At 73.3% G+C, this 51,100-nt stretch carries 45 protein-coding genes and 1 pseudogene; 26 read left to right on the top strand and 20 right to left on the bottom strand.

Features of this window, described 5'->3' with window-relative positions:
• Positions 1-68 precede the first annotated feature (68 nt).
• A complete protein-coding gene (locus ACRWNP_RS30420) occupies positions 69-275 on the bottom strand; it encodes a hypothetical protein (protein WP_431967016.1) in 207 nt (68 codons plus the stop codon).
• 69 nt (positions 276-344) lie between these two features.
• Between ACRWNP_RS30420 and ACRWNP_RS30425 the strand changes: the two genes are divergently transcribed.
• The 8 genes from ACRWNP_RS30425 (at position 345) to ACRWNP_RS30460 (ending at position 11,424) form a co-directional block, all read left to right on the top strand.
• Positions 345-1,547: a bifunctional adenosylcobinamide kinase/adenosylcobinamide-phosphate guanylyltransferase gene (locus ACRWNP_RS30425; protein WP_431967018.1), complete on the top strand. Its 1,203-nt coding sequence runs from the start codon at positions 345-347 to the stop codon at positions 1,545-1,547.
• A 40-nt stretch (positions 1,548-1,587) separates the two neighbouring features.
• Entirely contained in the window at positions 1,588-2,631 is a 1,044-nt protein-coding gene (gene cobT, locus ACRWNP_RS30430) for a nicotinate-nucleotide--dimethylbenzimidazole phosphoribosyltransferase (protein ID WP_431967020.1), read from the top strand.
• Between the two features lie 700 nt (positions 2,632-3,331).
• Complete coding sequence (locus ACRWNP_RS30435) at positions 3,332-4,144, top strand: adenosylcobinamide-GDP ribazoletransferase (RefSeq protein WP_431967022.1); 813 nt, start codon at positions 3,332-3,334, stop codon at positions 4,142-4,144.
• Positions 4,145-4,436: 292 nt separating this feature from the next.
• Positions 4,437-5,948, top strand: a complete 1,512-nt coding sequence (locus tag ACRWNP_RS30440; protein ID WP_431967024.1) for a leucyl aminopeptidase — start codon at positions 4,437-4,439, stop codon at positions 5,946-5,948.
• Positions 5,949-6,252: 304 nt separating this feature from the next.
• A complete protein-coding gene (lpdA, locus tag ACRWNP_RS30445) occupies positions 6,253-7,641 on the top strand; it encodes a dihydrolipoyl dehydrogenase (RefSeq protein ID WP_431967026.1) in 1,389 nt (462 codons plus the stop codon).
• A 51-nt stretch (positions 7,642-7,692) separates the two neighbouring features.
• Positions 7,693-9,450, top strand: a complete 1,758-nt coding sequence (sucB, locus tag ACRWNP_RS30450) for a 2-oxoglutarate dehydrogenase, E2 component, dihydrolipoamide succinyltransferase (RefSeq protein WP_431967028.1) — start codon at positions 7,693-7,695, stop codon at positions 9,448-9,450.
• Between the two features lie 402 nt (positions 9,451-9,852).
• Positions 9,853-10,818 (top strand): helix-turn-helix transcriptional regulator, encoded by a 966-nt coding sequence (locus tag ACRWNP_RS30455; protein ID WP_431967030.1) that lies wholly within the window; start codon positions 9,853-9,855, stop codon positions 10,816-10,818.
• A 90-nt stretch (positions 10,819-10,908) separates the two neighbouring features.
• Positions 10,909-11,424, top strand: coding sequence for a DUF4240 domain-containing protein (locus tag ACRWNP_RS30460; protein WP_431967032.1), 516 nt, complete (start codon positions 10,909-10,911; stop codon positions 11,422-11,424).
• Positions 11,425-11,470: 46 nt separating this feature from the next.
• Here the strand turns inward: ACRWNP_RS30460 and ACRWNP_RS30465 are convergent, their stop codons facing one another.
• On the bottom strand, positions 11,471-11,956 hold the full coding sequence (locus ACRWNP_RS30465) for an N-acetyltransferase family protein (protein ID WP_431967034.1): 486 nt from the start codon (positions 11,954-11,956) through the stop codon (positions 11,471-11,473).
• A gap of 50 nt (positions 11,957-12,006) precedes the next feature.
• Here ACRWNP_RS30465 and ACRWNP_RS30470 point away from each other — a divergent pair, with 50 nt between their 5' ends.
• Both ACRWNP_RS30470 and ACRWNP_RS30475 read left to right on the top strand, forming a co-directional pair.
• Entirely contained in the window at positions 12,007-12,909 is a 903-nt protein-coding gene (locus ACRWNP_RS30470; RefSeq protein ID WP_431967036.1) for a TIGR01777 family oxidoreductase, read from the top strand.
• A 109-nt stretch (positions 12,910-13,018) separates the two neighbouring features.
• A complete protein-coding gene (locus ACRWNP_RS30475) occupies positions 13,019-14,305 on the top strand; it encodes an NAD(P)/FAD-dependent oxidoreductase (RefSeq protein ID WP_431967038.1) in 1,287 nt (428 codons plus the stop codon).
• 458 nt (positions 14,306-14,763) lie between these two features.
• On the opposite strand, the gene ACRWNP_RS30480 is transcribed toward ACRWNP_RS30475, so the two are convergent.
• Positions 14,764-16,281 (bottom strand): regulator, encoded by a 1,518-nt coding sequence (locus tag ACRWNP_RS30480; protein WP_431967040.1) that lies wholly within the window; start codon positions 16,279-16,281, stop codon positions 14,764-14,766.
• A 347-nt stretch (positions 16,282-16,628) separates the two neighbouring features.
• On the opposite strand from ACRWNP_RS30480, the gene lipB reads away from it, so the two are divergent.
• The 4 genes from lipB to ACRWNP_RS30500 all read left to right on the top strand — a co-directional run bounded on the left by lipB (position 16,629) and on the right by ACRWNP_RS30500 (position 19,681).
• Positions 16,629-17,435 carry a lipoyl(octanoyl) transferase LipB gene (lipB, locus tag ACRWNP_RS30485; RefSeq protein WP_431967042.1) on the top strand — a complete coding sequence of 269 codons (807 nt, stop codon included), beginning with the start codon at positions 16,629-16,631 and terminating at the stop codon, positions 17,433-17,435.
• 39 nt (positions 17,436-17,474) lie between these two features.
• Positions 17,475-18,449, top strand: a complete 975-nt coding sequence (lipA, locus tag ACRWNP_RS30490; RefSeq protein ID WP_431967044.1) for a lipoyl synthase — start codon at positions 17,475-17,477, stop codon at positions 18,447-18,449.
• Between the two features lie 238 nt (positions 18,450-18,687).
• Positions 18,688-18,921: a hypothetical protein gene (locus ACRWNP_RS30495; protein ID WP_431967095.1), complete on the top strand. Its 234-nt coding sequence runs from the start codon at positions 18,688-18,690 to the stop codon at positions 18,919-18,921.
• A 79-nt stretch (positions 18,922-19,000) separates the two neighbouring features.
• A complete protein-coding gene (locus ACRWNP_RS30500) occupies positions 19,001-19,681 on the top strand; it encodes a DUF4191 domain-containing protein (protein WP_431967046.1) in 681 nt (226 codons plus the stop codon).
• Positions 19,682-19,766: 85 nt separating this feature from the next.
• Here the strand turns inward: ACRWNP_RS30500 and ACRWNP_RS30505 are convergent, their stop codons facing one another.
• On the bottom strand, positions 19,767-20,234 hold the full coding sequence (locus ACRWNP_RS30505; RefSeq protein WP_431967048.1) for an RDD family protein: 468 nt from the start codon (positions 20,232-20,234) through the stop codon (positions 19,767-19,769).
• Positions 20,235-20,433: 199 nt separating this feature from the next.
• On the opposite strand from ACRWNP_RS30505, the gene glnA reads away from it, so the two are divergent.
• Positions 20,434-21,846: a type I glutamate--ammonia ligase gene (glnA, locus tag ACRWNP_RS30510; protein ID WP_431967050.1), complete on the top strand. Its 1,413-nt coding sequence runs from the start codon at positions 20,434-20,436 to the stop codon at positions 21,844-21,846.
• A 253-nt stretch (positions 21,847-22,099) separates the two neighbouring features.
• Positions 22,100-22,558 carry an SRPBCC family protein gene (locus ACRWNP_RS30515; RefSeq protein WP_431967052.1) on the top strand — a complete coding sequence of 153 codons (459 nt, stop codon included), beginning with the start codon at positions 22,100-22,102 and terminating at the stop codon, positions 22,556-22,558.
• Between the two features lie 19 nt (positions 22,559-22,577).
• On the opposite strand, the gene ACRWNP_RS30520 is transcribed toward ACRWNP_RS30515, so the two are convergent.
• The 5 genes and pseudogenes from ACRWNP_RS30520 to ACRWNP_RS30540 all read right to left on the bottom strand — a co-directional run bounded on the left by ACRWNP_RS30520 (position 22,578) and on the right by ACRWNP_RS30540 (position 26,715).
• On the bottom strand, positions 22,578-23,369 hold the full coding sequence (locus tag ACRWNP_RS30520) for an SAM-dependent methyltransferase (protein ID WP_431967097.1): 792 nt from the start codon (positions 23,367-23,369) through the stop codon (positions 22,578-22,580).
• A gap of 302 nt (positions 23,370-23,671) precedes the next feature.
• The gene (locus tag ACRWNP_RS30525) at positions 23,672-24,346 is read right to left on the bottom strand and encodes a (2Fe-2S)-binding protein (protein ID WP_431967099.1); all 675 of its coding nucleotides are present in this window, start codon (positions 24,344-24,346) and stop codon (positions 23,672-23,674) included.
• Positions 24,347-24,369: 23 nt separating this feature from the next.
• Complete coding sequence (locus ACRWNP_RS30530) at positions 24,370-25,032, bottom strand: GntR family transcriptional regulator (RefSeq protein WP_431967054.1); 663 nt, start codon at positions 25,030-25,032, stop codon at positions 24,370-24,372.
• An 85-nt stretch (positions 25,033-25,117) separates the two neighbouring features.
• A pseudogene (locus tag ACRWNP_RS30535) lies at positions 25,118-25,594 on the bottom strand (FAD-dependent oxidoreductase); the annotation flags it as partial.
• A 26-nt stretch (positions 25,595-25,620) separates the two neighbouring features.
• Positions 25,621-26,715, bottom strand: coding sequence for a magnesium and cobalt transport protein CorA (locus tag ACRWNP_RS30540; protein WP_431967056.1), 1,095 nt, complete (start codon positions 26,713-26,715; stop codon positions 25,621-25,623).
• A gap of 360 nt (positions 26,716-27,075) precedes the next feature.
• Here ACRWNP_RS30540 and ACRWNP_RS30545 point away from each other — a divergent pair, with 360 nt between their 5' ends.
• The 4 genes from ACRWNP_RS30545 (at position 27,076) to ACRWNP_RS30560 (ending at position 31,545) form a co-directional block, all read left to right on the top strand.
• On the top strand, positions 27,076-27,618 hold the full coding sequence (locus tag ACRWNP_RS30545; protein ID WP_431967058.1) for a PadR family transcriptional regulator: 543 nt from the start codon (positions 27,076-27,078) through the stop codon (positions 27,616-27,618).
• Complete coding sequence (locus ACRWNP_RS30550) at positions 27,615-28,427, top strand: ABC transporter ATP-binding protein (protein WP_431967060.1); 813 nt, start codon at positions 27,615-27,617, stop codon at positions 28,425-28,427. Before ACRWNP_RS30545 ends, ACRWNP_RS30550 begins: the two co-directional genes overlap by 4 nt.
• A gap of 2 nt (positions 28,428-28,429) precedes the next feature.
• Positions 28,430-30,208, top strand: a complete 1,779-nt coding sequence (locus ACRWNP_RS30555) for an FtsX-like permease family protein (RefSeq protein ID WP_431967062.1) — start codon at positions 28,430-28,432, stop codon at positions 30,206-30,208.
• 500 nt (positions 30,209-30,708) lie between these two features.
• Positions 30,709-31,545 (top strand): undecaprenyl-diphosphate phosphatase, encoded by an 837-nt coding sequence (locus tag ACRWNP_RS30560; RefSeq protein ID WP_431967064.1) that lies wholly within the window; start codon positions 30,709-30,711, stop codon positions 31,543-31,545.
• Here the strand turns inward: ACRWNP_RS30560 and ACRWNP_RS30565 are convergent.
• Both ACRWNP_RS30565 and ACRWNP_RS30570 read right to left on the bottom strand, forming a co-directional pair.
• Positions 31,535-32,119, bottom strand: a complete 585-nt coding sequence (locus tag ACRWNP_RS30565) for a TIGR03086 family metal-binding protein (RefSeq protein ID WP_431967065.1) — start codon at positions 32,117-32,119, stop codon at positions 31,535-31,537. The genes ACRWNP_RS30560 and ACRWNP_RS30565 overlap by 11 nt on opposite strands.
• A 72-nt stretch (positions 32,120-32,191) precedes the next feature.
• Positions 32,192-33,214, bottom strand: coding sequence for an NADPH:quinone reductase (locus ACRWNP_RS30570; RefSeq protein WP_431967067.1), 1,023 nt, complete (start codon positions 33,212-33,214; stop codon positions 32,192-32,194).
• A 71-nt stretch (positions 33,215-33,285) separates the two neighbouring features.
• Here ACRWNP_RS30570 and ACRWNP_RS30575 point away from each other — a divergent pair, with 71 nt between their 5' ends.
• Positions 33,286-33,462 (top strand): hypothetical protein, encoded by a 177-nt coding sequence (locus ACRWNP_RS30575; RefSeq protein WP_431967069.1) that lies wholly within the window; start codon positions 33,286-33,288, stop codon positions 33,460-33,462.
• On the top strand, positions 33,463-33,903 hold the full coding sequence (locus ACRWNP_RS30580; protein WP_431967071.1) for a hypothetical protein: 441 nt from the start codon (positions 33,463-33,465) through the stop codon (positions 33,901-33,903).
• A 6-nt stretch (positions 33,904-33,909) separates the two neighbouring features.
• Here the strand turns inward: ACRWNP_RS30580 and ACRWNP_RS30585 are convergent, their stop codons facing one another.
• Genes ACRWNP_RS30585 through ACRWNP_RS30595 form a run of 3 tightly spaced genes read right to left on the bottom strand, consistent with a single transcriptional unit; the run spans position 33,910 to position 35,616 of the window.
• Positions 33,910-34,311: a hypothetical protein gene (locus tag ACRWNP_RS30585; RefSeq protein WP_431967073.1), complete on the bottom strand. Its 402-nt coding sequence runs from the start codon at positions 34,309-34,311 to the stop codon at positions 33,910-33,912.
• A gap of 58 nt (positions 34,312-34,369) precedes the next feature.
• Positions 34,370-35,239 carry a Gfo/Idh/MocA family protein gene (locus tag ACRWNP_RS30590; protein WP_431967075.1) on the bottom strand — a complete coding sequence of 290 codons (870 nt, stop codon included), beginning with the start codon at positions 35,237-35,239 and terminating at the stop codon, positions 34,370-34,372.
• A 2-nt stretch (positions 35,240-35,241) separates the two neighbouring features.
• A complete protein-coding gene (locus ACRWNP_RS30595; RefSeq protein WP_431967077.1) occupies positions 35,242-35,616 on the bottom strand; it encodes a 5-carboxymethyl-2-hydroxymuconate Delta-isomerase in 375 nt (124 codons plus the stop codon).
• Positions 35,617-35,915: 299 nt separating this feature from the next.
• On the opposite strand from ACRWNP_RS30595, the gene glnII reads away from it, so the two are divergent.
• Positions 35,916-36,935: a glutamine synthetase gene (gene glnII, locus ACRWNP_RS30600; RefSeq protein ID WP_431967079.1), complete on the top strand. Its 1,020-nt coding sequence runs from the start codon at positions 35,916-35,918 to the stop codon at positions 36,933-36,935.
• A 59-nt stretch (positions 36,936-36,994) separates the two neighbouring features.
• Here glnII and ACRWNP_RS30605 read toward each other — a convergent pair whose 3' ends face one another.
• Positions 36,995-37,519, bottom strand: a complete 525-nt coding sequence (locus ACRWNP_RS30605; protein WP_431967081.1) for a DUF1203 domain-containing protein — start codon at positions 37,517-37,519, stop codon at positions 36,995-36,997.
• Between the two features lie 497 nt (positions 37,520-38,016).
• Between ACRWNP_RS30605 and ACRWNP_RS30610 the strand changes: the two genes are divergently transcribed.
• Positions 38,017-39,984 (top strand): hypothetical protein, encoded by a 1,968-nt coding sequence (locus tag ACRWNP_RS30610; protein WP_431967083.1) that lies wholly within the window; start codon positions 38,017-38,019, stop codon positions 39,982-39,984.
• 172 nt (positions 39,985-40,156) lie between these two features.
• A complete protein-coding gene (locus ACRWNP_RS30615) occupies positions 40,157-40,663 on the top strand; it encodes an N-acetyltransferase family protein (RefSeq protein ID WP_431967085.1) in 507 nt (168 codons plus the stop codon).
• 82 nt (positions 40,664-40,745) lie between these two features.
• Here ACRWNP_RS30615 and ACRWNP_RS30620 read toward each other — a convergent pair whose 3' ends face one another.
• The 3 genes from ACRWNP_RS30620 to pulA form a co-directional block, all read right to left on the bottom strand.
• Entirely contained in the window at positions 40,746-41,096 is a 351-nt protein-coding gene (locus ACRWNP_RS30620; protein ID WP_431967087.1) for a hypothetical protein, read from the bottom strand.
• Positions 41,097-41,107: 11 nt separating this feature from the next.
• A complete protein-coding gene (locus ACRWNP_RS30625) occupies positions 41,108-41,884 on the bottom strand; it encodes a TNT domain-containing protein (RefSeq protein ID WP_431967089.1) in 777 nt (258 codons plus the stop codon).
• 215 nt (positions 41,885-42,099) lie between these two features.
• The gene (gene pulA, locus ACRWNP_RS30630) at positions 42,100-47,529 is read right to left on the bottom strand and encodes a pullulanase-type alpha-1,6-glucosidase (protein WP_431967091.1); all 5,430 of its coding nucleotides are present in this window, start codon (positions 47,527-47,529) and stop codon (positions 42,100-42,102) included.
• A 447-nt stretch (positions 47,530-47,976) separates the two neighbouring features.
• Between pulA and ACRWNP_RS30635 the strand changes: the two genes are divergently transcribed.
• Positions 47,977-48,126: a hypothetical protein gene (locus ACRWNP_RS30635; protein WP_431967101.1), complete on the top strand. Its 150-nt coding sequence runs from the start codon at positions 47,977-47,979 to the stop codon at positions 48,124-48,126.
• Positions 48,127-48,351: 225 nt separating this feature from the next.
• Here ACRWNP_RS30635 and ACRWNP_RS30640 read toward each other — a convergent pair whose 3' ends face one another.
• Together ACRWNP_RS30640 and ACRWNP_RS30645 are read right to left on the bottom strand one after the other, a co-directional pair.
• Positions 48,352-49,389, bottom strand: a complete 1,038-nt coding sequence (locus ACRWNP_RS30640) for a LacI family DNA-binding transcriptional regulator (RefSeq protein WP_431967093.1) — start codon at positions 49,387-49,389, stop codon at positions 48,352-48,354.
• Between the two features lie 31 nt (positions 49,390-49,420).
• Positions 49,421-51,052, bottom strand: a complete 1,632-nt coding sequence (locus ACRWNP_RS30645; RefSeq protein WP_431967103.1) for a glycoside hydrolase family 13 protein — start codon at positions 51,050-51,052, stop codon at positions 49,421-49,423.
• Positions 51,053-51,100: the final 48 nt, after the last annotated feature.

The raw sequence follows: 51,100 nt of genomic DNA on the forward strand, positions 1-51,100 counted from the left end.
GGGCCCCCCCCCCCCCCCGCCCCCCGCGGGGGGCGGCGGCCGGATCCCCCGGCCGCCCGGGCGCGCGGTCACTCGTCGGCGTGCAGGCTCATCGGGCCGTAGATCTTCGTGCCGTCCTCGAAGAGGTGTACCTGGTCGGCGCCTCCCTGGAGGAGGTCCTTCCAGACCTCGCCGATCCAGGACTCGGCGTCGCCTTGCGTGGTGAACTCCTCGGGCTCGACCGCGGGGGTGGCCTCCGTGCCGTCGGTCTTCTCGAAACGCCACGTCCACGCCATGTCCGTCTCCTCGTCCCTGGGGGTGCCTGCCCGGCAGCGTAGCGTGCGCGGACGCGAGAGGATCTGCACGTGGAACTGACTCTCCTCGGCACCGGCGGCCCCGGCGGCGTGCCCCTGACCGACTGCCCGTGCGCGGCGTGCGCGACGGCGGTGGGCGACCAGGCGCGGGCGGCGACCGCACTGCTCGTGGACGGGGTGCTGCTGCTCGACCTGACGCCGGGTCTCGCGCTGACCGCGGCCCGCTCCGGCCGTTCGCTCGCCGGGGTCCGCCAGGTGCTGCTGTCGCACCCGCACGACGGGCCGGCCCTGGAGATCCCGGCGGGACCGCCCGCGCCGGGCCGGGTGGCGCCCGGGCAGGAGATCACGCTGCGGACCGGGCACCGGGTCCTGGCGGTGCCGGTCGACGCGCCCGGCTCCGGGTACGAGGTGACGGGACCGGAGGGCGAACGGCTGCTGTACCTGCCGCCGGAGTGCGCCCCCGCGGGGTTGCCTGAGGCCGTGGAGCCGTACCGGATGGTGCTGCTGGACGCCGTGGGCCGGCCGGACGCGCTGGCGCGGCTGCGCGCGGCCGGCGCGGTCGGGAGCACCACCGACGTCCTCGCGGTCCACCTGGACCACCGCGTCCACCCGGGGCCGGAGTTGCGGCGCCGGCTGGCCGCGCTCGGCGTACGGGCGGTGCCGGACGGCACGACGCTGACGGTCGGCGACCTCCACGACGTGCCCGACGTGCCGCGGCGCACACTCGTCCTGGGCGGGGCACGGTCGGGCAAGTCGGTGGAGGCGGAGCGACGGCTGTCGGCCTTCCCCGACGTGGTCTACGTGGCCACCGGCGGGACGCCGGGCGGCGACCCGGAGTGGGCAGAGCGGGTGGCGCTGCACCGGGAGCGGCGCCCGCAGTCGTGGCGGACGGTGGAGACCTGCGACCTGCTGCCGCTGCTGGCCGACGGGGACGGGCCCGCGCTGCTGATCGACTGCCTGTCGCTGTGGCTGACGCACACCATGGACGCGCTCGGCGCGTGGGACGACGAACAGTGGGCGGAGGGCGCCGAGCGCGAACTGCGCCGCCGCGTCGGGGAGCTGGTGGCGGCCTGGCGCGCGACCCGCCGCACGGTCGTGGCGGTCAGCAACGAGGTCGGCTCCGGGGTCGTCCCGGCCACCGCCGCCGGACGCAGATTCCGCGACGAGCTGGGGCGGCTGAACGTCGCGCTGGCCGACGAGTCCGAACACGTGCTGCTGGTGGTCGCGGGACAGGCGGTGGCGCTGCGGGGCTGACCTCGGCGCGCGGCCCCCCGGACCGGTAGTGTTCGACCCCGTGAGCGGCCTGAACATTGATGACTTCGCGACCCTGGTGGAGCGTCCGGACGCCGGTGTGCGCCGTGACGCACGCGACCGCTGGCAGCGGCTGGTGCGCCCGGCCGGCGCGCTGGGCGGACTGGCCGAGCTCGCCGACTGGCTGTCGGCGGCCCAGGGCGTGGCGACCGTACGCCCGATCGAGCGGCCCAAGGCCGTGCTCTTCGCGGCGGACCACGGGGTGGCGGCGCTGAAGGTGTCGGCCCGTTCGGCGGGCACCGCGGTGGAGCTGGTGCGGCATGTCCTGGACGGGGCCTCGCCGGTCAATGTGCTGGCCCGTCAGTACGGAGCGGCGGTGCGGGTGGTGGACGTGGGCGTGGACGCCCCGGCCGAGGACCTGCCCGCCGACGTGACGGCGCACCGGGTACGGCGCGGCTCCGGCCGGATCGACGTGGAGGACGCGCTGACGGCCGAGGAGGCCGAGGCGGCCTTCCGGGCCGGGATGGCCGTCGCCGACGAGGAGGCCGACTCCGGCACGGACCTGGTGCTCCTCGGCGACCTGAGCGTGGGCGGCACCACGGTTGCCGGGGTGCTCATCGCGGCGCTGTGCGGTACGGACGCCTCGGTGGTGACCGGCCGCGGTTCGGGCATCGACGACATCGCGTGGATGCGCAAGTGCGCGGCGATCCGCGACGCGTTGCGCCGGGCCCGGCCCGTGCTGGGCGACCAGCTGGAGCTGCTGGCGGCGGTCGGCGGCGCGGACATGGCCGCGATCACCGGTTTCCTGCTGCAGGCCTCGGTGCGGAAGCTGCCGGTGGTGCTGGACGGTGTGGTGTCCGCGGCGTGCGCGCTGGTCGCGCAGCGGATCGCCTTCCGGGCGCCGGACTGGTGGCTGGCCGGGCAGGCCAGCGGTGAGCCCGGCCAGGTCAAGGCGCTGGACCGGCTGTCCATCGAACCGCTGCTGGACCAGAAGGTGACGGCGGGTGAGGGCACTGGTGCGCTGTTGGCACTACCCCTGCTCAAGGCGGCGGCGGCCCTGTCGGCGGAGCTGCCGGAACGTTTCTGACACGTCGCGAAACAGGCCGTTCCCCTGGGTTCCGGACCTATGGGAACGGCCTGTTTCGGTCTGGCCGAACGCGGCGCGGCGTCCACCGTCGGGTATCCGCGCATGGTCGGCCTGGCCGGCCTGCTGGGTGCCGGGCACCGCGCGAGCGCCGAGTACCGGCCGGTCCGGGAGCCGCGTCTCCTGCTCTGCGAGAAGGGCGGCGAACATCCCCGGCCGGACTGGCGAGCGCGTGGGCCGCGGGCTTCCCGGCCGCACCCCGGACGCCTCGCTGTGGCGGCGGGAGGCCGCCGGGTACGGCGAGGCCGCGACGGCCGCCGCGGTACCCGGCGGGTGCCCGCCCAGGTCCACGATGCCGTGCCGCGGACCCTGGACGAGGTGCGCGCCCGCCCCTCCGTGCGGCAGCCGGCCCTGATCACCGGGTTGCTCGGCGGCACGAAGACGATCGAGGGCCCGGAGCGGCCGACCGCCACCGCGAGCGCCGCGCCTCGACGGCCGAGGCGAGGCCTCGGCCGTCGAGGCGCAGACGCTCACCATCACCGTCCGGGGGACCGGCGCCAGCCGCCGCGCGCCCTGCCCCCAGCGGACGTGCCGGGGCCTGAGCGCCCGGTGAGGCCGCCGGTCCTGTGGCCGCCGCAACGGGCCTGGCCCGACCAGCGCGCGTCGTTCATACCGTTCCGGACCGGCCGTTACCCTGCACGCCATGACCGCCGACCCCGCCCCCGCTCCCGCACCCCCCGCCGCTTCGGCCGCCGACGGACTGCGCTTCGCCTTCGGCACGCTGACGGTGCTGCGGATCCGGGTCACCCGCTGGGACCGCCCGGCGGCCCGCGCCGGGATGCTCTGGGCGCCGCCGGCCGGACTGGTCGTGGGGCTGTGCGCGGCGGCGGCCGGCGGACTGCTGCTGCTCCTCGGCTCGGGGCCGCTGCCCGCCGCGGTCGCCGGCGCCGCCGTCCCCGCCGCCCTGACGCGGGGGCTGCACCTGGACGGGCTGGCCGACACCGCCGACGGGCTCGGCAGCGGCAAGCCCGCCGAGGACGCGCTGCGCATCATGAAGCAGTCCGACATCGGCCCCTTCGGCGTGCTCACCCTGGTCCTCGTCCTGCTGGCGCAGGTCGCCGCGCTCGCCGAACTGTACGGCCAGTCCTGGACCCGGGGCGCGGTGGCCGCCGCCCTGGCCGGGCTCACCGGCCGCGCGGCGATGACGCTGGCCTGCCGCGACGGCGTTCCCGCGGCCCGTCCCGGCGGCCTCGGCGCGGCCGTGGCGGGCGCCGTCCCCGCTCGTACCGCCTGGGCGCTCGCCGGGCTGACGGTTCTGGTGTGCGCCGCCTGCGGGGCCGCCCTCGGCCTGCCGGACGCGGTGCGCTGCGCGGTGGCCGCGGCGCTGGCGTTTGCCGCCGCGGAACTGCTGCTGCTGCGGTGCCGCCGACGCCTGGGCGGCGTCACCGGTGACGTCTTCGGCGCGTTGTGCGAGACCTCCGCGACGACCGCGCTCCTGGTGCTCACCCTGGGCTGAGCGCCCGGCGACGGCCTCACCAAGGGCGGGCGGATGCCCCAACTCCCGCCGAGCGGCGGCGGATCGGGACCCTGCCCGGGGTGCCGGGCGGGCGCGCTCCGCTAGGGAAAACCCGCGCCTTCGCCGCCATGGGAGCAGGTCGCGGTCGCAAGTGACAGGAGTGAGCGTAAGGTCGGTGCTGCACCCCCCCTGCCCGTGCCGCGAAGGACGCCCGGCGTCGGGACCCGAGGGGGAGCCGGACGGAGTCCGGCGTCAAGTATTGGACCCCCGAAGGAACAGGATCCGCATCACCGTGACTGCACTGACTCTCAGCACCTCCTCCGCGGCAGCGCTGCGCGCTGACGCCGTCGTCGTCGGTGTGACCAAGGGCGCCAAGGGCCCCGAGGTCGCCGCCGGGGCGGAGGCGGTGGACCAGGCCTTCGCCGGCCGGCTCGCCGCGACGCTCGAGACACTGGGCGCCTCGGGCGCTGAGGGTGAGGTGACCAAGCTCCCCTCCCCGGACGGCCTGAAGTCCCCGGTCGTGCTGGCGGTCGGGCTCGGTGAGGCCCCGGCCGACGGCGCCTCGTACGACACCGAGGCGCTGCGCAAGGCCGCCGGTGCCGCCGCCCGCGCGCTGGCCGGCTCGAAGAAGGCCGCCTACGCCCTCCCGGTGCAGGACGCGGACGCCGCGCAGGCGGTCGCCGAGGGCGCGCTGCTCGGCGCCTACGTGTACACCACGTACCAGTCGTCGGGCGGCAAGGCGCCGCTCGCCGAGGTCGCGCTGGTCGGCGCGAAGCCGCGGGACAAGGCGTTCAAGGCCGCCGCCGAGCGGGCCGCCGTCGTCGCGGCGGAGGTCAACCGGGCGCGCGACCTGATCAACATGCCGCCGAACGACCTCCACCCGAAGTCCTTCGCCGCGCTCGCGCAGGAGGCCGCCAAGGAGCACGGCCTCAAGATCGAGGTGCTGGACGAGAAGGCACTGGTCAAGGGCGGCTACGGCGGCATCATGGGCGTCGGCCAGGGCTCGGCGAACCCGCCCCGCCTGGTGAAGATCGCCTACACCGGCGCCAAGGGCCGCGACGCCAAGCACCTGGCGCTGGTCGGCAAGGGAATCACCTACGACTCGGGCGGCATCTCCCTGAAGCCGGCCGGTCACAACGAGACCATGAAGTGCGACATGAGCGGCGCCGCCGCCGTGCTGTCCACCGTGGTCGCCGCCGCGCGCCTCGGCCTGCCCGTCAACGTCACCGGCTGGCTGGCGCTCGCCGAGAACATGCCCTCGGGCAGCGCCGCCCGCCCCGGCGACGTGCTGAGGATGTACAGCGGCAAGACCGTCGAGGTGCTCAACACCGACGCCGAGGGCCGCCTGGTCATGGCCGACGCCCTCACCCGCGCCTCGGAGGAGAAGCCCGACGCGATCATCGACGTGGCGACCCTGACCGGCGCCATGGTGCTGGCCCTGGGCCACCGCATCTTCGGCGTCATGTCCAACGACGACGCCTTCCGCACCGCGGTGCACGAGGTCGCGACCGAGGTCGGCGAGCCGTCCTGGCCGATGCCGCTCCCGGCCGACCTGCGCAAGGCCATGGACTCCCCCACCGCGGACATCGCGAACATGGGCGAGCGCATGGGCGGCGGCCTGGCGGCCGGCCTGTTCCTGAAGGAGTTCGTCGGCGAGGGCATCACCTGGGCCCACCTGGACATCGCGGGCCCCGCCTTCAACGAGTCCGGCCCCTTCGGCTACACCCCCAAGGGCGGCACCGGCTCCGCCATCCGCACCCTGGTGCGCGTGGCCGAGAAGGCCGGCGAGGGCGAGCTGCTCTGACCGCGGTGTAAGCCTCGGCACATTCCGTACGGCCCCGGGTATGGCATCCGGGGCCGTACGCGTTCGCCAAGAGCGAGCAAAGAGCGCAACCGCTCCGTATTCCGTAGGGGGATACCGGCGAGTAGCCCCGGCCGGGGACGTTCCGTACGTCTCAGACACCGGCCCGGTGCCTCGTCCGCCCCGAACAAGTGCGAAGATGTTGTCTCGGCACGACAGGGCCCCGTTTAACAGAAGCGGCCGAACAAAAGCCGCCGCCCGGTCACGACGGACCGGCTCCGGCGTATCCATGCATGGAGGACGTGACGTGGCGAACGACGCCAGCACCGTTTTCGACCTAGTGATCCTCGGTGGCGGTAGCGGCGGCTACGCCGCGGCCCTGCGCGCGGCGCAGCTCGGTCTGGACGTCGCCCTGATCGAGAAGGACAAGCTCGGCGGCACCTGCCTGCACCGCGGCTGCATCCCCACGAAGGCTCTGCTGCACGCCGGTGAGATCGCGGACCAGGCCCGCGAGGCCGATCAGTTCGGTGTCAAGGCCACTTTCGAGGGCATCGACATCGCCGGGGTCCACAAGTACAAGGACGACGTGATCTCGGGCCTCTACAAGGGCCTGCAGGGCCTGGTGGCCTCCCGCAAGGTCACTTACGTGACCGGTGAGGGCCGGCTCTCCTCCCCCACGTCCGTGGACGTGAACGGCCAGCGCTACACCGGCCGGCACGTGCTGCTGGCGACGGGCTCCGTGCCGAAGTCGCTGCCGGGCCTGGCCATCGACGGCGACCGCATCATCTCCTCCGACCACGCGCTGGTCCTGGACCGCGTGCCGAAGTCGGCGATCATCCTCGGCGGCGGCGTCATCGGCGTCGAGTTCGCCTCGGCGTGGAAGTCCTTCGGCGCCGACGTCACCATCGTCGAGGGCCTGCCGCACCTCGTGCCGGCCGAGGACGAGAACAGCTCCAAGCTGCTGGAGCGCGCGTTCCGCAAGCGGGGCATCAAGTTCAACCTCGGCACCTTCTTCTCCAAGGCCGAGTACACCGCCGACGGCGTCAAGGTCACCCTGGCCGACGGCAAGGAGTTCGAGGCCGAGGTCCTGCTCGTGGCCGTCGGCCGCGGCCCGGTCTCCCAGGGCCTGGGCTACGAGGAGGCCGGGGTCGCCATGGACCGCGGCTACGTCCTCGTCGACGAGTACATGCGCACCAACGTGCCCACCATCTCCGCGGTCGGCGACCTCGTCCCGACCCTGCAGCTGGCCCACGTCGGCTTCGCCGAGGGCATCCTCGTCGCGGAGCGGCTGGCCGGCCTGAAGACCGTGCCGATCGACTACGACGGCGTGCCGCGCGTCACGTACTGCCACCCGGAGGTCGCCTCCGTGGGTATCTCCGAGGCCAAGGCCAAGGAGCTGTACGGCGCCGACAAGGTCGTCACGCTGAAGTACAACCTGGCCGGCAACGGCAAGAGCAAGATCCTCAAGACCGCGGGCGAGATCAAGCTCGTCCAGGTCCGCGACGGTGCGGTGGTCGGCGTCCACATGGTCGGTGACCGTATGGGCGAGCAGGTCGGCGAGGCCCAGCTGGTCTACAACTGGGAGGCCCTGCCCGCGGAGGTCGCGCAGCTCATCCACGCGCACCCGACGCAGAGCGAGGCCCTCGGCGAGGCCCACCTCGCGCTGGCCGGCAAGCCGCTGCACTCGCACGACTGACTCACGGACACGCAGAACCATCCGCACAGATCGTTAGGAGCAACCGAAACCATGGCGGTTTCCGTAACCCTGCCGGCGCTCGGCGAGAGCGTGTCCGAGGGCACCGTCACCCGCTGGCTCAAGGCCGAGGGTGAGCGCGTCGAGGCCGACGAGCCGCTGCTCGAGGTGTCGACCGACAAGGTCGACACCGAGATCCCGGCGCCCGCCTCCGGCATCCTCTCCTCCATCAAGGTGGCCGAGGACGAGACGGTGGAGGTCGGCGCCGAGCTGGCCGTCATCGACGACGGCACGGGCGCCCCCGCTGCCGCTCCCGCCCCGGCCGCCGCCGCGGCCCCCGCACCGGCTCCGGTGCAGGAGGCCCCTGCCCCGGCGCCCGCCGCCGCGGCCCCCGCTCCCGCTCCGGCTCCGGCCGCGGCCCCGGCCGGTGGCGCCGAGGGCACCCCGGTGCTGCTGCCGGCGCTGGGCGAGTCGGTGACCGAGGGCACCGTCACCCGCTGGCTGAAGTCGGTCGGCGAGAGCGTCGAGGCCGACGAGCCGCTGCTCGAGGTCTCCACCGACAAGGTCGACACCGAGATCCCGTCGCCGGCCGCCGGCACCCTGCTGGAGATCCTCGTCGGTGAGGACGAGACCGCCGAGGTCGGCGCCAAGCTCGCCGTCATCGGTGCCGCCGGCGCGGCCCCCGCCGCCGCTCCGGCCCCGGCCGCCGCGGCTCCGGCGCCCGCCCCGGTCGCGCCCCCGGCCCCCGCTCCGGTCGCCCCGGCCCCGGCCGCTCCGGCCCCGGCCCCCGCTCCGGTCGCCCCGGCCCCCGCCCCGGTCGCGGCTCCGGCTCCGGTCACCCCGGCCCCGGCCGCTCCGGCCGCCCCCTCGGCGACGGCGCCGACCGACGAGGGCGCGTACGTGACCCCGCTGGTGCGCAAGCTCGCCGCCGAGAACGGCGTGGACCTGGCGACGGTCAAGGGCACCGGTGTCGGTGGCCGCATCCGCAAGCAGGACGTCCTGGCCGCCGCCGAGGCCGCCAAGGCCGCCGCTGCCGCGCCGACCGCCCCGGCCCCGTCCGCGGGCGTCACGGTGCCGGCCGCCGCCGCCGCGCTGCGCGGGCAGACCGTCAAGATGACCCGCATCCGCAAGGTCATCGCCGAGAACATGATGAAGGCGCTGCACAGCCAGGCGCAGCTGTCGACCGTGGTCGAGGTGGACGTCACCAGGATCATGAGGCTGCGGGCCCGGGCCAAGGAGTCCTTCCTGGCCCGCGAGGGCGTCAAGCTCTCGCCGATGCCGTTCTTCGTGAAGGCGGCCGCCGAGGCGCTGAAGGCCCACCCGGTCATCAACGCCAAGATCAACGAGGACGGCACCGTCACCTACCACGACGTCGAGAACGTCGGCATCGCGGTGGACTCGGAGCAGGGCCTGATGGTCCCGGTCATCAAGGGCGCCGGCGACCTGAGCCTGGCCGGCATCGCCAAGAAGACGGCGGAGCTGGCCGGCAAGGTCCGCAACAAGAAGATCAGCCCGGACGACCTGTCCGGCGGCACGTTCACGATCAGCAACACCGGCTCGCGCGGTGCGCTGTTCGACACGATCATCGTGAACTACCCGCAGGTCGCCGAGCTCGGCATCGGCGCCACCGTGCGCCGCCCGATGGTCGTCAACCACCCGGACCTGGGTGAGACCATCGCGATCCGCGACGTGGCGTACCTGACCCTGTCGTACGACCACCAGCTGGTCGACGGCGCGGACGCCGCCCGCTACCTGAACGACGTCAAGGCCCGTCTCGAGGCCGGCGAGTTCGAGGGCGACCTCGGTCTGTAACCGACCGGAGTCCTCGCGGGACCGTACGACGGCCGAGGCCCCAGCCCCTTCCCGGGCTGGGGCCTCGGCCGTTCCCCGGGCCGGCCCCCGCCGCGTTGAACGGTCCGGGCCCGGCGGACGTACTCCGGGGGGCAGGGCCGGGCAGCCGGACACCGGCGAACCCGCCCTGCGGCAACGGCGGATCGACGAGCCGACGACCGCCCGGCGGTGGCCGGCGCGTCACCGTCACCGGCTCCCGCCGGGGCGCCACCGCCCCCACCGGCCCGGCTGCCCCGGCGGGTTGCGCGCTGCGGTGTCCTTCCCCCCGCGCTGATGCGCACGCAGCGGGCTCCGGCGGGGCCGGTCCGGACCTCCCGGACCGGCCCCGTCCCGGTGCCCAGGGCGACCGCATAGCCTCGGGGTATGCGTGCGGCACGACTGATCCACCTCGTCCTCCTGCTCCAGTCCCGCGAGTCGATGACGGCGGCCGAACTCGCCGGGGCCCTGGAGGTGTCCGAGCGCACCGTCGGCCGGGACGTGCTGGCCCTGTCCGAGGCGGGGGTGCCGGTCTACGCCGAGCGGGGACGCGCCGGCGGCTACCGGCTGGTCGACGGCTACCGCACCCGGCTGACCGGGCTGGCCCGTGCGGAGGCGGAGGCGCTGTTCCTGTCCGGGGTGCCCGCCGCGCTGCGGGCCATGGGCCTGCACGACGCGGGCTCCTCGGCCCGCCTGAAGGTCTCCGCCGCCCTGCAGCCCGAACTGCGGGACGCGCCGCGCTCGGCGGCACAACGCTTCCACCTGGACGCGCCGGGCTGGTGGCAGGAGCCGCAGACGCCGCGACTGCTGCCGGCGCTCGCCGAGGCGGTGTGGGGCGACCGGCGGCTGCGGGCCCGTTACCGGCGCGGGGAGGAGGAGGTGGCGCGCGAGCTGGATCCGTACGGCCTCGTGCTCAAGGGGGGCGTCTGGTACGCGGTGGCGCGCTGCGGCGCGGACGTCCGGGTCTACCGGGTGGACCGGTTCACCGCGGCGGAACCCACGGAGGATCGTTTCGGCAGGGACCCGGACTTCGACCTGCCCGCGTTCTGGGAGGCCCGCGCCGCCGAGTTCGCCCGCTCGATGCTCCGGGACGAGGTCGTCCTGCGCCTCACGCCCGACGGCGCCCGCCGCCTGCCGTACGTCACCGACCGCGCCGCCGCCCGCGAGGCGCTCACGGCCGCCGCGCCGCCGGACGCACGGGGGCGGGTGACCGTCACGCTCCCCGTCGAGAGCCGGGACGTCGCCTACGAACAGCTGCTGTCCCTCGGCCCCGACGCCGAGGTGCTCGGCCCGGCCGCCCTGCGCGAGCGGCTGGCCGAGGCGGTCCGCGCCATGGCCGCCGTCTACGGCTGAGGGCCGCTTTCGGCGGTCCCGGCGACACGGGGCCGCGCCTGCCGTGTTCCGCGTGCGTCGGAGGGCCGCAGCCAGGATGCTGGAGCGGTGATGGACGAGACGGAGTTCTGGGAGATCGTCGACAGCACGCGCGAGGCAGCGGGGGGCGACCCGGAGGAGCAGGCCGACCTGCTGGTGGAACGGCTGACCCAGCTCGACCCGGAGTCCGTCGTCGACTTCGCGCGGCACTTCGAGAGCCGTTTCAACCGGGCCTACCGCTGGGACGTGTGGGGCGCCGCCGACCTGATGCTGGGCGGCGCCGGTGACGACGCGTTCGACTTCTTCCGGTGCTGGCTCATCGGTCAGGGACGGCACGTCTTCGAGCAGGCCGTCCACGACCCCGACAGCCTCGCGGAGATGACCGGCTCCTTCGACCCGGAGGTGGACGGCGACGCGGAGGACCTCGGATACGCGGCGGACGAGGCGTACGAGCAGCTCACTGGTGTCCGGCTGCCCGATCTGGACCTGCCGGCGCAGCCCGCCGAGCCGGAGGGCGTCTACATCGACTTCGAGAACGCGGCCGCGGTGGCGGAACGATTCCCCCGGCTCTGGGAACGCTTCGGCTGAGCCCGGCCGCGCGTCGCGGAGCGCCGGGGCCCTACCGGGTGCGCCTTCAGACCCGGCGCCCCATGCACACGTCGTCCACGTACCCGCCGTCCAGCAGGAACTCCCCCGGCAGCACGCCCTCCACGGTGAACCCGGCCGCCTCGTACAGCCGCCGGGCCGGGGTGTTGTGACCCAGCACCCGCAGCGTGACGCGCACCGCGCCCTGCCGGCGGGCCTCCTCGACGGCCGCCAGGACGAGTTCCAGCCCCACCCCGCGGCCCCGCGCCCAGGTGTCGACCGCCAGGCCCCGGATCTGGCGCACATGGGCGTTGGAGGCCAGCGGCGTCGGCGGCGCCATCCCGACGAAACCCGCGAGGCGGCCATCGGTCTCCGCCACCAGGAACGCGTCCGGCCCCGAGGTCTCGCCGAAGAAGTCCTCGTTCTCCTCCAGCGGCGGCCGCACCGCGTGCAGGGTCGACCAGGTCGCCCGCTCCAGGCGGGCGAGCGCGGGGTCGTCGGAGAGCAGGGCCGGGCGCACACGGATGTCGGACATGAGCGTCACCTTCCCATACCCCCAGGGCCGTTCTGCGCCACGATTACCCCATGCGCATCGCCATCACCGGCTCGTCCGGCCTCATCGGCTCCGCCCTGGTCCGCTCCCTGCTCACCGACCGGCACGAGGTCCTACGCCTCGTCAGGCGGGAGCCGTCCGGGCCGGACGAGGTGCGCTGGGACCCGCGGGGCGGCACCGTCGACACCGCGGGGCTCGAGGGCGTGGAGGCCGTCGTCAACCTCGCCGGCGCCGGGGTCGGCGACCACCGCTGGACGGACGCCTACAAGCGGACCATCCGCGACAGCCGCGTGCAGGGCACCGCCACCCTCGCGCGGGCCCTCGCCTCCCTGGACACCCCGCCGCGGGTGCTCGTCAGCGGCTCCGGCATCACCGCGTACGGCGACACCGGCGACCGCCGGGTCGACGAGAGCTCACCGCTGGGCACCGGCTTCCTCCCCTCCGTGTGCCGCGACTGGGAGGCCGCCGCCGGCCCGGCCCGCGACGCGGGCGTCCGCACCGCGTTCGCCCGCACCGGGCTGGTCGTCTCCGGCAGGGGCGGCGCCTGGGGCCGGCTCTTCCCGCTCTTCAAGGCGGGCCTGGGCGGGCGGCTCGGCGACGGGCGCCAGTACTGGAGCTTCATCTCGCTGCACGACCAGATCGCGGCGCTGCGCCACATCGTCGACACCGAGTCAGTCTCCGGCCCGGTCAACCTGTGCGCGCCCGAGGCGCTGACCAACACCGAGGTGACCCGGGCGATGGGACGGGTGCTGCGGCGGCCCACGGTGTTCGCGGTCCCCGGGCCCGTACTGCGCAGCGTCGTCGGGGAGTTCGCCACCGAGATCCTCGGCAGCACCCGCGCGGTGCCACGGGTGCTGCTGGACTCCGGGTTCAGCCACGCCCACCCCGGGATCGACGAGGCGATCCGGGCCGCGCTGGCCGAAGAAAGGCACTGAATGCCACCCACAGCCGTTTTCCGGCATCAGTTGGCGCGGGAGTGGGCATGACGGTTCCAGCGCCAGCTGACGCGAGCGGGGAAACGTGCCGACCTCGGGGAGGGGCAACGTGCTCTCTACAGCACGCTCTACGGGTTCACAGACGGACGTGTGCGTGATCGGGGCCGGCCTCGCCGGGCTCTGCGCGGCGCATCACCTCACCGGTGCCGGGCTCACCGTCACCGTGCTGGAGGCAGAGGACCGGGTGGGTGGCCGCATGGCCACCGAGAAGGTCGACGGCTTCCTCCTCGACCGGGGTCCACAACTGCTCAACACCTCCTACCCGGAGCTGCGCCGCACCCCGGGCCTGCGGGACCTGCAGCTGCGGCCGCTCTTCCCGGGCGTACTGGTACGGGCCGCCGGCCGCGGCTACCGCGTCGGCGACCCGCGGGCCGCGCTGGCCGCGGCCCGCGCGCCCATCGGCTCGCCGCTGGACAAGGCCCGGCTGCGGACGGCCCTCAACCGCCTCGCCGGCTCCCCCGTCGAGCGCCTCCTGGACCGCCCCGAGACCACGGCCGCCGCCGCCCTCGCCTCGCGCGGCTTCGCGCCCCGCACGGTCGACGGGTACCTGCGGCCGCTGCTGTCCGCGCTGCTCTGCGACCCGGACCTGACGACGTCCAGCCGGGTCGCCGACCTGGTCCTGCGCGGCTTCGCCCTCGGCCGTACGTGTCTGCCGGCGGGCGGCGCCGCCACGGTGCCGCAGGCGCTGGCGGCCGCGCTGCCGACCGGGACGGTCCGCACCGGGGTGCGGGCGGTCGCGGCGGCGACCAACGGCGTCCGCACCGCGGGCGGGGACGAGATCCCGTGCCGGGCCGTGGTCGTCGCCACCGGGGCCCGCGCGGCGGCCGGACTGCTGCCCGGGCTGCGCGTCCCCGGCTTCCACGGCGTCACCGTCCTGCACCACGCCGCACCGGCGGCGCCGCTGAAGCAGCCCGCGCTCGTGCTCGACGCGGACCGGCGCGGCCCGGTCTCCCACACCTTTCCGGCCAGCCTCGTCGACCCCTCCCGCGCCCCCGTGGGCCGCGCCCTTGTCACGTCCGTACTGCTCGGCCCCGCGGCAGCCCCCGCGCCGGACGACATCGCCGTCCGGGCCCACCTGGCGGAGCTCTACGGAACGTCCACGGCGGGCTGGGAACTGCTCGCCGTCCACCACGACGCGGAGGCGCTGCCGGCGATGACGGCCCCGCACGACCTGCGGCGTCCGGTGCGGATCCTGCAGGGGCTCTATGTGTGCGGGGACCACCGGGACACCAGCACGGTGCAGGGGGCGCTGCTCTCCGGGCGACGCGCGGCCCAGCACCTCCTTCGTGACGTGGGCCTCGGCCAGGGCCCTGGCACGCAGCCACTCGCCGCGTAGGGCCCCTTCGTCGGGTCCCCCGGGTACTTCGGCTCTCCCCGCGTCTCGCGCCTTCGGCGCAAAGCGGCGGGCTGCGGAGGGGAGGATGGGGGCGTCGGGCCGTCGCCGCCGTGCGGGCCGGCGGTCGGCGGGGGTTCAGGCGCCGGAGCGGTGCAGGGGGCGCTGCTCTCCGGGCGACGCGCGGCCCAGCACCTCCTTCGTGACGTGGGCCTCGGCCAGGGCCCTGGCACGCAGCCACTCGCCGCGTAGGGCCCCTTCGTCGGGTCCCCCGGGTACTTCGGCTCTCCCCGCGTCTCGCGCCTTCGGCGCAAAGCGGCGGGCTGCGGAGGGGAGGATGGGGGCGTCGGGCCGTCGCCGCCGTGCGGGCCGGCGGTCGGCGGGGGTTCAGGCGCCGGAGCGGTGCCGGTTGCTCGCACGACCACCTCGACGGCACCGCTCTGTCCGGCGCCCGCCGGGCGTCACCCCACGGGCACGCCCAGGGCCGTCGCGCGGTCGTGGAAGGCGCGGACGGGGGCGGCGTCGCGATGGGTTTCGAGGCGGCGGCCGAAGTCGCGGACGTACTCGACGGCGCGGAGCGACCGCATCTCGACGGCGGCCTGCATGGCCTCCGCGCCGAGGGCGCATGCGGCGTCGACCTCGCCGAGGCCGAGCCGCGCGGCGGCCAGCACCGTGCGGCAGAAGACGCGGCTGCGCGCGTACGCCTGGCCGCGCAGTTGCAGCGAGCGTTCGGCGTGCTGCGAGGCCGCCCGGTACTGGCCGAGGTCGCGATGGCAGTGGCCGAACTCGTCCGCCAGCTGGGCCTCGTCGAAGAAGCGCGCCCAGGACGGCACGTCGTCGCCGTTCCTGACCGCCTCCAGGGCGCGTTCGGCCCGCACCAGTGCCGCCGTGCAGGCGCGGACCTCACCGAGCAGCCCGTGGCCACGTGCCTCCGCCGCGTGGAAGAGCGCCTGCACGACCGGCGGGGCGCCGCTGCCGACGCCCTGCTGGGCGACCCGGGCCAGCTGGACGGCCTCGCGGCCGTGCCCGAGGTAGACCGCCTGGCGGCTCATCGTGACGAGGACGTACCCCCCGTAGACGCGGTCCCCGGCGGCCTGCGCGAGCCGCAGGGCCTGCACGAAGTACCGCTGGGCGAGCCCGTGCGCGCCGATGTCGTACGAGGTCCAGCCGGCGAGCCGGGTGAGGTCGGCGACCGCGGCGAACAGGCGGCGTCCCATGGCCTCCCCGTAGGTGCCGCGCAGCATGGGTTCGGCCTCGTGCTCCAGGTAACGGACGAGGGCCTGCCGCGCGTGGCCGCCGCCGTAGGCGTTGTCGAGGGTGCGGAAGAGCTCGCCGACGGAGCGCAGGGCGGCGATGTCCCCCACGCCGACCCGCTGCCCGTTGCCGCCGAACACCGCGGGCGCGGCGACCGCGACCGGTGTGAGCGCCCCCCGTGAGCCGCCACCGGCGCGCTGCGCGGGCAGCCGCGCGGTCCCCGGACCGCCGCCGTGGCCCGGACCGGCCGGGCCCGTGCCGGGCTCGGGGCCGCGCCCCACCCGGTCGTCCGCCCGGCCGATCAGCCAGTCGCGGCTGGGGACGACCAGCCCCGCGGGGGTGAACGCGATCTTGCGGAGGTCGGCCTGGTTCCCGGTGTCCTTCCGCCACAGCCCGGAGACGATCTCCACGGCCTCCTCCGGGGAGGCGGCGTACTCCAGCCCCGCGTAGACCGGGGCGACGGCGTCGAGCCCGAGGTCGTGGGCGGACAGCCGGCGCCCGAGCCGCCGGGTGAAGACCTCGGCGATGAGGGCGGGCGTCGTGCCCCGGGGCTGCTGGCCGCGCAGCCACCGGGTGACGGAGGTCTTGTCGTACCGCAGGTCCAGACCGTGCTCGATGCCGAGTTGGTCCACCCGGCGGGCGAGCCCGGCGTTGGAGAACCCGGCTTCGGCGATCAGGGCGGCCAGTTGACGGTTCGGGGGGCGCTGCGAGGAACGGTCGGACATCAGTGGTGCGGTCCCCTGCCTTCCGGACGTGCGGGCGTGCTGGGTTGCGGGCGTTCGGGTGCGCGGCGTCCCGGGCGTCCGGCGCGGTGTTCACCGTCCGTGGGCCGCGGGTCCATCCGCAGAACGGCGCGAATGTAACGTTCTGTATCGACTCACTCACCACTCGAGCGCCCCGCATTCGCCGTATCGGGTGAATCCGCACCCACATATCGGCAGAACGCTTCCCTTGCCCATCGCCTGGTGCTAGGCCCCAGCCCCGTGCAGGACACCACCCCACCGGACGTACAGTTGCTGAGGCGCCCTTGACGCGTGGAGGGGCGCCGCAAAGGACCACAAAGGGAGCGGCCGTGAGTGACCTGCGCTTCGTCCACCTGGGCTTCGGCGAGGACGCGGTGGAGTACCGGGAGGCGTGGGAGGAGCAGCGCCGGGTGCACGCCGCGCGCTTCGCCGACGAGATCCCCGACACGTGCCTGCTGCTGGAACACCCGCCCGTCTACACCGCGGGCCGCCGCACCGAGGACAGCGAGCGTCCGCTGGACGGCACCCCCGTGGTGGACGTCGACCGCGGCGGCAAGATCACCTGGCACGGCCCGGGCCAGCTGGTCGGCTACCCCATCCTGAAGCTGCCGCGACCGGTGGACGTGGTCGCGCACGTGCGCCGCCTGGAGGAGGCGCTGATCAACGCGTGCGCCGAGTTCGGACTGGAGACCACGCGGGTGGAGGGCCGCAGCGGCGTGTGGGTGCTGGGCGACCCGATCGAGGACCGGCCGCCGGTGATCCCGGGGCTGACGCTGGACTTCGACCCGCGGCTGCAGGACGACGAGTTCGACCCGCGCCTGTCGGGCCCCGAGTACGCCCCGTCCAACGCCGGCCAGCGCCGTGAGGACCGCAAGCTCGCCGCGATCGGCATCCGGGTCGCGAAGGGCGTGACGATGCACGGCTTCGCGCTGAACGTGAACCCCGACAACACCTGGTTCGACCGGATCGTGCCGTGCGGCATCCGGGACGCGGGGGTGGCCTCGCTCAGCAACGAACTCGGCCGTGACATCACCGTCGCGGAAGTCGTGCCGGTGGTCGAGAAGCACCTGCGGGCGGTCTTGGAGTCGGCCGTGCCGCTCCCCCGGGTCGTCCAGGAATCCACAGGCGTACGCTGATGTTCACCAAGGAAACGAAGCCTCGAGAGGGAGTCGGACGTGTCCGCTGTAGCGCCTGAAGGCCGCAAGATGCTGCGTCTGGAGGTCCGCAACAGCCAGACCCCCATCGAGCGGAAGCCCGAGTGGATCAAAACGCGGGCCAAGATGGGCCCCGAGTACACCGAGCTGCACAGCCTCGTGAAGCGCGAGGGCCTGCACACGGTGTGCCAGGAGGCGGGCTGCCCCAACATCTTCGAGTGCTGGGAGGACCGCGAGGCCACCTTCCTCATCGGCGGCGACCAGTGCACCCGGCGCTGCGACTTCTGCCAGATCGACACCGGCAAGCCGCAGGCCCTCGACCGCGACGAGCCGCGTCGCGTCGGTGAGTCCGTCGTCACGATGGACCTCAACTACGCGACCATCACCGGCGTCGCCCGCGACGACCTGGAGGACGGCGGCGCCTGGCTGTACGCCGAGACCGTGCGGCAGATCCACGCCATGACCGCCGGCCGGGCCGCCGGCCGCACCAAGGTCGAGCTGCTGATCCCGGACTTCAACGCGGTGCCGGAGCAGCTCGCCGAGGTCTTCGGCGCCCGTCCCGAGGTGCTGGCCCACAACGTGGAGACCGTGCCGCGGATCTTCAAGCGCATCCGCCCCGGCTTCCGCTACGAGCGCTCGCTGGAGGTCATCACCAAGGCGCGCGAGGCCGGCCTGGTGACCAAGTCGAACCTCATCCTCGGCATGGGTGAGGAGCGCGAGGAGATCAGCCAGGCGCTGCAGGACCTGCACGACGCGGGCTGCGAGCTGATCACCATCACCCAGTACCTGCGCCCGAGCCTGCGGCACCACCCGGTGGAGCGCTGGGTGAAGCCCCAGGAGTTCGTGGAGCTGAAGGAGGAGGCCGAGGAGATCGGCTTCGCCGGTGTCATGTCGGGCCCGCTCGTGCGGTCCTCGTACCGGGCCGGCCGGCTCTTCCAGCAGGCCGTCGAGCGCCGCGGCGAGCGCGGCGAGGTCGTCGCCGCACAGGCGGTCTGATCACGCTGCGATGACCTTCGGGTCACCCCCGTAACGTGCGGTTCGTCACGCCAGGGGCCCTCGCGGGGGCTCCTGGCGCGTTCCTGACGTGCGGCGCGTCCGCGGAGAACGGCGCGAGGGCACCGCCGGGGTTTCACGACGGTTTGACCGACCGGTCACGGACTGGTAACACAATGTGGTGACTCTGGATGAGCGGAACATCCACCCGCGTCTGAGCCGTCCTGAGGGGGACACCACCATGCAGGCCGAGGCCGCACACCTCCACCGCCAGGGCACCACCCTCCCCGGTGCCGCCGCCGGCGCACTGCGCGCCGTGGAGTACTTCCTGTTCCGTGGCGCCGAGGAGACGGCCCGCCGCAACGCCTGGTCCGCCGTCCTGGAGGACCGCAAGCGCGCCAAGGACCGCCGCGACGCCCAGCACGTGATGGACGCCCTGGTCTCCTCGCGCGCCCCGCGCGGCGACGTTCTCTAGAGCCCCCGCGGGCCTCCGCGCGAAGGTCGGCCCCCCTCCGGTGGGGCCCGGGCCGCGCGGGCCACGTATCCTGTGCGGCATGGCGAGGGATACATCCGAGAGCAACCCTGGGCGCCTCAAGCAGATCGCCCAGACCTACAAGATGACCAGGCGAGTCGACTCCAAGGTCGGTCTCGTCCTCGCGGCTGTGGGAATCGTCACCTTCGGTGTCATCCTCGCCATCGGCTTCTTGATCGGTCACGAGATCTACGCGGGCATCCTGGGCTTCCTGCTGGCCCTGCTGGCGATGGCGATCGTCTTCGGGCGGCGTGCCGAGAAGGCCGCGTTCGGCCAGCTCGACGGACAGCCCGGCGCCGCGGCGGCGGTGCTGGACAACGTCGGCCGCGGCTGGTCGGTGACGCCCGCGGTGGCGATGACCCGCAGCCAGGACGTCGTGCACCGCGCGGTCGGCAAGGCCGGCATCGTCCTGGTCGGCGAGGGCAACCCGAACCGGGTGAAGGGCCTGCTGGCCTCCGAGAAGAAGAAGATGGCGCGCATCGTCGTCGACGTCCCGGTCACCGACCTCATCGTGGGCAACGGCGAGGGCCAGGTGCCGCTGAAGAAGATCCGCACCACGTTGCTGAAGCTGCCGCGGGTCCTGCCCGGCCCCAAGGTCACCGAGGTCAACGACCGGCTGCGGGCGCTGGGCGATCTGATGAGCAACATGCCGGTGCCGAAGGGCCCGCTCCCCAAGGGCATGCGCATGCCGAAGGGCCGCTGATCGCATACGAAACGGAACGCGAGGTGCCCCGGACGAATCGAATCGTCCGGGGCACCTCGCGTTTCGCGTCGTACGAGCGCCGCGCTCACATCCGGACCTGGACCGCCTTCACGGCCCGGTCGTGCATGCCGCGGGTGTCCCGGTCCCAGACCACCGCCGGGACGACCAGCAGGAGCAGCAGCGTCCGCAGCGCGGCCGCGCCCATGCCGAGCCGCCCGCCGTCCTGCCGGACCACGCGCAGCCCCAGCAGGCGCTTGCCCGGCGTGGTGCCGATGGTGCCCAGCAGCAGCACGCTCATGAGGCCGAAGACCACCGTGGTCCACGGATTGGCCGCGGCCGCGTCACGGTGCGCGATCAGCCCGTATGCGATCAGCGCGCACAGGCCCCAGTCGATGAAGAGGGCCGCGACGCGCCGCCCGACCGGGGCGATCGAGCCGGGGCCGTGCTCCGGCAGCCCCAGGCGCTGCCCGCGGTAGCCGAAGTCGACGCCCATCCGCTCCGCGGCGGCCTTCGGGCCCTCGATCCACGATCCGATGACATCCCTGTTGTCCACGGCTCCACGGTAACCCCCCGCTCCGGGGCGCCCGCGTCCGACCCGGCACCCGTGCGACGACTCGGTTAACCTGCAAGAAACAAATGGGTCACGAGGGGGAAATGCCCGATCTCTAAGGTCGGCACCAACGTGCGCCACCGCACTGGTCGCACCCATGAGCTGCAATCCGGCCTCCCGGGCCGGGCCAAGGAGGAGTTGGATGTCGTTCCAAAACGCCGACGAGGTGAAGAAGTTCATCTCGGACAACGACGTCAAGTTCGTGGACGTCCGGTTCTGCGACCTGCCCGGTGTGATGCAGCACTTCACGGTCCCGGTCGAGTCCTTCGACCCCGACGAGCAGCTCATGTTCGACGGGTCCTCGATCCGCGGCTTCCAGGCCATCCACGAGTCCGACATGGCGCTGGTGCCGGACCTCTCCACGGCCAAGCTGGACCCGTTCCGCAAGGACGCCACGCTCAACGTCAACTTCTTCATCCACGACCCGATCACCGGCGAGCAGTACAGCCGTGACCCGCGGAACGTGGCGAAGAAGGCCGAGGCCTACCTCGCCTCCTCCGGCATCGCCGACACCGCGTACTTCGGCCCCGAGGCCGAGTTCTACGTCTTCGACAGCGCCCGCTTCGAGACCAGCGCGAACCAGTCCTTCTACCACATCGACTCCGAGGCCGGCGCCTGGAACAGCGGTGCGGAGCAGGACAACCGCGGTTACAAGGTCAAGTACAAGGGCGGCTACTTCCCGGTCCCGCCGGTCGACCACTTCGCCGACCTGCGCGCGGAGATCACCCTGGAGCTGATCAAGTCCGGCCTGCAGGTCGAGCGCCAGCACCACGAGGTGGGCACCGCCGGCCAGGCCGAGATCAACTACAAGTTCAACACGCTGCTCGCCGCGGCCGACGACCTGATGCTCTTCAAGTACATCGTGAAGAACGTCGCCTGGCGCGCCGGCAAGACCGCGACCTTCATGCCCAAGCCGATCTTCGGTGACAACGGCTCCGGCATGCACGTCCACCAGTCCCTTTGGTCCGCCGGCGACCCGCTGTTCTACGACGAGCAGGGCTACGCGGGCCTGTCCGACACCGCCCGCTACTACATCGGCGGCATCCTCAAGCACGCCCCGGCGCTGCTGGCGTTCACCAACCCCACGGTGAACTCCTACCACCGCCTGGTGCCCGGTTTCGAGGCCCCGGTCAACCTGGTCTACTCGCAGCGCAACCGCTCCGCGGCCATCCGCATCCCGATCACGGGCGCGAACCCCAAGGCCAAGCGCATCGAGTTCCGCGCCCCGGACTCCTCCGGCAACCCGTACCTGGCCTTCTCGGCGCTGCTGCTCGCCGGCCTCGACGGCATCAAGAACAAGATCGAGCCGGCCGAGCCCGTCGACAAGGACCTCTACGAGCTCGCCCCCGAGGAGCACGCGGGCGTCCCGCAGGTCCCGACCTCGCTGTCGGCGGTCCTGGAGTCCCTCGAGGCGGACCACGAGTTCCTCCTCCAGGGCGGTGTCTTCACCTCCGACCTGATCGAGACCTGGATCGACTACAAGCGGACCAACGAGATCGCCCCGATCGCGCTGCGCCCGCACCCGCACGAGTTCGAGCTCTACTTCGACGTCTAAGAACGCCGCAGGTCACGGCACCTGCATCCCCTCTGGGGCCGTTCTGGGGCCGTCGCCCGTGTCCTTCCGTATCCGGAAGACGCGGTCGGCGGCCCCGTGCTTCCGGTACGCCGTTCACCGGCCCGGACAACTGGGTCAGCGTCACCCCGGGGGCGTGACGGCCGGCTGCCTCGAGAAGCACGAGCGGGGCGAGTACGGCGCGGGCGGTGGGAGGATCACCGTGCCACGCGCCGTCACGAGGGAGGGGTCCGAGATGCCGTCCGCCGAACTGGAGCACACCTTCCGGATAGCCGCGCCGCCGGAGGAGGTCTTCGCGCACCTGTCCGAGCCCGCGCACTACATCGGCCTGTCGCCGCTCGTCGTCGACGTCCGCGACGTGCGCCGCAGTGGCGGGACCGTGCGCTACACGGCGGTGGAGCGGTTCCGGTTCCTGGGGCTCCTGCGGCACGACAACGTCATCGACGTCACGCTCGTCGCCGTCCCGGACCGTCTTCCGCTCTCCGCCGAGATCTCCGGCGAGGTCCGCAGCCCCGCCCGGGTCCACATGGGCTACCGCTTCGCCATCGACCGCGACGGGGCCGGCAGCCTCGTCACCGACACCCTGCGCCTTCGCACGCCGCCCGGCCTGCTGCGCTTCGCCGCCTCCCAGGCCGGGGCGGTCCAGCGGGCCAGGGCCCGTGTCCTCAAGGACCGGCTGGACCGGCCCGCCTGACGGGCGGGGCGTCCGTCCGCTAGCCGCGGCGGGCGACGCCGCCGTAGAAGCCGATCTCGGCGGAGCGCGGCGGGACCGGGGCGTCGGGACGCCAGAAGGGGACCTGGACGAGGCCCGGCTCCTCCAGCTCGAAGCCGTCGAAGAACCGCTCGATCTCGGAGCGGGAGCGCAGGTTCAAGGTGGCGGTGGCGTTGTTGTAGACGGCCTGGGCGTCGCTGCGGTCGGCGAAGTCGCCGGTGGCGTGCGACAGCACCACGTAGCTGCCGGCCGGGAGCGCGTCTCGCAGGGTGGCGACCACCTCCGCGGGCTTCTCCGCCTCGGTGAGGAAGTGCAGGACGGCGACGAGGAGCAGGGCGACCGGCTGACCGAAGTCGATGACCCGGCGGACGTCGGGGTGGTCCAGCACGGCCCGGGGGTCGCGCAGGTCGGCGAGGACGACGCTGGTGGCACCCGAGCGGCTGAGCAGGGCGTTGGCGTGGGTGTTCACGATCGGGTCGTTGTCGACGTACGCGATGCGGACGTCCGGCGCCACTTCCTGGGCGATCTCGTGCACGTTGGGGGAGGTGGGCAGGCCGGTGCCGATGTCGAGGATCTGGCGGACGCCGCTGCCGACCACGTGCCGGACTGCGCGGCGCATGAAGGCCCGGTTGGCGCGGACGCCGATCCTCACCTCGGGCGCCGCGGTGGCGAGTGCGTCGGCGGCCTTGCGGTCCACCTCGTAGTTGTCCTTGCCGCCCAGCAGGTAGTCGTAGATCCGCGCGGGGTGCGGCCTGCCGGTGTCGATCTCCTCGGCGCGGAAGCCGTTCTCCATCACGCTGCGCTCCTCTCGGCGGCCGCCCGGGGGCCCTGACCCGGTGCCGACGACAGCCTTTCACATCATCAACTTCTGCACCTCCATGGATAGTTCCTGGTCACCGGAAGTCCGGCGCGGCGTCCCCGACGGTGAAGCGGGCCGATACGTCCGCCGGTCGACGAGGCTCAGAGCCCGTGACGCAGTCGGGGCGCACATTCCCGACATCGGGGTGGCGCCCCGGCCGACGCCGCCGTGGTGGTCGTAGGCCGGCTCGACGATCAGGCGCTCGCGGGTGATCGCCCTTCCGGCCGGGTCCGCCCTCAGCGCAGCGCGCAGTCCCCGCACAGCCCGCCGCCGGGCACGCGGTAGTACAGGCAGCAGCTGCGGCGGGCGTAGGCGGGCGCGCCGGGCCCGGTGAGCCGGAGGTCGCCGGCGTCGCGCAGCAGCGGATCCGCCATCAGTTCCTCCGCCAGCGCGGCGGCGCGGGCCGCGGCGTCGGACCGGCCGCCCTCCCCCAGGCACCAGGAGCGCAGCACCCGCAGGGTGCCGGCGAGGGCCGAGGCGGCGTTGCCCCACAGCAGTCCGGGCGCGACGCCCGACACCGCGTGCACGGACTCGCACAGGGGCACCAGGTGGCCCAGGAGTACGTCCTCGCGCAGCCGGCCGGCGGGCACGTCCGGGTCGTCCCGCCGCAGCCACAGCTCGTCCGGGGCGGACCGGCCGGGATGCCACCACAGGCGCCCGCCGGACAGGTCGGGCATACGGCCGGTCAGCGCCGCCGGGCCGAGCGCGACGGACCACAGCCGCGCGGCCAGCCCCTGCTGGGCCAGCGAGGCAGCGACGCGCCGCTCGGACGTGCCGAGCCGCCGTCCGACCTCCGCCACCCGGCCGGTGAGCGCGGGCGACGGCCGCCCGGCGTACACCTCGGCCAGCGGCACGAAGCCCTCGGCCCGAGGCTCCCCCGGCCCGGTGCGTACGGCGAAGAACGGTCCCATCCCGCTTCCGCCGGTCAGCGCGCTCACAGGCCCCTGACGTGGCCGAGGTGGCGGGTCATCACGGCCTGTACGCGGGCGCCGTCGCGGGCCAGCAGGGCGTCCAGCAGCTCCAGGTGCTCCTGCGCGGAGGCCCGTAGCAGGCCGCGCTCGGCGAGCGCCGTGAGGCCGTACAGCCGGGAGCGCTTGCGCAGGTCGCCGACGACCTCGACCAGGTGCTCGTTGCCGGCGAGCGCGAGCAGCCCGAGGTGGAATCGGCGGTCGGCCTCCACGTATGCGATGAGCTCGCCGGCCGCGGCGGCGGTGACGATCTGCTCGGCGGCCGGGCGCAGCGCCTCCAGCGCCGTGGCGTCGGCGGTGGAGGCGAGGCCGGTGACGGTCGGGATCTCGATGAGGGAGCGGAGGTGGGTGTACTCGTCCAGCTGCCGCCCGGAGACCGCGGTCACCCGGAAACCCTTGTTGGGCACCGGGTCGAGCAGCCCCTCCTTGGCCAGGTCCAGCAGCGCCTCGCGGACGGGCGTGGCCGAGATGCCGAAGCGGCCCGCCAGCGCGGGTACCGAGTGCACCTCGCCGGGGCGGAGCTCCCCGGCGACCAGCGCCGCGCGCAGGGCGTCCGCGACGAGCTCGCGGTAACTGCCGGTGCGCCGGCGGCCGAGGGCGGGCAGGGCGGGCCCGTCGTGCGCTGCCATGCAGTGGCTCCTCCTCGGCGACGTGGCATGTATGCGACCAGTATCGGTGTCCGGGCGGCTGGAGGACGAATCGCGGGAAGGGATCGGACGGGTCCAGCAGGTACTGGGCGGTGCCGGTGATCCAGGCGCGGCCCGTGACGGACGGCAGCACGGCGGGCAGGCCGGCCACCTCGGTGGTGCCGGTGAGCCGGCCGGTGCACTGCGTGCCGATGAAGAACTCGTTCACGAAGTCCTGGTGCGGGGCAGTTCGCCGCGGGCGTGCAGCTGCGCCATGCCCCCTGGACGCCTTCGGCCTGCCCTTCGACCGTCGTTCCCGCAGGTTGTGACGTTCCGTCAGTTCGCGCCACGACCGGGCCGAGCGCAGGACGAGTCCGAGCCCCGGACCCGGCACCTTGCCGGAGGCCGGCAGATTGCCCTCGCCGGCCCCGGTGGTGCCGCCGGCCACCGGCCCGCGGTCCACGAGGACGGCGCTGAGCCCGGCCGCCGCGGCGTGGAGGGCGCAGGCCGCGCCCACCATCCCGGCGCCGACGACCACGACATGGCAGCTCGTCGGCTTGCTCACGCCGGCAATACGTCACACAGCACTGCTCACAACCAGCCGTTGCGCCGGAATCCCCGGTGGATGACGAAGCAGGCGACGGCCATCACGCCGATGGCGAGCGGATAGCCGTAGGTCCAGCGCAACTCCGGCATGTGGTCGAAGTTCATGCCGTACAGGCCGCAGATCATGGTGGGGACGGCGAGGATGGCGACCCAGGCGCTGATCTTGCGCATGTCCTCGTTCTGGGCCATGGTCACCTGCGCGATGTTGGCCTGGAGGATCGAGTTGAGCAGTTCGTCGAAGGAGTTGACCTGCTCGGTGGCGCGAGCGAGGTGGTCGGCGGCGTCGCGGAAGTAGGTCCGCAGGTCTGCCTCGATGCCGGGCAGGGGCTCCTCGGCCAGCCGCTGGAGGGGCCGGCCGAGCGGGGCCACAGCCCGTTTGAGCTCCAGCAGTTCGCGCTTGAGCTGGTAGATCCGGCCGGCGTCGGTGCCGCGGCCGCGGTGGTCGGAGAAGACGTCCGTCTCGACCTGCTCGATGTCCGCGTGGACCGCGGAGGTGACGGCGAGGTACTGGTCGACGACGTGGTCGGTTATCGCGTGAAGCACGGCGGCCGGGCCCTTGGCGAGCTGGTCGGGGACGGTCTCCAACCCCTCCCGGAGGGGACCGAGGGAGCCGTTGCCGCCGTGGCGGACCGTGATGACGAAGTCGGGGCCGGTGAAGACCATCATGTCGCCGGTCTCCACGACCTCGCTGGTGGCGGTGAGCCGGTCGTGCTCCACGTAGCGGGCGGTCTTGAGGACGGTGAACAGGGTTTCGCCGTACAGCTCCAGCTTGGGCCGCTGGTGGGCGTGGACGGCGTCCTCGACGGCGAGCGGGTGCAGCCCGAACAGCGCCGCGACGCCGGCGAACTCCGCTTCCGAGGGCTCGTGGAGCCCGATCCACACGAATCCCCGGCCGGACTTGCGGACCCGGGCGATCGCCTCGTACGCGGCGCAGTCGTCCTGCCGCAGCCCGTCCATGTAGACAACGCAGTTCACCACCGAGCTGCCCAGCGGCGAACGCGCCGGGTGGCTGAGGTCCACGCGCCGTTGGCGTATGTGGGTGAGGCGAACGGCTTTGCGGAGATTGCTGATCATCGACATGAAAGGCTCCTACGCAGGCGTGCGGCCGCCAGTATTGCCCACCACCGGGCCTGTTCGAGCCTTCCGTCACACCGCGCTCGCACCGTACGGCTGCCTCGCGCAGCTCGGCGACCAGGTTGACGAGGTCCTGGAGGCTGCGGCCGTGGCGGTCGGGCGAGGGGACCACGAGCGTGTCGCCCGCGTCGAGGAACGCGTGGCTTTGAAGGCCCCGAGGGCACCGGGCACCCCTCCGGGAGGGATCTTCAGAAAACGAAGGTCTCTTGAAAGCGAGAGCGCGGTCAGATCGCGACCTGTGGACGTGATTTGACGGCCCTTTTAGTTAACCGCTATCTATTGGGAGGCGTTGAGGAGGGGGATTCAGTGCAGGACGTGGTGCTGGCGCTGCTGGTCAAGGAGCCGTCGCACGGTTACGACCTGCGCAGGCGTCTGGTGGCGGCACTCGGGCCGCTCGGGGAGACGCTGAATGCCGGACAGGTCTATGTGACGCTCACTCGGCTTGAAAAGGCAGGCCTGGTCGTCCAGGTTCGAGAGGAAGCGGCGGTGCGCGGCCCGAAGCGCAAGGTGTTCGCGCTGACCGCGGCCGGGCACGAGCGGGTGGCCGCGTGGATGGCCGAGAGCACCGGGCCCCGGGCGGACGTGACGGAGGTCCATCTGAAGCTGGTGGCCGCCCGCGAGTCCGGCACGGCCGATCCGCTCGCGCTCGTGGACGCGCGTCGGCGGGAGCTGATGAGCAGCCTCGCCGAAGCCCAGCATGCCGCCCTCGCTCACGACACAGGTTCGGAGGCCGGGCTGCTTCTGGAGGGCGTCACGCTCCGGCTGCAGGCCGATCTGCGCTGGTTGGAGGTGTGCGAGCGGGCCTGGTCCCGTCGCGCGCCGCGTGAGAAGGGCAGAGGAAACGGATGACGAGAGACGGTCAGCGGGGCCGGGGCCGGTCGCGGCGCGGCGGGGCGGACGGCAGCGCGGGAGCGAGCCGGCCGGCCGGGCCGGTGCTGCGCGCGGTTGGTCTGGTGCGCGTGTACGGCGAGGACGAGAGCGCGGTATGGGCCGTCGACGGGGTCGACCTCGATGTCCCCGCCGGGCAGACGCTCGCCGTGACCGGGCCCAGCGGCTGTGGCAAATCCACGCTGCTCCAGCTGCTGGGAGGGCTCGACCAGCCCACCGAGGGCCAGGTGTGGCTTGGCGGACAGCGCATCGACGACCTCGGCGAGCGTGCGCTCGCCCGGCTACGGCGCCGCTCCCTCGGTTTCGTCTTCCAGGCCTACCACCTGGTCGACGAGCTGACCGCGGCAGAGAACGTCGAACTGCCCGCGCTGCTCTCCGGCGCCTCGCCCCGCACCGCCCGCCACCGCGCCGCCGAACTCCTCGACCACGTCGGACTCGCCGACCGGTCCCGAAATCTGCCCTCACAGCTGTCCGGCGGGCAGCGGCAGCGGGTCGCCATCGCCCGCGCCCTGGTCAACAAGCCGCTGATCGTCCTCGCCGACGAGCCCACCGGAAACCTCGACAGTTCAGCGACCCAGGACATCCTCCGGCTCTTCGACGACCTGCGTGCCGCGGGCCAGACCCTGGTCGTGGTCACCCACGACGAGCGCGTCGCCGCCACCGCCGACCGCGTCGTCTCCCTGCGCGACGGCGCGCTGGCTGACGACACAGCCCTGGGGAGCGACACCGGCACCGCACGGCTCGCTGCTCTCTTGAACTGGGAGAACTGACCGTGGGACAGCTGTTCCTGATAGGGCGCCTGGTGCTGCGCGACATACGCCGTCGCCCCGGCGAGGCATTCGTCTACCTGCTCGCCGTCACCATCGCGAGTACGAGCCTGACCCTCGGCCTTGCGACCAGCAACGCCGTCGACACCGGGTACCAGAAGACGCGCGAGGCCACCGCGGGGCCCGACATCGTCGCCGTCACGACGTCCGCCGATCCGTCCGGCGTGGCCGCACGCCTCGCGGACACTCCCGGCGTGGCCGAACAGGCCGAGCCCGTCTTCGCGTTCGACACGTACATCAAGGCCCAGGGCAAGAGTGCGCACACCGCGGTCGAAGGGCGCGACCCCTCTCAAGATGCCGCGGTGGACCAGCCGCTGGTGACGTCCGGCACCTGGGTGCGGCCCGGCGGCGCAGTGCTCGAACGCGGCTTCGCGAAAGCACTCGGCGTAAGCGTCGGTGACCACGTCACCGTCAGTGGACGCGACTACCCGGTCCTCGGAACCGCGATCAGCGCGGCCACCTCGGTGTATCCGTGGAGCGACGACGCGCAGGGGCCCGGGACGTCCGACTTCGGGGGCAGGATGTGGCTCGCTTCCGCAGACACCCGTAGGGCGTCGGGCGAAGACGCCGGAGTCCACCTGATCTATCTGAAGCTGAACGATCCCACCGCGGCGGGGCACTGGATGGACACCGCGTCCGCCGGCAGGAGCGAGGCCGACGACTGGGTCAACACCCATGGCTGGCAGGACATCCTCCAGACCGACAAGGCCATGATCAGGAACATCCAGCCCGCCCTGGTCGTCGGCGGCTGGCTGCTCGCTGTCGCCGCGATCGTCACCCTCGCCGCACTCGCGACAGCACGCGCCGCCCGGGACAACCGGCGTGCCGCACTGCTCAAGGCCGTCGGCGCCGGACCTGCCACCGTCACCGCCGCCCTGCTCGCGCAGCACCTCCTGCTCACCCTCCTGGCAACCGCGATCGGCCTGACCTCCGGGACCCTTGCCGCGCCTTTCCTGGTCGACCCCAGCGCCGGGCTGCTCAACACAGTCGGCCCTCCGGACTTCAGTACCGTCTTCGCTGCAGTCCTCCTCGCTGTCGTCATCGCGGTGACGGGCGCGCTTCGTCCTGCCCTGCGCGCGGCCCGAACCAGTACCGTCAACGCCCTGACCGACCCAGCACATCTGCCCACGCGACGCCCATGCCTCAATGCCGTGACGGCCTATCTGCCCACGTCACTGCTGCTCGGCATCCGGTTGCTCGCACGTCGACCCGGCCCCGCCATCCTGGCCGGTGCCGGCACGGCCGCCACCATGCTCATGGTCACCGCCCTGCTCGCCTGGCACACCGAACTGGCCGCGCGGCCCGACTTCACCCACTTCGGTCCCATCGATGTACGGGCCGACCAGACCGGTCGGGTACTGCTGGCCGTGACGCTCGCGCTCGTGGCGATGTCCACGCTCAACACCGTGCTTCTCGGCCTGAGCACTGCCGTAAAGGCCCGGCGAGCCCTGTCCGTGGCCCGCACCCTGGGCGCCACACCCGGCCAGGTCGTCTCCGCGCTCTGCGTCGCCGGGCTCCTGCCCGCCGTACCGGGGGTGGCGGTGGGCATCCCGGCCGGCCTCGGCCTGTACTGGATCTTCGGTACCCAGGTCACGCCCCCGCGAGCCTGGCTGCTCGCCGCCGTGCTCGCCGTCCTGCTCGCCGCCGCGGCGCTGACCGCGCTGCCCGCGTGGGCGCACACCCGCGCCCCGGCCGGGCGCGTCCTCGACGCCGAGCCGGCCTGATGGCCCCTTCACCGGGGCCGCCGATCAGTACTCGTCCTCGTCGTGGCAGATCGCGCGGGCGAGCCGGTGGCGGGACTCCTGCGGCTGAGCCAACGCCGGCGCGAGGGCGGGATCGGCCCGCCGGGTCGCCCTCGCCCTGGCCACCGCACCGCTCCAGCTCCGGGTGCGTGGGCACCGCCGTGAACGTTCCGTACGCCTCGGCCTTTACCCGTACCCGGCCTTGAGGTGTCAGCGACGTGCGGCACGTGGCGCCCAGCGGGTATCGCCGAAGCCCAGCAACGCCACGGGATCGTGTGCCGGCCCAGCAAGCCCACCGGCACTTTCTGTACCTCAACTACTCGCACCCGTGATCGTGAGGTCTCCGCCCGCGGGGACGTGCGGCCGGGGCGTGCCGCCGGGGCGGACCTGGTTCGCGGGGGGCACGGGACTTCTCTTACACTCCGTAGGGCTCCGGCCGGTGCAGGCCCGGGCATGCCACGTACTCCGCAGAGATGGGTCCCATGAGCGCCATCAGTATCGGTCAGGCAGCTGTGCTCGGCGTCGTGGAGGGGGTCACCGAGTTCCTCCCGATCTCGTCCACCGGCCACCTGAAGATCACCGAGGGCCTGATGGGCATCCCGGTGGACGACAAGGCGGTCGTCGCCTTCTCCGCGGTCATCCAGTCCGGCGCCATCGCGGCCGTGCTGGTCTACTTCTTCAAGGACATCGTCCGGATCTGCAAGGCGTGGTTCACCGGCATCGTCAACCGCGAGGAGCGGTACCACCACGACTACAAGTTCGGCTGGTGGGTGATCTTCGCGACGATCCCGATCGTGATCGTCGGACTGGCGGCCAAGCCGCTCATCGAGGGCCCACTGGCCTCACTGTGGGTGGTCGCCGGCTCACTGATCGTCGGCAGCGGCGTGATGTGGGCGGCCGACCAGATGGGCCGCCACAAGCGCGGCGAGGACGACACCACCTTCAAGGACGCGATGCTCGTCGGCTCCTCGCAGATCCTCGCCCTGCTCTTCCCCGGCTTCTCCCGCTCCGGCGCGACGATGTCCACCGCGCTCATCCTCGACCTGGACCGGGTCGCCGCGACGCGGCTCTCCTTCTTCCTGGGCATCCCCGCGCTGACCGGCGCGGGTCTGTACGAGCTGAAGGACGCGCTCGGCGCCGGGGTGGACACGGCGCCGCTCGTCGTCGGGACGGTCGTCTCCTTCGTCGTCGCGTACGCGTCGATCGCCTGGCTGCTGAAGTTCGTGGCCAAGCACTCGTTCAACGCGTTCATCGTCTACCGGATCGTGATCGGCGTCCTGCTCTTCGGCCTGCTCGGCACGGACGTCATCACCGCGTAGGCGTACGGCCGGACAGGGCCAGGGCCCGCTCGAAGGCGCCGGCCGCGGCCGGGTCCGGGAGCGTGACGGGCGCGGCGAACCCCTCGTAGCGGCGGTAGACCTCGGCGTACCGGTCGACGACCTCCAGGACGAACGTGGCGAGGCCCTCGCCACAGCGGTACTCCTGGCCGGTGGCGCGGGCCACGTCCCAGCCGTGGACGGCGAGTTCCTTGATGATCATCGAGGCGACCTCGGCGGCCGGCATCTTCGCGTACCCCAGGTCGATCTCGCCCTCCCACACCTCCGGCACCGCCCACGCCGCGACGGCGTGGTCCAGCCGCTTCGCGTACGCCCCGGCCCAGTCCGGGGCGGCGGTGAAGTCGCGGGTGGTCAGCTCCTCGGGCAGTGGCTCGCGCAGCGCCCGGTGCTCCAGGCCGTGCGAGGTGTAGAGGATCCAGTGGTTGAGCAGCGTGCGGGTGTCCCACTCCCCGCACGGGGTCGGCGCGGACAGCCGGGCGGGGTCGCCGCCCACGCCGCGGGCGACCCGGGCGGCCTCGGCGGCGGCTTCGATCATGAACGCGTGCAGTTCGGTCATGCGTCCATCCTGCGGAGACGGGCGGCGGCCGGTCTTGAACAAACGCGACAGCCGCACCCCGGTCCCGCGTGGCTACGCGCCGGCCCGGACGTCCACGAGCACCTTGCCCACCGCCCCCTCCTCCACGGCCGCGTGGGCGTCGCCGGTCCGCTCCAGCGGGAAGCGGTGCAGCGGCAGCCCCGCGTCCTCGCCGACCCGCAGGGCCCCGTCGGCGAGCGCGGCCGTCAGGGCAGCGACGGCCTCCGCCTTGGCCGCGTCCGGCATGGTGTAGACGAGCACGCCCTGCCAGCGCAGGTTGCGCGCGAAGCTCTCCCGTACCGGCAGGGTGAACTCGGCGCCGCCGTTGTCCGCGTAGTAGGCGACGACGCCCCCGGGCGCCAGCACCGCCAGGTCGAGCGCGGTGTTCTGCGCGACGGACACCTCCACGACGATGTCGACGCCCCCGGGGGCGGCCTCGCGGATCTCCGCGGCGGCGTCGCTCCTGCGGTAGTCGACGACGTGGTGCGCGCCCGCGGCTCGGGCGAGGTCCGCCTTGTAGGGGCCGCTGACCGTGGTCACCACCGAGGCCCCGGCCCAGCGGGCGAGCTGGATCGCCGCGTGGCCGACCGCGCCCGCGCCTCCCGCGACCAGGACCGTCCGGCCGTCGAGGGCGCCCGGCGCGAGCCGCGTGGGGCCGTGCTCCGCCACGGTCAGCGCGCGGTGCGCGGTCATCGCGGGGATGCCGAGGGCGGCGCCCAGGTCGAAGGACGCGGAATCGGGCAACGGCACCGCGTGCGCCTCGGGGAGCGTCACGTACTCCTGGGCGGTGCCGTCCGCCCGCTGCCAGGCGGCCTCCCACAACCACACCCGCTCACCGGTCCGCCCGGGGTCGACGCCCTCCCCGACCGCGTCGACCACCCCGGCGCCGTCCTGGTCCGGCACCTGCTCCGCGACCATGGCGGGCGGACCGCCGCGCCGCGACTTCCAGTCCGTCGGGTTGACCCCCGACACCTCGACCCGTACCCGCACCTCGCCAGGACCCGGCTGCGGCACCGGCCGCTCGGTCAGGCGCAGCACCTCGGGGCCGCCGCCTTCCATGTACACGATGGCCTTCATTATCCGTACAAGGCCCCCACCGACGCGCATTCTTCCCGCCGCGCGGTGTCCGGTACGGGTAGGGTCGGCCGGTGTCCTCCGCGCCCGCTGATCCGCCGTCCCTGGAGGCCGCGTTCCCCGCGGCGCTCGGGCCGGACGTGCGCGCCGTCACCGCCCTGCTGCCGCCGGCGTCCTTGGGTCCCCGCTGGGAGGTCCGCGGCGGCGTGCGAATCCCCGTGCGCCTCCACCACGGCGAACCGGACCCCTGAGTGACGGCCGCGCTCACCCCCCGGCAGCGCCTCGTCCTGCACTGTCTGTCCGCGGTGCATCACGACGGGTACGTGCGGCAGCGGCACGCGGCGCACGTCGCCGGGGTGGCCGAGCCCTGGGCGGTGCCGTTCATGGTGCGGCTCGCCGGCGAGTACGTGTGGGAAATCGTCGCGGACATCCGTACGCGGCTCACGGAGGCCCTCGTCCCGGGGAGCGAGGCGCGCAGGGTCCACGGCGCTTTCGCCGCGGAGCACCCGGAGTTCCTCGCCGTCACCGAGCGCCGCGCCGTGAGCTACTGGAACGAGTACCACCGGTGGTGGTTCCCCGAGTTCGCCGGCCATCCCGCGGCCGCGGTGCTGGAGTTGCTGCGGGCCGCGGCCGTGGAGACGACGGGCCGCGCGTGGCCGCGGCAGACGAAGGCACGGAGGGGTGCGCGCTGAGCGGCGTCAGGCGCGCGCGGCCCGTTCGCACAGGACGGCCGCGCCGGGCGGTTCCGGCGCCGGCTCGGGGAGACCCACCGCGGCCGCGCCCGGCGACCGATGCGGGGCGCGGGGGACGAAGGCTCCGCTGGTGCCGCCGCGACCTCGGTGGACCAGGACGCCGGAGACCGGATCGGGGACGGCGTCGAGCGCCGCGCGAGTGCCGGGCAGGGCGCGCCACCCGAGCCAGTGCTCCTCTTCCCGGAAGCACAACTCGAAGACGACGCCCCACCTGTACGTGTGCCATTCCCACGCCAGTGCACGGTTGGTGACCGCCGACTCCACGAGCGTCGACGCGTACGCGTCACGCCATGCCGCGGCGGGTGTGCTGGCGTTGAGGACCTCGATGGACCACCAGTCCGCTGCCATACCCAAAACGATAGGCACTTCGCAAGTCGCCCGCCAGGGTCCTGTCCCTGACGGCGCGTCACGCGGGGTCGGCCGAGGCCAGCAACTCCGTCACTCGCGCCGCGAAGCGGGCGTCGCAGGGGTGGGGGACGCCGGTGCGCACGGCCGTGAGCAGGGCGTCGATGGCGTTGCCGAAGGCGGGCACGGGCCCGTCGGCGCGGCCGGGGAGCGAGGCGACCCCCGTGGTGCCGCGCAGTTCGACGGTCATGCCGGCCGCCGCCGGCGGGGCGGTGAGGCTGAGCGCCGACGTGCTGGAGGCGCCGCTGTCGTGCCGCAGCACCAGGTGCACGGTGTCGCCGGGCCCCTGGACGGCGGTGAGCGAGGTGACGTCCCCGAGGACCGGGAGGAGCACGGACAGCGCGTGCGGTCCGACGTCCCACAGCGCGCCCTTCTCGCGCCGCCAGGGGGAGTCGGCGAAGGGGCTGTCGCCGGAGGTGAACACCGAGCCGAGCCACTCCGCGCGGGCGGTGAACCAGCCGTCCAGGGAGGCCTGCTCGTCGATCCAGGCGGAACTCGTGGCGTCGAAGCGCAGGGTGAAGAAGACCACCGACGCGACCCCGGCCGCCTCGGCGGCGTCGGCGACGCGGCGGGCGTCGGCCACGGTCGTCGCGACCGGCTTGTCGAGCAGCAGGTGCCGGCCGGCCTCGGCGGCGCGCGCGGCCAGCGGGGCCTGCACGTCCGGGGGCAGGGCTATCGCGAGGGCGTCCACCTCGCCGATGAGCTCGTCCACGTCGGCGTAGGCGCGGGTGCCGAGGGTCGCGGCGAGCGCGGCCGCGGCCTCCGGGCGGCGGCCCCAGATCCCGGTGAACTCGACGTCGGGGTGGGCGGCGAGGGCGGGGCCGTGGGCGATCTCCGCCCAGGGGCCGGTGCCGAGCAGTCCGATGCGCATGGTCACCGCTCCCCGGCCGGCTCGGTGTGGCTGCGGTACCAGGTGCGGTCGAGGTCGACGACGTCGACGGCGGTCTGCACGCTCAGTCCCGGCGTCGGCGCGAGGTGCGCGCCCAGCAGTTCCAGGACGGCCTCGCTCAGCCGGGTCTTGGCCTCGGGCGTGCGCCCGGACAGGACGGCGAACTGGACGAGGACCAGCGCGTGCTCGGGCGCGCCGTCGGCCAGGACGTACTCGTCGGACCGGCGGAAGCGGGTCTTGCACGCCTCCACCCTGGTGTCGATGATCTTGGCGACGAGCGGGTGCAACGCGGTCGCGAAGCCGCGCCGGTCGAACGCGTCCGCGAGGTTGCCGGTGTAGTCCACGGTGATGTGAGGCATGGCACACACCCTACGTCCCTGGTCACGGCGGTCCGCGGGGGCCCGTCACCGGGGGGCCGGGCGGCGGGCGCGGATCGCCGACAACCTCGAACACACGGGGGTTTCGGCACTCGCCCCGAGAGCGGCCGGAGCCGCTGCGCGGGGCCTCCCGGACGCGGGGCCGGGGTGTCCGGCGGGTGAGACGGCGGCGCGTTCACATCGGGTTAACACACGGGCAATGGATGCGAAATCGCAAGTTGTGACGCTGCAGCGGCAACACCACCCGCCCCGCAAGGCCCACGCCAACAAGGATGACGCCCGTGAGCTACAAGGCCGAGTACATCTGGATCGACGGTACCGAGCCGACCGCGAAGCTGCGCTCGAAGACCAAGATCCTCGCCGACGGCGCGGAGCCCGGCGTGTGGGGCTTCGACGGCTCCAGCACCAACCAGGCCGAGGGCCACAGCTCGGACCGCGTGCTCAAGCCGGTCGCCACGTACCCGGACCCGATCCGCGGCGGCGACAACCTGCTGGTGCTGTGCGAGGTGTTCAACATCGACGACACCCCGCACGCCTCCAACACCCGCGCCCTGCTGCGCCCGGTCGCCGAGCGCTTCGCGGGCCAGGAGTCGCTGTTCGGCATCGAGCAGGAGTACACCTTCTTCCAGGGCTCCCGCCCGCTGGGCTTCCCCGAGGCCGGCTACCCGGCCCCGCAGGGCGGCTACTACTGCGGCGTCGGCGCCGACGAGATCTTCGGCCGCGAGATCGTCGAGAAGCACCTCGACAACTGCCTCGCCGCGGGCCTGGGCATCTCCGGCATCAACGCCGAGGTCATGCCCGGCCAGTGGGAGTTCCAGGTCGGCCCGCTCAGCCCGCTGGAGGTCGCCGACCAGCTGTGGGTCGCGCGCTGGCTGCTCTACCGCACCGCCGAGGAGTTCGGCGTCTCCGCCACCCTCGACCCCAAGCCGGCCAAGGGCGACTGGAACGGCGCGGGCGCGCACACCAACTTCTCCACCAAGGCCATGCGCGAGGGCTACGACGCGATCATCGAGGCCTGCGAGGCCCTCGGCCGCGACGACAAGCCGATGGAGCACATCAAGAACTACGGCTCCGGCGTCGAGGCCCGCCTGACCGGCGCCCACGAGACCGCCCCCTGGAGCGAGTACAGCTACGGCGTCTCCAACCGCGGCGCCTCGGTGCGCATCCCGTGGCAGGTCGAGGTCGACAAGAAGGGCTACATCGAGGACCGCCGGCCCAACGCCAACGTCGACCCCTACGTCGTCACCCGCCTCATCGTCGACACCTGCTGCTCGGCGCTGGAGAAGGCCGAGCTCGTCTGACGTTCCGCACCGTCCCCGAGGGCGCCCGTCCACACGCCGGGCGCCCTCGGCGTGTTCGGTCACGGTGTGCGGACGGCCTCGAAGAGGAAGCAGCCGTACTCCACGGCCCGTACGTGCACCAGGGCGACCCGCGGATCGGCGAACCGGGCCGCCAGCACGGCGTCGGCGGCGCCCGCGGCGACCTCGCGTGCGGTCAGCCGGACGAGGCGGCCGCCCAGGATGCGGCCCCGGGCGTCGTAGCAGCGGAAGACCCGCAGGTCGCCGTGGAGGGCGGCGGGATAACCGGGGGTGCCCGGCGGGCCGGGGCAGTCCGCGGCGGCGGCGTGCACGAAGACCGGCCCGGTCTCGGCGTACGGGCCGGGGTCCGCCCCGGTCGCCGCGGCCCATCGCCGCAGCGGCGCGTAGGCCGCGAGCGAGATCCGCTCCCCCGGTGCGGAGTGTCGCAGGCAGCAGCGGAGCGGGGCGCCCCCCTCCGGGTCCGGCTCGGGGCGGGGGACGAGACCTGCGTCGTCGGTGCCGCGCAACTCCTCCGCCACGGCCGGGTCGATGGCCCGGACCACGTACGCGATGCGGTGGGTTTCCATGCCGCCAGCCTCGCCGGTACCGGTCACGGGCTCCGGCGGGATTCGGACGTCGCGCTCACCGCCTGCCAGGCGGCGCGGTCGTCGGGCAGCCCCAGCCGGGCGAAGAGGGCGCCCCGGTTGCCGCCGCGCGGGTCCCAGAATGTGTCGTGGGCGGCCAGGGCGGCGGCGTAGGCCCGCTGGACCGGGGTGGCGGCCCGGGCCGCGGGGCCGTCGGGGCGGGCCAGGGCGTGCCCTGGTGCACGATCGCCCCGTTGAGGTGGTCCAGGGCGGCCCGGACGTCCGCCTCCGGTCCGGTGCGCAGGGCGGCCAGATGCCGCGGGGTGTCCGTGGCGGCTCCGTAGGCGTGGAACAGGTTTGACCAGTCCGTCTCATGCATGCGGCCATCGTGGTCCCGGGCACCGACAACGGCCTCCCCAAGGGCACTTGGCCGCTCCCGCGCCGCGTGCGGGACACGGGCGGCGGGGTGACCATCCCAGGATTCACTCGTTCTACGGAGGGTGAACGCCCAGCACGCGACCGCCACCCGTCCCCGGCACGGCGCACCCGTGATCGTGGACGTCGAGGAGGCGGAGGCCGCACTCGTCGAGAACTACCCGCACCTGGTCCGGCTGGCGTACCTGACGCTGCCGCCGTCGCTCGGCCGGCACCGGAGGGTGCTGACCGCCCACACCCTGACGCAGGGCGCGCTGCCGCGCTCACCGTGCGAACCTGACCCCGCCGTGGTGGACGTGCCCGGACCGCGGGGGACCGTGGACCCGGCGTACGCCCTGGTGCGGCAGGAAGTGCTGGACACGGCACTGGCGTTCGGGCGCGAGCGGGGATGGCGCGGCCGGCTGCGCAGGGCGCTGGTGGTCGGCCCGGCGCCGTACGTCTGGGGCCTGCGGCTGCACACCAAGGCGACGGGGACGGACGAGGCTGAGCTGGACCGGGCGCTGTCCGGGCTGAACGCCGCCGGGCGCGCGGCCTACGCGCTGCTGGAGCTGGAGCGGCCCCGGCACGCGGACGGCCGCGAGGTGCGCAGGCTGCTGGTGGCCTCCGGGGTGGCCGACCCGCGGGGCGCGCTGAAGGCCGCCAGGGCCGTACCGGAGGGGCTGCTGCTGGGCGGCAGCGGATTCGACCCGTGCACGGTGCAGGCCCGGCCGACGGATCTGCTGCGCAGGCGGCAGCACGTGCGGGTGGGCCTCGTCACGGCGGGCGCGATCGCCGTCACCGCGACCCTGGTCGCGGTGCTGACGGGAGGGCAGGACCCGTACGCGGCCGGCGGGTCGCCGGGCGCCTACGGGACCGCTGGGCTGCTGGACCCGGCGAAGCTGACACGGGTGAAGGACACCGCGTGGACCCGCGCCTCCCGGGTGGACTTCACGGCCTGGCCGACCCGCGGCGGGCGGGCCGGCGACCAGGCGCTGCTGGGCCGGGCGATGGCGGTGTGGGCGCACCCCTCCGCCCGGGTCGCCGTGTCGGCCACCAAGGGCACCGACGAGGGACTGCCCGCGCAGCAGCCGCAGTTGCTGTACGCGGGGGACGTGGACGGCGCCGCCGTGGTGCTGATGTACGACGGCCTGCGCCTGGTGCGCTACGCCGAGCCGCTCGACGGCGGGGGCTCGGCGGCCCTGGACTTCGCCCGGGTGGACGGCGCGGGCGTGACCACGGCGGCCGTGGTCCTCGGCCGGACGGACGGCAACACCCGTTTCCTGACCGCCCCCTGGATCGCCGGGGCGGCCTCCCGGGACCTGCGCGACCCCGGGCGCGCCGCGGCGAAGCTGGACCGCACGGCGGACGGGGTGACCGAACCGGTGCGGATGCCCGGTGCGGACAGCCGTCCCGGGGTGTGCGGGGACACCTGGCCGGCGCTGCAGTTCCGGGCCGCCGGGGGGCTCGGGGTGGACCGGCCGTTCCTCCTCACCGACCTCGGCGACCTCGTGCCGGCGCACCTGACGTACCAGCCGCCGGAGGGTGGCGCGCCGCTCGAGGCGACCGGCCCCACGGCGCTGGCCTACGTGGCCCGTACGGCCTGCAACCTCTCCTCCATGAGCGGCCTGGGCACCCGGTCGGTCAACGTCTGGCGGTACGCGACGCAGCGGCTGCCGGAGGACAACGGGCAGGCGTCGTGGGTCTGTGCCCGCGCCGACACCTGGCGTGGCACGGACGGCCGGGCGCTGGCGCTGTTCCTGCCCCCGGTGTCCGAGCCGGGCACCCCGGGCGCGCCGGTGGGCCAGAGCGGCCGGGACGGCGGGGCGTGCGGCCGGGCCGTGCCGCAGGTGCTGGCCGGGGCGCTGTGGAAGTCCACGGCCGGTCATTGGTACCTGCTGGCGGCGGGCAGCCGTGACGTTGCGCGGATCAAGGCCACGGGCGGCGTGACCGGCGCCTCGAAGGGCTCGACGATGGCGGTCCGGGCCGCACAGGGCGCCCGGGCCGAGCTGTCGGCGGTGCTCGACTCGGGCGCGGCGCTCACGACGCTGCGCTGAGCCCCCCGCCTCCCCCGTCCCGGTGGCCTGCTCCGCGGGAGGTGCGGCCGCCCGTGCCCTCGGTAGCCCTTTCCTGCGCGAAGGGTTCGGTTACGGGCGGGGCTGGGGCGGCCTGTCGTGCTCGGGGGTCGGCCCGGCGTTGTCCGGGAGGCGGGCCTGTGAAAATAGGGGCATGAACGACCTCTCCTTCCGTCTCGCGCTGCCCGACGACGCCGCCTTGCTGGTTCGCCTCCGCGACGACGCGGCCCGCTGGATGCAGGAGCACGGCATCGACCAGTGGAGGCCGGGTGAGATGGACGAGGAGCACTTCCGCACGCGTATGGCGGAGGGCGAGGTCTGGCTCTCGGAACACGGCGGCCGGGTGGTCGGCGCCTGGGAGCTGTGGTGGGCCGACGAGCACGCCTGGGGGGTACGCCCGCCGGACGCGGGCTACGTCCACCGCCTCATGGTGGACCGCACGACCGCGCCGCGCGGCGCCGGCCGGGCCATGCTCGACCGGGCGGAGCGCCGCATCGCCGAGCGGGGCCGCCCGTACGCGCGGCTGGACTGCGTGGCGCGCAACCCGCGGCTGCGGGCGTACTACGAGGGCGTGGGCTACACCGTCGTCGGCGAGCAGCCGCACAAGCAGGGCGGCAAGGGCAGTCCGTACGCGGTGACCCTGCTGGAGAAGAAGCTGTAGGCGCACGGCACGAAGCGCAGCGGCCCGCCCGGAGGTTCGGGGGCGGGCCGCTCCGCCGTCCGCGGCCGACGAGGTTCCCAAATCAGGTCTCCCGGCGCCGGGCCCGCTCAAAGGCGTCATGGGCCGCGCGCTGGATCTCCTCCCGGTCACGCACGACGGCCTCCATCTCCTCGTCGGAGCCGGGCCCCGGACCGGGCCCCGTGTCGGTGAGTCGGTCGTAGAGGTAGCGGCAGGCCGCGTCCTCGGTGTCGAAGTGCCGGTGCGGTTCGTACACACCCCGTTCGTAGTTGCCGACCACCCACGCGCCGCCCTCCTGCCGGAGGTACCTGAAGTCCGGGGGCCTCAGGTCGAACTCGTGGAAGCCGGGAATCTCGTACAGCCCGCCGGGTACCCGGGCGGAGGCGAGCGCCTCGCTCAGCTCGCGTCGGTCCATGGTCGGGCCCGTCAGTTCAGGCGGATCAGGTCACCGTTGGCGACGTGCTTGGCCACGGTGTCGCCCTGGAACAGTACGTACTGCAGTCCGTTGCCCGGCTGCCCGAACCAGGGCTCCGCGGGTCCCGCCTGGACGGTGAAGGGCTTGACGACCTTGTACAGGTGGTAGTTGAAGGGGTAACCCGCGTCGAAGGTGTTGAGGTTCGACGGGGGGATGGCGCGCTGGGAGAACGGCGAGCCCGCCGGTGAGAGGAACCTGCCGTTCTCGTTGCCGAAGCGGTCGATCTTCTGTCCGACGCTCAGGACCAGGTCGACGGGAGGGAAGTCCGTGCGGAAACCGTCGGGGTTGGTCCCGGCGGGCGGGAACTTGTATTCGTTCGTCGTGAAGTTCCACCAGGTGCCCAGGAAACCGTTGGCGTTCTGCCCGTCGAGGCGCCGGTAGCCGGCCAGGATCGTTCCGAGCAGGCCCTTGGTGGGCAGTTCACGCGGGCCGAGCCGGGGGTCACCGCAGAAGAACTTGGGACTGGTGAAGGTGGCACCGACGCAGATGCGGGGGTTCTCCGGGCCGCCGGGCAGACGCCCGGGGGAGCCCGCGACCTGGCCGGGTCCACCGCCCGCCACCGGGCCGGGTCCGTGGCCCGGCCCCGGGCGCTCGGCGGTGGCCGCGGGCTTTGCGCCCGGGCCCCAGTCCTCGGCGTGCGCGGGCGTGACCGCGCCGGTGAGGGTGCTGAGGAGCAGGACGAGCAGGGCGGGAAGGCTGGAAAGCGCTATTCGCTGGCGCCGCTTCAAGGGTCCTCCTGGGGACGACGGGAATGAGGCCTTCCGGGGCGTCAGTCACACTGCGTCACCGGAACCGCGCGAATACGTACCCCTACCGGTGCCTCGTCCGGAGCCGCCACGCCCTTGATTCATCCGGATGGCCACCTACTTCGCCCGTACGCAGCACCGCCCGGCCGGGGCCCGCGGTGAGCGGGGCGCCGGCCGGGCGGTGACGGAGCGTGTCGTTACTTCCCGACGAACACCGCGACCGTCCTGCCCGGGACGGTGAAGGTGCCGGAGGCCGCGTCGTAGGAGGCCTGCTTCACCACGGGGTCGGAGCCCGCGGCCTGCGCCGGGTGGAGGGCGTAGCCCTTCCCGGACAGGGCGGTGACCCGCTGGTCCTGGGCCTTCGGGGTCGCGTTGAAGACCACCACCAGCGAGCCGAGCCGCATGGTGATCACGCCCGGGGTCTCGTTCCTCCCCGACAGCGGGAACGAGAGCCGCTCCTGGACCTGCGCCGCCGAGGTCAGCCCGAAGGCCGGCTCGGTGGAGCGGATCCGCAGCAGGTCCCGGTACGCGGCCGAGGCCGAGGTGATCTGGGCGCAGCCGACCTTGAGCGTGTCCGCGGTCAACAGCGGTCTGGCGTAGGACCACTTGGACTCGTTGTCGGCCTTGGGCGGCAGGCCGCGGCCGAAGCCGTTGCCCGCCGAGCAGTCCCAGCGGATGGCGTTGAACCAGTCGCCGGAGTCGTACGAGTTGCGGTCCAGGGACTTGGACCGCAGCAGGTCCGAGCCCGCCTGGTAGAGCGCGGGCCCCTGGGAGAGGGCCGGGACGGCCTCGGCGAGCACCTGCATGCGCGCCCGGTCGGCGGGCGAGGTGCCCTTCGGCAGCTTGAAGGCGAGCGCGTCGTACAGGGCCTCGTTGTCGTGGGCGTCGACGTAGGCGAGGGCGTCGCCGGGGGCGTCCGCGTAGCCGGCGGGCGAGCCGTTGTAGTCGACCTCGGCGCCGGTGACCTCCTTGCCGCTGCTGTCGGTGAAGGAGAAGGACTTCAGGTTGCCGGTGAGGCCGACCTTGATGAGGTCCTGGTAGTGCAGCAGGCGGGCGCGCTGTTCGGCCTCGCTGCCGTTGGCGGCGGAGCCGCCCGGCTCGTTGAACAGGCCGGAGGCGAAGCCCTGGACGCCGGGGTCGGAGTCGAAGGGACCGCCGCCGCGGACCGCGTCGCGGGCCCGGTCGGAGAAGGTGGCGACACCGGTGCCGGCCATGTTCTTCTGGGTGGCCTGCACGAAGCGGGCGTCGTCGGCGACCTCGCCGAAGTTCCAGCCCTCGCCGTAGAGGATGATCTTCTTGCCGTCGACGCCGTCCTCGGCGGGGGTGAGCTCGTCCAGGGCCTTGCGGACGGCCAGGATGTTCGCCTTGGGGTGGTGGCCCATCAGGTCGAAGCGGAAGCCGTCGACCTTGTACTCCTTGGCCCAGGTGACGATCGAGTCGACGACCAGCTTGCCCATCATCGCGTTCTCGGGCGCGGTGTTGGAGCAGCAGGTGGAGTTGGCGACGGTGCCGTCGTCCAGCAGGCGCTGGTAGTAGCCGGGCACGATCCTGTCGAGGACGGACTTGTCGTCCTGGCCGCTCGCGGCGGTGTGGTTGTAGACCACGTCCATGACGACCCGCAGTCCGGCCTTGTTGAGCCCCTGCACCATCTTCCGGAACTCGACGGTGCGCTTGGTGCCGTCGGGGTCGGTGGCGTAGGAGCCCTCGGGGACGGTGTAGTGGAAGGGGTCGTAGCCCCAGTTGTAGGCGTCCTTGGCGGCGACCGCGGCCACGCATTCCTGCTGCTTGTCGGAGTCGGCCGGGTAGGCGGCCAGGTCGCAGTCGACGGTGGCCTGGTCGGCGCTCCTCTCGGCGACGGTGGCGAAGTCGAAGGCCGGCAGCAGGTGCACGTAGGAGACCCCGGCCTTCGCGAGTTCCCTCAGGTGCGTCATGCCCGCCGACCCGGTGTCGGTGAAGGCGGTGTACCTGCCCTTGTCCTTCGCGGGGACGGTGGTGTCCGCGACGGAGAAGTCCCGGATGTGGAGTTCCTGGATCTGCGCGTTGTTGAGACCGACGGCCTTGGGCTTGGCCAGGCCGGACCAGCCGCTCGGGGCGAGGGACGCCTCGTCGAGGTCGACGACCAGGCTCTGCTTCGAGTCGGCGGTCAGGGCGACCGAGTAGGGGTCGGTGACCTTGTTGGTGACCACCTTCTGCACGCTGGGTGCCCAGACCTTCACCAGGTAGCGGTACGGCTTGCCGGTCCAGGCGCGTTCGCCGTGCACGCTCCACACACCGGTGGACGCGTCGCGCCGCATCGGGACGGTACGCCCGTCGAGGTCCAGGGCGACGGACTGCGCGGTCGGGGCCCACACGGACAGGGTGGGCTTGCCGTAGGTGAAGACCGGCCCGAGCACTGCCTTGGTCGCCTTGGCGGCGTACAGGTCGTCCAGGACGCCCTGGATCTGCACGCCGGTGGCGGAGAGCAGCGCCCCGTTGGCGAGCCGCTGGGTGGCGACGACCTGGCCGGTGAGGGCGGCGCGGACGCGGTCGCGGTCGCGCGGGTCGATCGTGAAGGCGGCGTAGTCCTTCAGGTGCGGGAAGCGGGCCTTCTGGGTCTCGGTCAGGCCGCCCGCGACGCGCTGCAGACGGAGCCAGTGGCCCTCACCGGTGAGGGCGCCGTCCTTGATCGCCAGGCCGCCGTCCGGGGCGTACACCAGCTGGACGCTGGCCGCGGTGTCGCCGGTCTTCCAGGCGACGGTGTCGGCGTCGATCCACTGGGCCTTGGCCGAGGACGGGTCGAGGTCGGCGGAGGAGCCGGCGGTGGCGGGCAGCAGGTACTTCTCGGTGCCGTTCAGCAGCCACACCTCGTGTCCGCTGGCGGTGAGGTCGAGCGACTGGTCGGCGGGCAGGTCCTTGGTGTCGCCCTTGTGGATGATGTAGCTGAGCGACGTGGCACCCGCGGCGAGCGGCACCTCGAAGACGGCGCCGTAGGCGTCGGTCCGCACCGGCTGCAGCGGGGCGGTCCAGTCGGTGGGGTTCGCGGCGCCGGTCCAGGTGTGCAGGCCCCAGCCCGCGTAGTCCTTGTCCGCGCGGTGGTAGTGCAGGACCGCCTTGGTCTTGTCCTGGCCGGGCTCGGAGCCGGGCGGGGCCTCGGTGAGGACGGCCTCCTTGCCCTGCTCGGCCCAGATCTCACCGGTCTTGGTGACGTCGATGAAGCGGTCGGCGGCGACGTCCTTGTTGCCGTCCTTGTCGATGACGAGGTAACCGACGCTGGACGCGCCCGGCTTGAGCTTGACGTAGGCGAAGGCGCCGTAGGCGTCGCGGCCGATGAAGTCGTGGCCGGCCGGCCAGGTGGTGCCCTCGCCGTCGGCGATGTCGCCCCAGGCGTACAGGCGCCAGTCGGTGTAGTCGTCGTCCGCCCGCTTGTAGTGGACGACCGCGTAGTCGCGGCTGCTCGCCACCGGGGTCTGCGGCGGGGCCGGGGTCCCGCTGGTGGTCTCGGCGGTGGCGGCGGCGGTCCGGCCGGCGGAATCGATCACGACGGCCTTGTACCGCAGCGCGGTGCCGGGCGTCACGCCGTCGCCGACCGTCTGGGTGACCCGGTACGGCGCGTGGTCCGCGGAGCCGAGGACCTTCCACGGCCCGTTGCCGGTCTGCGCGGCGAAGACGACCCGGTTCAGCTGCCCGCCGTCGACGTCGGCGGAGAGCTCGACGGTGCCGGTGGCACCCGCGGCGGGGGCGTTCAGGGTGAGGGCCGGCCGGGCGGCGGGGGCGCCGAGCGGCTTCGCCGCCTTGTAGACCACGGCGGACAGGGCCGGGACGGTGACACCGATCTTCCGGTCGGAGCCGCTGGTGACGGAGCCGTCCGTGCCGTAGACGGCGGTGAAGGCGGTGTTCGCGGAGCCGGTGGGAACGTCGGCGGTACGCGCCTGCGCCGCGTTGTTGACGGCGACCACGTACTCGGTGCGGGTCTTCGCATCGGTGCGCGAGAAGGCGTAGATCCCGGCGCCGTCGGCGGCGTAACGCTCGGTCTGGACACCGTCGGCGAGCGCCGGGTGGGCCTTGCGGAGCGCGGCGAGCTTCGCGATCGCCTTGTAGAGCGGGGCGACGGTGTCGTAGGCGTCGCTCGCGTGGGTGCGGTCGGTGCCCAGTTCGTCGTCGTCGAGGTAGTCGGCGACCTTGGACGCGAACATCGTCTGGCGGGCGTCCTTGTCGCCGCCGGCGCCGGTGAAGCCCTGCTCGTCGCCGTAGTAGACGACCGGGTTGCCTCGCGAGAGGAACATCAGCTCGTTGGCGAGCCGGTCCCGCTTGACGAGCTCGGCGTCGCCGGCCGCCGGGTTGTCCTGCTTGAGGAACGTGCCGATGCGGCCCATGTCGTGGTTGCCGAGGAAGGTGACCTGCTCGTACGCGTTGGCCTTGTCGGTCGTGTACCGGTAGTCGTCACCGAAGACCGAGGCGAGCCTGCCTGCGGAGCCGCCCTGGGAGGCGTACTGGCGGGCGGCGTCCTGGAAGGGGAAGTCGAGTGTCGAGTCGAGGCGGCCCTGGGTGACGTACGGGGAGGTGATGGATGTGTCGGCGGAGTAGACCTCGCCGAACATGAAGAAGTCGTCGCGGCCGTGCTTCGCGGCGTAGGCGTCCAGCGCCGTGGCCCACTGCGTCCAGAAGGGCAGGTCGACGTGTTTGACGGTGTCGATGCGGAAGCCGTCGACGGCGAAGTCGCGGACCCACTTCTCGTAGATCTCCTCCATGCCCTTCACGACCTCGGGACGCTCGGTCCACAGGTCGTCCAGGCCGGAGAAGTCGCCCTGGTCGGAGCTCTCGCCGGCGAACGTGGAGTCGCCCCGGTTGTGGTACATCGCCGGGTCGTTGAGCCAGGCCGGGACCTTGCTCTTCGCGGTGACGACGGGGGTGCGGGGGAAGGAGTCGCGGTCGACCGGGGGGAAGGCCTTGCCGCCCTTCGCGTAGTCGCTGTCGTCGAAGGGCACACCGTCCTTCGTCAGGTAGGGGAAGGCGCCCTTGGAGAGGTAGCCGTAGGACTTCTCGTCGTAGTCGACGACGTCGGCGGTGTGGTTGGTGATGACGTCGAAGAAGACCTTCATGCCCTTGGCGTGGGCCTTGGATATCAGCGCCTTGAGGTCGGCGTTGGTGCCGAAGTGCGGGTCGACCTGGGTGAAGTCGGTGATCCAGTAGCCGTGGTAGCCGGCCGAGGCCTGATCCCCCGTCCCCTGCACGGGCCGGTTCTTGAAGATCGGCGCCATCCATATCGCGGTGGTGCCGAGGCCCTTGATGTAGTCGAGCCGCCGGGTGAGCCCCTTGAGGTCACCGCCCTGGTAGAAGCCCTTGTCGGTGGGGTCGTAACCGGTGCTGAGCCGGGTGCCGGTCAGACCGCCCCTGTCGTTGGACGCGTCACCGTTGGCGAAACGGTCCGGCAGCACGAAGTAGAACTGCTCCCGCGTGAGGTCGTGACGCGCGGGCTGCGCGGCGAGGGCCGCGTCGGAGGGCGGTGGAGGCGGGGCCGCCGCCGAGGCGGCGGGGGCCGAGGCGGGGACGGCGAGGGCGGCGGCGAGGGCCGCCACCGCGACGGCTGCGGCGCCGCGTCTGCGCGCGCGTGGGCGCGCGGACGCGGGCAGCCCGGTGTGCTGGGCCACGGGGTGTTCTCCTTGCGGAATCCGTGTGCGGACGGTTGTACCTCTGGGAGCCCACGCGCCATGAGCCTTCGCCCGGCAGCGGTGCCGGACCGTGACCGGGACCGTACCCCTCGCGAAGGCCTTACAGCAAGATGTCGCAAGGATTTCCAACGGCACGACGGCGACCTCCCGGCGCCCTGAAGGACGCCCACCGCGGGCGGCTGCTGGTGCGGAACTTCACGCGGGAGAGCGAGCACGGCGAGCCGAGCTCCTTGGAGTACGCCGCCGCGACGCGGTCCCCGGCGGCCTGGGTACGGACCGGCCACAAGCCCGCGCCCGCCACGGTCGCGGCACGGCCTCCTGCCCGGCGTTCGACGCCGGGGTGCGTCCCGCGGCGCTACGCCTCCCGGGTGTACCCGCGGCCCGGGGCCGGCACTGGCCGGCGCTGTCCGCCGCGCGGGAGCGCGCCTGGAACCGTCTGGACGGCGTGGGCATCGCGCCCTGAGCCGACCCCTTCACGACCGCAATGTGGCCTCCCACCTGCGGTCACGCCCTTTCGAAAGGCCCCTGCAGAATCTTGCAGAAAGTTTCTGCAGGGGCCTTCCGTCCTGGCCGTAACGGCTGTTACGTTCCTCTTCGGCCCGGTTCGGCCGGCCGGGGGTCCGCCCCTGAACGGCGGGTCCCACGCGCCCGGCCGGCCGGACCGGTCGCCACCGAGACGGAGACGGGCCCAGGACCGACGAAGCCACCCCGCTGCGCCCCGCCCGGGGCAGGTCCAGGGCCCGCCTCAACACCCGCACGCGGCACGCGTGAGGCCGGCCGGCCCCGCCGTGGGGAACGCTCTCAGGAACGCCGTCCGGCGCCGGGCGCCTGGCCCGTCGAGCCGCGGACGACCAGCTCCGTCTGGAAGACGAACTCCGAGCGCTGCACCGGGTTGCCGCCGATCTCCTCCAGCAGCGTGTTCACGGCGGCCGCGCCCATCGCCTCGACCGGCTGGCGGACCGTCGTCAGCGGCGGGTCGGTGAAGGCGATCAGCGGCGAGTCGTCGTAGCCGACCACCGAGACGTCCCCGGGGACGGCCAGCCCCCGCTCCCGCACCGCGCGCACCGCGCCCAGCGCCATCAGGTCGCTGCCGCAGACGATTCCCGTGCAGCCCTTGTCCAGCAGCGCCCCGGCGGCCGCGTGGCCGCCCTCCACGGAGAAGAGGGTGTGCTGGACGTACTCCGCGGCCTGCTCCTCGCCGAGCCCGAGCAGGGTGCCGAGGGCCTCGACGAAGCCCTCGACCTTGCGGTGCACGGGCACGAAGCGGTTGGGTCCGACGGCCAGGCCGATCCGCTGGTGGCCGAGCTCCACCAGGTGCTGGACGGCGATGCGCGCCGAGGCGCGCTCGTCCGGCGAGATGTACGGCCCGGCGATCGCCGGGTTGTAGCCGTTGACCAGGACGTAGGGCACGCCCTGACCGAGGAGGCGGGCGTAGCGCTCGGGGTCGGCGGTGACGTCGGCGTGCAGACCGGACAGGAAGACGATGCCGCGCACCCCGCGCTCCACCAGCGCCTCCACCAGTTCGTCCTCGGTGGAGCCGCCGGGGTGCTGGGTGCACAGCACCGCGGTGTAGCCGTATCCGGTCAGGTTCTGCTCGATGACCTGGGCGAAGGCGGGGAAGATCGGGTTGTTGAGCTCGGGGGTGATCAGCCCGATCTGGCCGGCGCTGCGCTGGCGCAGCCGCACCGGACGCTCGTAGCCGAGCACGTCCAGTGCGGCCAGCACCTTCTGCCGGGTGGCGGGGGCGACCCCCGCCTTCCCGTTCAGCACGCGGCTGGCGGTGGCCTCGCTGACCCCCGCCTGGGCCGCGATGTCGGCAAGTCGGGCTGTGGTGTTCACAACTCCAGACCCTATGCGACCGCGACGCACGTCAAACGGCCCACCAGACGGTCGTGTCGGCCGGGACGACGACCCCGCCCGCCGTGACCTCCACCGGCGAGCTGGCCAGCAGCACCGCGCCCGGCACGGGCAGCGTCACCGGCGCGTCGGTGGTGTTGACGGTGCACGCGAACCCGGGCCGGCGGAAGGACAGCACGCCCTCCGGGGCGTCCTGCCACTGGACCGACTCGCCCGCGCCCAGCCCCTGCTGGTCGTGGCGCAGCCGCAGGGCGGAGCGGTACAGCTCCAGGGTGGAGCCGGGGTCGCCGGTCTGCGTGGCGACGCTGAGGCCCGCCCACTCCTCGGGCTGCGGCAGCCAGCTGCCGCCGCTGCCGAACCCGTGGCTGGTGCCTTCGGCGGTCCACGGGATGGGCACGCGGCAGCCGTCGCGGAAGCCGTCCTGGCCGGCGGCGCGGAAGAACGCCGGGTCCTGGCGGGCCTCGTCGGGCAGGTCGATGACCTCGGGCAGGCCCAGTTCCTCACCCTGGTAGACGTACGCGGAGCCGGGCAGGGCCAGCATCAGCAGCGAGGCGGCGCGGGCGCGGCGCAGGTCGTAGGTCCTGCCGTCGGAGGACAGCCGGGTGGCGTGGCGGACCACGTCGTGGTTGGACAGCACCCAGGTGGTGGGCGCGGCGACCGGGCGCATGGCGTCGAGTGAGCGGTCGATGACCTCGCGCAGCTCGGCGGCGTTCCACTTGGTGCCGAGGTACTGGAAGTTGAAGGCCTGGTGCAGTTCGTCGGCGCGGACGTAGTTGGCGGTGCGCTCGACGGTGGGGGTCCATGCCTCGGCGACCGCGATGCGCTCGCCGTCGTACTCGTCGAGGATGCGCCGCCAGGAGCGGTAGATCTCGTGGACGCCGTCCTGGTCGAAGAAGGGCAGGACATCGTTGCCAAGGAGCTTGAGCTGCTCGTGGGCGCCGATGTCGGGCAGGCCGTCGGCCTTGACCAGGCCGTGCGCGACGTCGATGCGGAAGCCGTCGACGCCCATGTCCAGCCAGAAGCGCAGGATCGAGCGGAACTCGTCCTGGACGGCCGGGTGCTCCCAGTTGAAGTCGGGCTGCTCGGGGGCGAACAGGTGCAGGTACCACTCGCCGTCGGCGGCGCGGGTCCAGGCGGGGCCGCCGAAGACTGACTCCCAGTCGTTGGGGGGAAGTTCGCCGTTCTCGCCCTTGCCGGGGCGGAAGTGGTAGCGCGCCCGCAGCGGGGACCCGGGGCCCTCCCGCAGCGCCTGCTTGAACCACTCGTGCTGGTCGGAGGAGTGGTTGGGGACGAGGTCCACGATGATCCGCAGGCCCAGCCGGTGGGCGTCGCGGATCAGGCCGTCGGCGTCGTGGAGGGTGCCGAACATCGGGTCGATGGCCCGGTAGTCGGCGACGTCGTAGCCGGCGTCGGCCTGGGGGGAGGCGTAGAAGGGGCTCAGCCAGACGGCGTCGACGCCGAGGTCGCGCAGATAGGGGAGCCGCTCGCGGATGCCGGGGATGTCACCCATGCCGTCGCCGTTCCCGTCGGCGAAGCTGCGGGGGTAGACCTGGTAGATGACCGCGTCTCTCCACCAGTCCGTGGCGGCCACGGGCTGGTCGGAGGTGTGGGGGTGACGGGTGGTGTCCGCCAGGTACTGGGTCATGGTGATCCCTTGGAGGATGGAAGGCTCGGTACGGCGATGAGGCAGGGG

This window comes from Actinacidiphila sp. bgisy160 (assembly GCF_965342435.1).
Classification (GTDB): domain Bacteria; phylum Actinomycetota; class Actinomycetes; order Streptomycetales; family Streptomycetaceae; genus Actinacidiphila.

Excerpts from the sequence above, each read along its gene's own strand:
- ACRWNP_RS30420 (WP_431967016.1), bottom strand. The coding sequence starts at position 275 with ATGGCGTGGACGTGGCGTTTCGAGAAGACCGACGGCACGGAGGCCACC.
- ACRWNP_RS30435 (WP_431967022.1), top strand. The coding sequence starts at position 3,332 with ATGACCGCCGACCCCGCCCCCGCTCCCGCACCCCCCGCCGCTTCGGCC.
- sucB (WP_431967028.1), top strand. The coding sequence starts at position 7,693 with ATGGCGGTTTCCGTAACCCTGCCGGCGCTCGGCGAGAGCGTGTCCGAG.
- ACRWNP_RS30455 (WP_431967030.1), top strand. The coding sequence starts at position 9,853 with ATGCGTGCGGCACGACTGATCCACCTCGTCCTCCTGCTCCAGTCCCGC.
- ACRWNP_RS30460 (WP_431967032.1), top strand. The coding sequence starts at position 10,909 with ATGGACGAGACGGAGTTCTGGGAGATCGTCGACAGCACGCGCGAGGCA.
- ACRWNP_RS30465 (WP_431967034.1), bottom strand. The coding sequence starts at position 11,956 with ATGTCCGACATCCGTGTGCGCCCGGCCCTGCTCTCCGACGACCCCGCG.
- ACRWNP_RS30470 (WP_431967036.1), top strand. The coding sequence starts at position 12,007 with ATGCGCATCGCCATCACCGGCTCGTCCGGCCTCATCGGCTCCGCCCTG.
- ACRWNP_RS30480 (WP_431967040.1), bottom strand. The coding sequence starts at position 16,281 with ATGTCCGACCGTTCCTCGCAGCGCCCCCCGAACCGTCAACTGGCCGCC.
- ACRWNP_RS30495 (WP_431967095.1), top strand. The coding sequence starts at position 18,688 with ATGCAGGCCGAGGCCGCACACCTCCACCGCCAGGGCACCACCCTCCCC.
- ACRWNP_RS30500 (WP_431967046.1), top strand. The coding sequence starts at position 19,001 with ATGGCGAGGGATACATCCGAGAGCAACCCTGGGCGCCTCAAGCAGATC.
- glnA (WP_431967050.1), top strand. The coding sequence starts at position 20,434 with ATGTCGTTCCAAAACGCCGACGAGGTGAAGAAGTTCATCTCGGACAAC.
- ACRWNP_RS30515 (WP_431967052.1), top strand. The coding sequence starts at position 22,100 with ATGCCGTCCGCCGAACTGGAGCACACCTTCCGGATAGCCGCGCCGCCG.
- ACRWNP_RS30520 (WP_431967097.1), bottom strand. The coding sequence starts at position 23,369 with ATGGAGAACGGCTTCCGCGCCGAGGAGATCGACACCGGCAGGCCGCAC.
- ACRWNP_RS30525 (WP_431967099.1), bottom strand. The coding sequence starts at position 24,346 with ATGGGACCGTTCTTCGCCGTACGCACCGGGCCGGGGGAGCCTCGGGCC.
- ACRWNP_RS30530 (WP_431967054.1), bottom strand. The coding sequence starts at position 25,032 with ATGGCAGCGCACGACGGGCCCGCCCTGCCCGCCCTCGGCCGCCGGCGC.
- ACRWNP_RS30540 (WP_431967056.1), bottom strand. The coding sequence starts at position 26,715 with ATGTCGATGATCAGCAATCTCCGCAAAGCCGTTCGCCTCACCCACATA.
- ACRWNP_RS30550 (WP_431967060.1), top strand. The coding sequence starts at position 27,615 with ATGACGAGAGACGGTCAGCGGGGCCGGGGCCGGTCGCGGCGCGGCGGG.
- ACRWNP_RS30560 (WP_431967064.1), top strand. The coding sequence starts at position 30,709 with ATGAGCGCCATCAGTATCGGTCAGGCAGCTGTGCTCGGCGTCGTGGAG.
- ACRWNP_RS30565 (WP_431967065.1), bottom strand. The coding sequence starts at position 32,119 with ATGACCGAACTGCACGCGTTCATGATCGAAGCCGCCGCCGAGGCCGCC.
- ACRWNP_RS30570 (WP_431967067.1), bottom strand. The coding sequence starts at position 33,214 with ATGAAGGCCATCGTGTACATGGAAGGCGGCGGCCCCGAGGTGCTGCGC.
- ACRWNP_RS30585 (WP_431967073.1), bottom strand. The coding sequence starts at position 34,311 with ATGGCAGCGGACTGGTGGTCCATCGAGGTCCTCAACGCCAGCACACCC.
- ACRWNP_RS30590 (WP_431967075.1), bottom strand. The coding sequence starts at position 35,239 with ATGCGCATCGGACTGCTCGGCACCGGCCCCTGGGCGGAGATCGCCCAC.
- ACRWNP_RS30595 (WP_431967077.1), bottom strand. The coding sequence starts at position 35,616 with ATGCCTCACATCACCGTGGACTACACCGGCAACCTCGCGGACGCGTTC.
- ACRWNP_RS30605 (WP_431967081.1), bottom strand. The coding sequence starts at position 37,519 with ATGGAAACCCACCGCATCGCGTACGTGGTCCGGGCCATCGACCCGGCC.
- ACRWNP_RS30615 (WP_431967085.1), top strand. The coding sequence starts at position 40,157 with ATGAACGACCTCTCCTTCCGTCTCGCGCTGCCCGACGACGCCGCCTTG.
- ACRWNP_RS30620 (WP_431967087.1), bottom strand. The coding sequence starts at position 41,096 with ATGGACCGACGCGAGCTGAGCGAGGCGCTCGCCTCCGCCCGGGTACCC.
- ACRWNP_RS30645 (WP_431967103.1), bottom strand. The coding sequence starts at position 51,052 with ATGACCCAGTACCTGGCGGACACCACCCGTCACCCCCACACCTCCGAC.